Origin of the sequence: Nocardia sp. alder85J (assembly GCF_020176955.2) — a bacterium.
Classification (GTDB): Bacteria; Actinomycetota; Actinomycetes; order Mycobacteriales; family Mycobacteriaceae; genus Nocardia.
Genome location: NZ_JAIUCZ020000015.1, coordinates 113,014 through 170,684, shown reverse-complemented (window position 1 = coordinate 170,684; position 57,671 = coordinate 113,014). Strand labels below are relative to the sequence as shown.

The window sequence follows — 57,671 nt, the reverse complement described above, 5'->3', positions numbered from 1 at the left end:
CAGCCGGTGGTGAGGTCGGGTGTGGGTGCGGTCACGTGTGCCAGGAGACGCCGGATTTCTCCGAGGGTGAGCGAGATGAGGCCGCTGCCAACGCTTTTGGGGAGATGGCGGCGGTGACGGCGAGGTAGGTGTGGGCGAGCATCGCGAGGGTGATGTGCCGGTACCAGGCGTCGTAGCGGCGGACCTGGTACTGGTCGAGGCCGACCTCGGTTTTCGCGGTCTGGAAGCAGTCCTCGACGGCCCATCCGGTGCCGGCGACCCGGATCAGCTCGGCGTCGCTGGTACCGGTGGGTGCGCAGCACATGTAGTAGGCGATCTCCAGCTCGCCTTTGCTGTTCGGGGTCAGAGCACGGCGGGCCAGCAGCCAGCGGCTCCAGCCCGGCGCCGTGGTCCACTCGTAGACCGGCAGCGACGCCACCGCCCAGTCGAACAGTCGCGGTCCTTTCGCCCCGGCACCGCAGGACAAGCGCTTCCACGCTTGCGGAGGTGCTTGCGCGACAAGGTGATCCGCACGGGTACTGCCCGCGGTGATCGGGATGGTCCGACTGCGCGGCACGGCCACCACATACCCGATACGGCGGCCTTCCAGCCACGTCCGGAACTTGTAGTCACCGCCATAGGCTTCGTCCGCGGTCACCCACCGCGCCGGGACCCCCGCATCCAGCGCCCGGGCCAGCATCTGCTTCGCCAGGGTTGCCTTGGTGGCGAACTCCACGTTATCGGGCACATTCGCCTCCGCGCAGCGCCGGCGGTCATCGGTCCAGGACTTCGGCAGATACAGCTCCCGATCGATCAACGTCCGGCCCTTCACACTCGCGTACGCGCAGAACACACCCAACTGACAATTCTCGATCCGGCCCGCCGTCCCGGAGTACTGCCGTTGCACCCCAGCAGATTTCACCCCCTTCTTCAGAAACCCGGTCTCGTCGACCACCAGCACACCATCCCGATCACCGAGGTGCTCGACAGCGTAGGCACGCACGTCGTCACGCACCCCGTCGACATCCCACGCCGCCTTGTTCAGCAACCGCTGCATCCCATCCGGCGTCACATCACCCGCCGCCTCAGCAAGCGTCCAGCCGTTCTTCCCCGCCAACGGCGCCAGTAACCCCCGCACATACGCCCGCGCCCGCAACCGCGGCTCCGCGCGATAGAAACGACCCGCCACCCGTGCAAACAGATCATCCAGCCCGGCCACCCACACAGCCAGATCCTCATCGAACGACACAACGAAAGAGCTTACCGCACAATATTACTAAGTGCGGCTGGAGTATTAATACTGCAACGCCACTCAGGTGAGTGGGTGGCCTCGTCGTTTGTAGTGCGATAAGCGGGCTTGGTGTTGTCGGCGTCGTCGCCAGCTCGACCAGGACCAGGTGTGGTCGGCGGGGTGGGTCCGGGTGAGTGTGAATGCCACCAGTAGCCGTCGGATCTCCGGTAGCGTGAGCGCGATCATGTCCGCACCGGCGGTATCGAGTCCCCTTTTGGGGCAAGGGCTTTCGATGCCGCGAGCCAGGCCAGGGCGAGCATGGACAAGGTGATGTGGGCGTACCAGGCCCGCCAGGAACGTACCTGGTAGTGGTCGAGCCCGGCCTCGTTCTTGGCCTGCTGGAAGCATTCCTCGATGTGCCAGCGTGTCCCGGCGGTCCAGGCCAGATCCACCAGCCGGGCGCGGGCGGGGCCGTAGCAGGCCCCGCCACCGCCCGGGCGGCCGACGCGACCGCCGCCGAACTCGCTGTCGCGGCCACCGACGACCCCGCGCACACCCCCTGCGGCCCACAGCCGTGGCTCACCGGTTTCGAACTGCCGAACCCGACGGCGGGCAAGGGAATCCCCTATCACCCGACAGCCGCCGGAATGTCGGCACTCGCCGACTCCGTCACGGTCGCCCTGTCCCGCTGATCGGCGGCCGTACCTGCGACCGGCACGGCCGGACTCGGCGACCGAAAGACAGGCTGAATCCGCCGAGGGACAAAACAAATGCGCCGCCGAGCGCGTCATCGAGCTGTATCACTGGCACGCCGAGGCATGGGCGGTTGATCGCGGCGATCACCTCATCGAACAGCGATGGCTCGGTCGATTCCGCGCACTGTTGCCGACGGAAGACGCCACGGTCCTCGACGTCGGTTGGGGGCCCGGAGTACCGATCGCCCGCTATCTGATCGAAAAAGGCCGCCGCATCACCGGACTGGAGCGCCACGACTGCGCGTTACGACCGGTGGTGGGGACAGCGCCATCGCCGAAGTGGCCCCGGGACAGGCCGGCGCGGTCGCCGTTCAGTGCACGCGACGACCACTGCGACGCTGGACCGGCAGCGCGTTCGAGCCTGCCGCCGGGACGGTCGTGGTCGAGGCGGCCGCATTCCAGGGCGATCCCGATGCTGTCACCGCGCCGGTGACCTTCGGAGCTGCCGACAGTTCGACGCCGCATCGTTGATCACGGCGGCGCTATCCGGCCGAGCGGGCCGCGTCCGGGACGGCCTGCTCGTCGATGAAGTGCTCGAGGCGTTGGGGTTCCATGCAGGCCAGGTGGGTGATCAGGCCGGCCGCGCCGCCGGTGACCGCATCCGGGCCTACCGGCGACGGGCCGACGGTGATCCCGCGGTGCTGTGCGGACAGCACGCGGGTGTCGAGTTCGGCCCGGATCGGTGGTTCGAGATGCTCGGCGAGCAGCGCATAGCTGCCCCCGAGGACCACCGAGGACACATCGACGATGTTGAGCAGCGACGACAAGCCGACTCCCAGCGCGGCGCCGGCGTCCGCGACGGCGCCGCGCGCGCGAGAGTCGCCGTGAGCCAGCGCTCGCACCAGCGAACCGACCGTTCGACGCCCGGCGGCGCCGAGGATGGTGTCGAGCCCGGCGTACTGTTCCAGGCATCCGCGACCGCCGCAGTTGCACGGGCGGCCGTCACGGTCGATGACGACGTGACCGAGCTCACCCGCGAAACCGGTTGCGCCACGGAACAATTCGCCGCGCAGGACCAGGCCGGAACCGACACCGACATCGCCGGACACATACGCGAAATCCGGGCCCGCCATCCGCTGTGGCCACAGGTGCGCGAACGCGGCCAGGTTCGCCTCGTTGTCCACCGCCACGTCGGTCACCCCGAGCAGGGCCGCCAGGTGATCGCCGGCGCGTTCGCCGGCGAGAGCGGGCACATTCGGGGCGCGCGTGATCGTCGCGTCGTGCACGATGCCCGGCACGGCGAGTCCGACGCCGAGCAGTCGAGCATCCACGGGCACCGTGGCCCGGACCAGGTCGGCGGTGGCGGCGACGATGTCGTCGGCACCGCGGCGGCGGTTGTCGGCCTGCACACGCTGATAGGCGTGTACCCGGCCGTCCAGTGACCGGACCGTCACAGCGAGGTGGGAGACGTTGATCTCCGCGCCGGCCGCTACCGGCGCGTCCGGATGGAAACGCAGCGGCCGCGAGGGCCGTCCCCGGCCCGCCACCTGTGCCTCGGTCTCGACGAGGATCCGTTGGTGCAGCAGAGGTTCGACCAGGCTGGACACCGTCGCCTTGGTCAACCCCGTCCGCTGCGCGAGGTCGGCGCGCGATCCGGGGGCGGCGATCAGGGACAGCAGCAGAGATTGCAGATTGGCCCGCCGCATCTGCTGCAGATGTACCGGTGCCGGTGAAGTCGTCATCGCGGCAGATACAGTAGCGCGGCGTCGGCGTACCGTTGCCGCACGGCCGGCATCGCCGGTCCCTCCGCCGACGGACCGGGGCGGGTGTGCGACGGCCATCGTGGCGGCGACTCGCCACCGGTCAGCGCCCAGGCGGCCTGCCGGGCCGCGCCGTCGGCGACATATTCCCCGGGTGCCGGAATTCGAACGGGGACTCCGAAGATGGTGGGCGCGATGGCGTGTACCGCCGGCATGGCGGCCGCGCCGCCGATCAGCTGTAACCCGGTGATCCGGACGCCGTGCCCGGCCAGTGCGTCCAGGCCCGCGGCCAGCCCGCACAGCATTCCTTCGACCGCGGCGCGGGCCATGTTCGCCGGGGTCGCATTGGTCAGCGTGAGCCCGTGCACGGCGCCGGTGGCGTCGGGCAGATTCGGTGTGCGCTCGCCCTCCAGGTACGGGACCACCACCACGCCTTCCGCACCGGACGGCGCCGACAGCGCCAGTTCGCTGAACCGGTCGAGGTCGACCCCGAGCATCCGGGCGGTCGCCGTCAGTACCCGGGCCGCGTTGAGCGTGCACGCCAACGGCAGGTATCCGCTGCGAGCGTCCCGCGAATCCGGCGACCACGCCGGACGGATCCACCGGCCGGCGGTCCGCGGTGGCGGCCACCACCCCGGAGGTGCCCAGGGACACCACGACGTCCGGGCCGGCGTCGAGACCGAGGTGAGCGGCGGCGTTGTCGCCGGCTCCGGCTGCCAGTCGCGGTCCGGACGGGGACGGCACCGATTCCGAGGGTCCCAGCACCCGTGGCAACAGCACGTCGGCGCGGCCGAAGGCGAGTTCGAGCAGATCGGTGCGGTATCGGCCGGAGCACGAGTCGAAATATCCGGTGCCGGACGCATCCGAACGATCGGTGGTCAGTTCGGCCGGGTCGCTACTGCCGCGCAGCCGCCAGGTGAGCCAGTCGTGCGGCAGGCAGACCGCCGCCGTGCGCGTGGCGTTGCCCGGCTCGTGCTCGGCCAGCCAGCGCAACTTCGAGATCGTGAACGATCCGACGGGGACCAGACCCAGCCGCTGTGCCCAGGTCTCGGCGCCGAGTTCGGCCACCAGGTCGGCCGCGGCCTTCGCGGAGCGAGTATCGTTCCACAACAGCGCATCTCGCACGACCTCGCCGGTGTCGTCGAGACACACCATGCCGTGTTGCTGCCCGGCCACGCTCACCGCGGCGATATCGTCCCATCCGCCGGCATCGGCCACCGCCCGCCGCAGCGCCTCCCACCACCGGCGCGGGTGGACCTCGGTGCCCGGCGGATGAGCGGCCCGCCCGGAGCGCACCAACTCTCCGGTCCGGAGGTCCCGGACGACCACCTTGCACGATTGGGTCGACGAATCGACCCCCATCACCGATGTCATGGCGTCAGCGGGCGCCGAGCAGATGCTCCAGCGCCAATTGATTGAGCCGTACGAAACCGTAGCCCCGCGTGGCGGCGGCGTCCGCGTCGAAGGTCGAATCGGTGAGGATGCCCTCGTACCCTTCGCCGGGATCCAGCGTCGGTGTCGACAGCGCGGGCACCCCGGCATCCGACAACACCTGCCGCACTTCGGGATCCGCGCGGAATGCGGCCGCTCGCCGCTTCAGCAGCAGATAGGTGCGCATATTCGCCGCCGCGGAGTCCCACACTCCGGTGATGTCCTCGGTGCGCGAGGGTTTGTAGTCGAAATGGCGGGGTCCCTCGTAGGCGGGCCCACCGCCGGGGCCGCCGTTCTCCAGCAGGTCCACCAGCGCGAACGCGTTCATCAGATCGCCGTGCCCGAACACCAGATCCTGATCGAATTTGATGCCGCGCTGCCCGTTCAGGTCGAGGTGGAACAGCTTGCCCTGCCACAAGGCCTGCGCGATGCCGTGCGCGTAGTTCAACCCCGCCATCTGCTCGTGTCCCACCTCCGGATTCACCCCCACCAGATCGGAATGTTCCAGTGTGGCGATGAACGCCAGCGCGTGCCCGACCGTCGGCAGCAGAATGTCACCGCGGGGCTCGTTGGGCTTCGGCTCGATCGCGAAGCGCAGCTCGTAGCCGCGGTCGATCACGAACTGCGTCAACAGATTCAGCGCCTCCTGGTACCGGTCGAGCGCGGCGCGGACATCCTTGGCGGTGTCGTACTCCGAGCCTTCCCGGCCGCCCCACAACACGTAGGTCCGGGCCCCCAACTCCGCCGCCAGTTCGACGTTGCGCAGCACCTTCCGCAGCGCGAACCGCCGCACCGAGCGATCGTTGCTGGTGAAACCGCCGTCCTTGAACACCGGATGGGTGAACAGGTTGGTCGTCACCATCGGCACCTCGAGCTCCGCCTCGGTCAACGCCTTCCGCAGCCGCTCGATGCGGCGACCACGTTCCGATTCCGGCGCGTCGAAGGGAAACACGTCGTCGTCGTGGAAGGTGATCCCGTACGCACCCAGCTCCGCGAGCCGGTGCACCGCCTCCACGACATCCAGCTCGGGCCGGGTCGGATCCCCGAACGGATCACGGGCCCGCCACCCGACCGTCCACAGCCCGAACGAGAACTTGTCCGCACGAGTAGGCATCACCATCACGACCCCAATTTGTTCAGTCATTGCACTAATTGAGCGTCACGCTACTCCGCGGACCCGGCCCCGAGCAATACCGTCCGGCCGCGGTCCATCGCCCGGTCCGGCATGCGCCGTTCCGGTTTCCGCGGCGGACGGCAGGGTATCGCCCGCATGTCCCGATCGGTAGGAGTTCTGATGTCCGGCAATGCTTCTCGCCCCACGCTCTTGCCGTCACAGGCCGGTGATCCGTCGATCTTCGATCGGTTCGCCACCTCCGTCGGTCACCGTGGACGCTGAACGCCATCGCCGACGGGCCGGCCGATCTGATGCGGGCCTCCGGCAGTGCCGACGATCCGCTGACCGACGATCGCCGTGACCTGTCGGCCGCGGTCGGGCTGGAGAATCACGAAAGCGCCGATTGACGCTGTCGGCGGGTTGCGTCTCGGCGGGTGACACCTCGTCTGGGTCCGTGGGGTTTACCGCCGATGCCGTTGGCGGTATTCCCCCGTCGACAGCGGATACCGAATGGAAGCCCGAGGTGACTCACCATGTCCGGTCATATCCTGCTCGATCCGGCCGCCGCCGTGGCGGAGATGGCCGCGCGATTCCGGGCGCTGCCCGGCGCGCCACTGGTGGGTCTGTCCGCTCACGACGGTGTCGTCGCCGATATCGTGGCCGCCAGCACACCCGCGGCCCGGCTGACCGAGCAGATCCAGTGGATGCACCCGCACTGTCCCGCTCGCGACGCCGCCATCGACGCGATGCCGGTGATGGTGACCGACCTCGACCACACCCGCTGCTGGCCGGACTGCCGCGATGAACTGACCGGCCGCGGTGTCGGCGCCTTGCACTGCCAGCCGCTGACCGACCCCGACGGGCACCTCGCCGGCGTCCTCACCGTCTACGGCCGTGACCGGAACACCTTCACCGCCGCTCTCGCCGCCGCGTTACGCGAGATCTACCCCCGGGCCGTGATCACCCTCACCACCCACCACCCGGCCGTCCGCACCACACCGGTCGCCGGGCACCACTGAACTCCGGGTGGATCAGGATTTCTTGGACCCCACCCCGGTGGGTTGCGGCCTTCGACCGCGGCGATGCCGCCGAACGTCGGCGGCTCGTGGGGCCGGCGAGCACCGGCATTCCGGCGGTGTCATGCTCACCCGTCAGTGGCGGATCGCCGAAATGAATTCCTGGGCTTTGGTTTTCGCGCCCAGAGCGATGAGGTGCCAGGCGTCGGGGTCGCCTTTGAGGACGGCTTCGGCGGTGGATTCGAGCTGGTCCCAGGTGGCGTGCGGCGGGATCGGGGGGACCTCGGGGTCGCAGTGCACGTCGAGCAGTATCGGCCCGTCGGCGGCGAAGGCGGTTGCCCAGGCGTCGGCGAGTTGGTCGGGATGGTCGACCGTGATCGCCGACAGGCCGAATACGCGGGCGGCGTCGGCGTAGGAGGTATCCGGAAGTGATTGCGAGTCTTCGAATTTCGGCGCGCCGCCCATCGCGCGCAGTTCCCAGGTGACCTGGTTGAGGTCATTGTTGTGGAAGACGCAGATCACCAGGCGCGGATCGCTCCAGCGGTCCCGGTAGCGGGCGATGGTCAGCAGTTCGGCCAGCCCGTTCATCTGCATGGCGCCGTCGCCGACGAGGGCGACCACGGGCCGGTTCGGGTGCGCGAACTTCGCGCCGATCGCGTACGGCACCGCCGGTCCCATGGTGGCCAGAGTGCCCGACAGGGAGCCGCGCATCCGGCCCCGGAACCGCAGGCAGCGGGCGTACCAGTTGGTGGACGACCCGGAATCCGCTGTGACGATGGCATTCTCGGGAACACAGCGCGACAGTTCCCACACCACCCGCATCGGGTTGACCGGCGCCGCATCCAGCATCGACTGCCGTTCGATCGTGTCCCACCAGCGGGTCACGTTCTTCTCGATCGTGGTGCGCCAGCCGCCGTCGGCTTTCGCTTCCAGGAGTGGGATCAGTTCGGTCAGTGTGGCTTTCGCGTCGCCGATCAGGGTGACCTCGGCCGGGTAGCGCATGCCGATCATGGTGCCGTCGAGGTCGATCTGCACGGCGCGGGCCTGATCGAGGTCGGGCAGGAACTGGGTGTAGGGGAAGCTGGAGCCGATCATCAGCAACGTGTCACAGTCGCGCATCATCTCGTAACTGGGCCGGGTACCCAGCAATCCGATCGAGCCCGTCACGAATGACAGGTCGTCGGCGAGGACGTCCTTGCCCAGCAGGGCTTTCGCGACCCCTGCGCCGGTGATGTCGGCGACCTCCACCACGAGATCGGCGGCGTCGCGGGCGCCTTGGCCGATCAGGATCGCCACTTTCGATCCGGCGTTGAGCACCGCGGCGGCGCGTTCGAGTTCGGCGGGCGCGGGGACGACGGTGGGGTGGGCGACCTGCGGCGGGCTCGACGGCACCTGCTTGAACGCGTGTTCCGGCGGCCGGTACGGCTCCTCCTGTAGATCCGACGGGATGATCAGCGCGGTCGGTGCGCGGCGGGTGCGGGCGATGCGGAACGCTCGGTCGAGGGCGTTGGGCAGCTGGCCGGCGACGTTGACCTCGACGAGATAGTCACTGGCCACGTCCTTGAACAGGGCTTGCAGGTCGACCTCCTGCTGGTAGCTGCCGCCCATCGCGCTGCGGGCGGTCTGGCCGACGATCGCGACCACCGGGACATGGTCGAGTTTCGCGTCGTACAGTCCGTTGAGCAGGTGGATCGCCCCCGGCCCGGACGTCGCGAGACAGACCCCGACCTCGCCACTGAACTTCGCGTATCCGGTGGCCTCGAACGCCGCCATCTCCTCGTGCCGGGCCTGCACGAACGCCGGCCCGTCGGTGGCGCGCCCGAACGCCGCGATCAGGCCGTTGATCCCGTCACCGGGATAGCCGAACACCTGCTGAACATTCCAGTCCCGCAAACGCTCCAGCACATAGTCACCGACCTGTTTCGTCATACCGTCTCCTGTCTGCGGCGTCACTCGTGTCGGCGGGCGGATACCCGGCGGCCACGGCCCGAATCAGGTCGTGCGCGCATCGCCACCGGGACCGGATCGAATCGAGCTCCAGGCGCTCACAGCAGACCCTCACGCTCGGCCACGGAGCGCCGCCCGTCTCCCGCGGGGGTGTGGACGTCGAGGAGGAAGTCGTCGTCGCGGAAGCGTGCCACCGCCGCCAGTCCCGGGTGCGTGGCGAGGAGGGCGTGCACCCGGTCGCCGGTCGACAGGTATTCGGGGACCTCGCGACGCCAGTGCACGCACACCAGGCTGCCGTCCGGGTCGAGGTGCGCGACGGCGGCGTCGAGAACCGCGCGCAGGCCGTCGTCGTCGAGGTAATAGCAGACCTCGCTGAGCACGATGAGGTCGAAATGGGTGGCGGGCCAGTCGTCTCCGAGCCCCCAGTGCCGCAATTCGACTGTGCCGCCGCCGGGTTGCCGCTGCCCGGTGAGCCGGTCGGCGGCGGTGCGCAGCGCGGTGCCGGCGATGTCGGTGGCGATGACGCGGTCACAGCGGGTCAGCAGTTCCCCGGTGAGTATGCCGATGCCGCAGCCGGGTTCGAACGCGCAGCGGTAGCGGCGGTGCGGCAGCGCGGCCAGGGTGAGTGCGCGTTTGCGTTCCTCGTACCAGCGGGTGGCGAATTTCCAGGGATCACTGTCGTGCGCGTAGAGGTCCCGGAAGTACTCGTCGGGCATGCGGGCGGGTGTCATCGGAAATAGATCTCGGTCGGGCCGGTGAACCGGCGCAGGATGTGGCCGGGCAGGATCGGCGCGTCGGCGGGGTCGGTGGACAGTGGCTCGGTCTGAGTGGGAAAGCAGTGCAGGGCACGGTGTTTCGCCGCGCGCGCGGTGGCGGTCAGGGACAGCGCGGCGGGGTCGGTGCGCCGCACTCGGGGGTGGTCCGGGTCGGCCCACTGCCACATCCACACCGGGTATTCCAGCAGCCGGGCGCCGATGCTCGCACAGGCGGCCGCCGCGGCCCGGCCGGCGGCCTCGTGGTCGGGGTGTCCGTCGTGCCGCCAGGGCGCGACGCAGCGCAGGCCGGGGGTCCGCTGCTCGCCGAGCAGGCCGCGCACGTCCGCGGTGAGCCGGTGCTCGAACTCGGCGAGCCGGCCGTCGGGCAGCCCGAGCCGCAGCGGCGCGGCGAGACCGAGTTCGGTGGCGGCCCGGCGTGATTCCGCGGCCCGCAGCCGGGCCAGCCGGGCCGGGTCGTGGGTGACGGATCCGGGGTGGGATGCCTCGCCGTCGGTGGCGACAACGATGGTGACCGTCATCGCGGCCGCGGCCGCGAGGGCGAGCAGGCCACCGGCGCCGAGTATCTCGTCGTCGGGGTGGGCCGCGACCACGATCAGCCGCCGCCAGTGCCGAATCGGTAACGGCGGGCAGCGCTCCCGCCACCCGGCCCATGTCGAGTCGGCCGGGCCGGTGGTGTGCACGTCGATCACAGGTCCGGCCACACGGGCTCCGTGGTGGCGAGGTCGCGGCCGAGGTCGGCCAGATCGGCCTCGGCATGACTCTGGCGGATGTAGACGGTCAGGTCGGCGACGCGCCGTGCGTGTGCCGCGTCCGTGCACAACGGGGTCGCGCCGAGCGCTCGCCCGACCCGGTCCAGGGTGGTCGTCACGGCCTGCTCGACCACGGCCCGCACGATGCGGGCCCGGACCCGGGCGGCCGCCGCATCCCCGGCCGGGTCGTCGTCGATCTCGACCGCGGCGCGCACCAACTCGTCCCGGGCGGACTGCAATGCCGCCGCGATCGCGCCGAGGTGGGCCAGCGCGTGCTCGTCGGCGCGGCCGGACGCCGCGTACGCGCGCAGGGGCCGGGCGACCGCGCAGGCACTGCCGTACCAGCACGCCGCGACACCGACGGCGCCGTGCCAGAAACCGGGCCGGGCGAGGTAGGCGCCCGGCGCACCGACGGGCTCCGCCGGCGCTGCGTCGAAATCGACGGCGCCGGAATCGGAGTCCCGCATCCCGACGGCGGGCCAGCTGTCCGGCACCGGGGTGGTCGCCGGCTGTGTCAGTGGTACCGCGAACAGTCGCCGATCCGTACCGGTCCGCGCGGTGACGAGGGCGTGAGTGCACAGGTGCGCACCCGAGCACCACGGTTTGCGGCCTTCGAGGACCCATCCCGGCGAGGTGGGACGGGCCCGCAGCACCGGTTCCGGTGGCTCGGCCGCCCACACTCCCCACAGCTGACCGGGAACCGGTGCGGGCCCGCCGAGTTCGTGCAGGATGGCGACCGCGTCGGTGTGCGCCTCGGCCAGCCGGCCCAGCACGGTGTCCTCCGCGCCGAACGCCGCCAGGGCCCGCAAACGCCGCCGGGTCTCCCCGCCACCGGGCAGCGGCAATTCCAGCCGTCCGGTCTGCGACAATTCCCGCAACCTACCGGGTACATCGACGGCGCCGTCACCCATTGCCGGTCTCCGAGCTCGGTTGCAGGCCGCGCAGATGCGCCGCGAAACCCTGTGGCGCGCGGCCGAATCGGCGTCCGGAGGTTACGGCCACCACATCCTCGGCCCACGCCACCGCCGCGCCGCCGACCCGGATGCGGTCCACCAGATCCACATCCTCCCCGGTGGCCAGATGCGCGAATCCGCCTGCCCGCCAGTAGAGGTCGGCCCGGAACCCGAGGCTCGCCCCGTGGATGTGACCGGTCGATCGCTGCGCACGGTAGCCGTCCTCGTAACGGTCACGGACCTCCGGACGGTGTTCGTCCCAGTCCGAGACCGTGACGGCACCGACGACCAGGCCCACTCCGGTTCGCGCATAACGCAATTGCCGCGTCAGCCAGGACCGATCGACCCGGGAATCGGCATCGGTGGTGGCGAACCAGGTCCGCGAGCCGCAACCGGTCCCAGCGGCGGCGAACCCGGCCGCGCGAGCGGCGCCGACATTGCGCGCGTCGATGTGGAGCACGTCCGCGCCGGTGGCGTCGGCGACCCGCGCCGACCGATCCGTGCAGGCGTCGAGGACCAGCTGGATCCGCACCGGCACCGTCACCTCCCCGGCACTGTCGCGTAGTGCGCTCAGGCACCCGGCCAGCAGCCGCTGCTCGTTGCGGACGGGCACCACGACCACGATCGAGGCGACCCGGACGCCGCCGTCGCTGTCCACTTCGGAGACGACCATGATCATCAGCTACCCGCGTTGAACCAGGTCAAACAGCCGCGCCACGCCGGGTGGCTGCCGAAACCCGGCCTCGGCGGCGTGCTCCCCGCAGCGGGGGTCAGCGCGGAGATCGCGCAATTGCGCGGGGTCCCCGCGCACGAGAAATGCGTCGGCCCGGCCGCGCATGCGGTCTTCGCCGACCCAGGACCCGCGCCGCGCCGGCCGCACCGCGATTCAGCCCGTCGAATGTGGCTATCCGCCGACCGCCGGGTGGGTTCAGAAAGCAGCCCACCCGGCCTGATCTCCGGGTCCGAGCTCAGGCGGGCGGGATGCGTTCGTGCACGGTGAGCAGGATATGGTCGAACGCGGATACCGCCGACGGCTGCGACGGCGGTATCCGGTCGAGCTCGGCGATCAGCTGGGCGGCGAGGTCGCGCAGTTTCGTGTTGGTCTCCTGCGATCGCCACACCAGCACCTTGAACGCCTGTTCCGCGTTGATGCGATACAGGTGCATCAACACGCCCTTGGCTTGTTCGATCACCGCGCGCGCCTCCACCATCGCCGGCATGCGAGCGGTGAGGGTGTCGCGTTCGGCGGTGGCGAGTTCGTCGGTGAGGTCGATATAGAAGCCGCTGGTGCCCACCGGGCGTCCGGTGTCGTCGAAAAGGCGGTCGGCGACCACCATCACGGTGTGCTCATCACCGCCGGCGTCGAGGAAGCGATGCCGGCTCGAGAACGGTTCACCCTGATCGATCGAGCGGGTGATCGCCTCGGCGACGTGATGACGGTCGTCGGGATGTTTGTGTGCCAGAAGCAGTTCGGTGGTGGGCTCGATCTCCCCGGGGGTGTAGCCGTGCATGCGGAACACCTCCGGCGACCACTCCCACTGCTGGCTGGTGAACCAGAACCGGAACCCGCCCACCGTGGGCCGTACCGCCGATACATGCACCCACTCGGGCACATAATCCAATTCGGGATCGAAAGAATCAGACACAGTCCCGGAGTATCCCGGACACCCCGCTCACTAACGAATCACCGGCGCAGGACGGGCCACGGTGACCCAGCGCCGCAGGGCCGGGGAAGCCGAAGTCCTTGCCCGGGATCGTTGTTTCCCGGCGGCACCGGCGGTCTCGGCCGACGAGAGCATGCCCGAGGCCGAGAAGCCGATGTCGTTCAGGCTGTTTCGAGCAGCGACTGATCGTCGGCGGCCCGGTCGCGCAAGGTGGTGAGGATGCGGGTCAGGTGGCGGGAGATCTGCATCTGCGAGACACCCAGGCGCGCAGCGATCCGGGCCTGGGATTCACCCCCGAAGTACCGCCAGGTCAAGATGTTCCGATCACGGTCGGACAACCCGGCCAGCAGCGGCCGGACCGTCATCGCGTCCTCGATCAGCGCGTAGCAGGGATCCACCGCCGCCAGCCGCCGCAGCGGGGACGGGACATGACCCTCGTCGTTGTCCGGGCTCGGGTCCAGGGTGTCGCTGTCGTAACCGTTGGACGCGATCATCACCTGGACGACCTCCTCGCGGTCCAGGCCAAGATGGTCGGCCAGCTCCGTCACCGCCGGCGTCCGCCCCAGCTGCTGCATCAGCACCGGGCCCGCCGCATGCAGGTGCACGCGGAGTTCCTTCAACCGGCGCGGCACCCGCACGGCCCAGGTCCGATCACGGAAATGCCGCCGCACCTCCCCCATGATCGTCGGCACCGCGAACGACACGAACGTCGCACCGTACGCCGGATCGAACCGCTTCACCGCCTCCAGCAATCCGCAGCGCGCCACCTGCAACAGATCGTCGTACTGTTCCCCGCGCCCGGAGTACTTGCGGGCGATGTGCTCGGCCAACGGCAGGCAGCAGACGACGATCTCCTCCCGCAACCGCACCCACCGCGGGTCCCCGGGATCCAGGGCCGCCAGTTCCGCCAGCCGTGGCTCGATCCCGTCGTAGGAATCACGGCCACGCCGGGACGCGTTCGCGGTAGTGATCGTCGGACTGTCGAGTGCACCGGTCATGGATGGAGCCTCCGAAACGGAGAGGGAAGGCGCACCATTGCACCCTGCGACGGGCACGCCGCCGATACCCGCGGATACCTTCATGATCAAGGTTCAAACATCGGCCGCCCGAAAACCGCACCCCCGAACGAGTTCCCAGCATCGCCTGCCCGAAGCCGGGAGCGGTCCCGCCCTGCCTGCCGGAGGTGCGGTGCGCGATACTGAGAACCGTCACCTTGCAGCTAGGAGTGTTTCGTGCGTGTTCTCGGTGAACCGATCGACATCCTGCTCGTGGAGGACGACGCCGGCGACGAACTCATGGTGCGCGAGGCCCTCGAGGAAAACGGGGTCGGCAACACCTTGTTCGTCGCCCGCGACGGGCAGGAGGCACTCGACTTCCTCTACCGCGACGGTGCGCACACCGACGCGCCGCGGCCCGGGTTGATCCTGCTCGATCTGAACCTGCCGAAATACGACGGACGCCAAGTCCTCGACCGGATCAAAACAGACCCGGCCCTGTCCTCGATCCCGGTGGTCGTGCTCACCACCTCGTCGTCGGAGGACGACATCCTCAGCAGCTACCGGCGTCACGCCAACGCGTACGTCACCAAACCCTCCGACCTGGTCAGCTACCTGTCCACCATCAAGCAGATCGACGACTTCTACGTCCAGCTCTCCCAGCCGGCCCGCTGAACGTGCCGGCCCTCCCGGGTCTCCACGCTCAGCGAGGGTGTCGGCCCGATGGCTCAGGCCCACTTTCGGTGGTAGCGAATCATGGTTCGCACCGAGACCCGGTCACCCTCATCGGCGGCGTCCTCCACCACCAACGGCAGCAAGCCCGAAAATAGCACGGCAGCAGGCACATTCACCTCGCGTACCGCAACACGGTGCCGTCAACCGGTGTGCGGCGGCGCTGGCCGGCTCGCTGTTGCGGTCTGTGCGGCGGTGAGCAGGCTCAGCGCGGCGGCGCGGGGTGCGGGGTCGGGGAGGGCGAGTGCCGCGGGTACACGGATGGGTGGGTCGGGCTCGACGAAGGCGACGGCGGCGAAGTCCTGCGTGACGAGGCCGGCGGGCAACAGGGTCCAGCACTGTGCGGAGGCAAGGGGTCCGGCGAGGAGGTCTTGGGCTCGGGTCAGCGTCGGCCCCACGCGGGGAGTGAACCCGGCGGCCCGGCAGGCGGCGGTGATCAGGTCGTGGATATCGGGGTTGTCCGCGTGGGCGGATCGGGCCAGTGGGAGTTCGGCGAGCGCGGCGAGGTTGCCGGCGGTGTGCGCGTATGCGGCGGGGACGGCCAGCAGTAGCGGCTCGTCCCAGAGGTGATGGACCCGCACGCCGGCGGTCGGCGATGGCGCTGCCACGAATGCCGCGTCGAGGTCGCCTGCGGCGAGGGCCGCGAGCTGACCGGTCGTGGAGGCCGAACTGGTCACCTGGAGGGTGACGCCGGGGTGGGCGTCCCGGACGGCGGCCAGCGCGGCTTCGATACGAGGGGTGAATACCAGGCTGCTGCCGATGCGCAGGAGACCGACGTTTCCGGCGGCGATGTCCACGGCCGCGGCGGCGGCACGGTCGATGCCGCGCAGCGCGTCCCGCGCGTGGACGAGGAAGGCCCGGCCGTCCGGGGTGAGCCGGGCCCGGCGGTGGGACCGGTCGAACAAGGTCAGTCCGAGTTCGCGTTCCAGCCGCGCGACCTGCTTGCTCACCGCGGGTTGCACGATGTGCAGGACCTCGGCGGCCCGGCCGAAGTGCTCGCACTCGGCGACGGTGACGAAATAGCGCAGCTGCCGAACCTCCACCGCCACTGCCCTTCTCACCTCGGCCGATTCCTTTCGGTGATTGTTCCACGGCCCGGTCGGTCGTTGATCGGCCCCGGCGAGACCGGCTGGAGTAGAGGACGTCATCAGTCGGCGTGGTGGCGGAACCGGTGAATATTTCGGAGAGGGAGGAACTCGTGGCCGCGGCGACAACGATCGTGAACGCGAAGGTATTCGACGGGACGGGGTCGCGGGACCTGACGTCGGTCCGGTTCACCGACGGGCTGATCACCGAGTGCTCGGCGGCCTCGGCCGCCAGGGCAGGAGACGAGGTGATCGACGCGCGTGGCGGGACCGTACTTCCCGGATTGATCGACGCGCACGTGCACCTCGTTCCCGGCGCGCCGGCGCAGTCGCTGATCTTCGGCGTCACCACCGTGCTGGACATGTTCAGCACTCCCGACCTGGTGGCCGGGGCCAGGGAGCAGGCTCGATCTCGTCCGGACGTGGCCGATGTGCGCTCCTCGGGTGTCGGCGCCACCGCGCCCGGCGGGCACCCGTCGATGATGTACGCGCCGTTCCCGACAGTGACCGACGCCGCTCAGGCCGATCGGTTCGTCGCGGACCGGATCGCGGCGGGCTCGGACTATCTGAAGATCGTCTCCGGCACCGGCGGCCTGTGGCCGTGGCTGGACTCCGAGACGATCGAGGCACTGGTCACCGCCGCGCACGACCGCGGCCTGGTCGTCGTCGCGCACGTGAGCTCGACGGCCGGCGTCGAGGAGGTCGTATCCGCCGGTGTCGACGTGGTGGCCCACGTCCCGGCGAGCACCGAACTGGACCAGGCCCTGGTCGAACGCATAGCCGAGGCCGGAATCGCGGTCGGCCCGACGCTGGTCACCATCGAGAACACCCTCGGTGCGGCGGGTGGCGCAGCAGTGGCCGGCGACCCACGGCTCGCCGAGATGCTCGGAGACGCTTCGACACGCCGGTTGACCTCGGGCGCTCCCGGGTGGCCCGGCCGGGAAATGCCGCCCTACTCGCGGGCCGAGGACAACGTGCGGCGTCTGGCCGATGCGGGGGTCACGCTGCTGGCGGGCACCGACGCCCCGAACCCGGGGACTGTGTTCGGAGCAAGCCTGCACCGGGAGCTGGAGCTGCTTGTCCGGTGCGGTATCAGCCCGGCCCGAGCCCTGGCCGCCGCCACCACCGAACCGGCACGAGTGTTCGGCCTGCCCGACCGCGGACATATCGCGGTCGGGCAGCGGGCGGACCTGGTCCTCGTGTCCGGTGACCCGTTGACCGACATCACCGAGACACGCGCGATCGAACGGATATGGCGCGCGGGCACAGCCTGTGACCGACGCGCCTTCGTCGCGAGTGCTGCCGAAGCCGAGCAACTCGACGCGTTCGACGCCCAGGTCGCCAACGCCGTGGCAACCCTGCGCGGACGCTACCTGGGCATCGACGGCAACTACGCCTTCAACCGGCCCGACCTCGGCGGAGCGCACGGGCCGTTGCGGGACCCCGACAGCGCCGACGAGTGAACTCCTGACCCGGCCAGCCGGAACGTCACCGCTCGCCGCTGTCGGCGCCCTACTTCGGTGCGTCGAAGCCACCGATCGCCTGCTCGACGAGTTCGGCCAGCCGCAGCGGGGTGCGGTCCTCGAACATCGGACCGATGAGCTGCACGCCCACCGGCAGCCCCTCGGGGGATCGGCCCGCAGGGATGGCGGTGGCGGGCAGCCCGGGCATGGTGGCCAGACCGGACCAGACGAGCTGATCCCCGAACGGGTGGGCGACGCCGTCGATGTCGATCCGCCGTTCCCCGCGGTCGGGGTTGTGGTCGTGGGGGAACGCGGGAATCGACGCGATCGGGCACACCACGACATCGAACTCGGCGAAGAGCTGGCGCCAGCCGTGCCGGTGACGCTCACGATGGTCGTTCGCCGCGATCCAGTCGCGGTGGCTGAACGCCGTGCCGCGTAGCCGTGCCGCATCGAGACTCCGGTCGCCTGCGGTCAATTCGGCGGCGCGCGTTCGCGCCTGCTCGTACAGGTCGGCGGGAAAGCGTGCGGCGAAGCCCGAAAACAGCAACTGCATGTAGAGCATCGCGGCTTCGGACACGTCGGGCAGCAGCGGACTGTGCTGTTCGATGCGGGCGCCGCCGTCGACCAGCGCATCGGTCACGCGGTTCATGCCCGCCCGCACGGCGGACCCGATCGGAACGAGCGGATGCTCGTCGAGGACCAGCACCCGGAAATCGCGCAGCCGCTCGTGGCGCGCGGGTGGCAGCGTCAACCCGTATGCCAGGCCGAGCGTCAGCGGATCAGGTCCGGCCATGACGTCGAGCAGCAGCGTGAGGTCGCGCGCGGTACGGGCCATCGGACCGACGACGGCGAGATCCAGTTCGGCAGGCAACGGCGGCGCGAACGGCGGGACCATCCCGCGGCCCGCCGCCAGCCCGGCGGTCGGTTTGTGCGCGTAGACACCACAGAAGTGCGCAGGAATCCGCAGTGAACCGGCGATGTCGGAGCCGATCGACAGCGCGCCGAATCCGGACGCCAGGGCCGCCGCCGATCCGCCCGAGGATCCGCCCGGGGTGCGACCGTGATCCCACGGGTTGTTGGTGGTGCCATAGATCTCGTTGAAGCTCTGCGCATCTTGCAGCATGTACGGCACATTGGTCTTGCCGAGCACCACCGCGCCGGAGTCCTTCAACCGCGACACCTGTAGGGCGTCCGCAGCGGCCACATGGTTCGCATACGCCGGCATGCCCCACGTCGTGGGCAGCCCGGCGACGTTGTAGGACTCCTTGACCGTCACCGGGATACCGAGCAGCGGCCGATCCTCGCCGCGGGCGCGCGCCTCGTCGGCACCGCGCGCGGCGGCCCGCGCACGGTCGAAGTCCGGTACGCAGATCGCGTTGATCACCGTGTCGTCCCGCTCGATGCGGGTGATCGCCTCCTCGGTCAGTTCCACCGAGGTCACCTCGCCGGCACGCAAGGCGTGGGTGAGCGTTTCGGCCGAACGAAAACTCCACTCCATGAATCCGACTCTAGCGGCCCGCCGAAGCCGCACGACCCCCGCGAGTTCACCGTATCCACGGGCCGACTCCGCTGGCGCAAACATGAAATGCCGCTCTACGCAACGGGATAGACCACCTGCCCCGCTGCGCGCCGGCGTGATCGAGGCCGATGTGCGGGCGGTGGGGCCATTTTCAGCCACTGTCCAGCAGCGCCGGGGCGGGTCACCTGCGGTTGCGCCGAGTTATGGGGCCGGGGGCTCCTCCGCGGAGCGTCGCGGCAACGGCCCGATTTCCGCTTCTCGTTCGCGGTCCGCGGCCTCCCGCAGCACACCGTAGCGGTCCAGGGCTTGCCGGTCACCGAGGTGTTCGGCGGCGGCGCATGCGGCGTCGAGGACTCCGTCCATCCAGAGCCGCGGGATTCCTTGCAGCTCGTGTTCGGCCACAGCGAGGAGTTGGCTCGCGGTGGTGGGGTGGGGGGCGATGGGGACGAGGAGGAAGCATTCCTTGACGAAATGCCGCCATTTGCCCTCTTCCATGCCGTGTTTTTTCGGGGACAGGACGCGGCGGATTTCCTGGACGGAGTGCCAGGCGCCGGGGAAATCGTCGGTTCGGCGCTGTAGTTGGGCGAGGGCGAACAGTTTGTGGATCTTCGCGCCCGGGAAGGGGTCGGGGATCGCGACGTTCTCCTGCTGGACTGCCACGGCTTCCGCCGGATAGCCGAGGTGATCGAGGTGGTACTGGAGGGTGTTCAGGGTGGAGTCGGTGCGGGGGCGGCCGGCTGCCCACTCGAGGATGAAATGGCGGGAGGCCTCGCGTTCGCCGAGGCGGGCGGCGTGGTTGGCCCAGACGTCGAGCGCCTCGTCCGCGGGGTCGGCGGGGAATCGTGTGCGTTGTTCGGTCAGCCACTCCTCGACGGCGGCGTCGGTGTGGCGAGTTGCGGTGATGTCGTGCAGGATTCGGTCCCGGTCGGGGTGGGAGCCGGCGCGGACCTCCTCGGTGGCCGTGGCGATGCCGGCGGTGAGGAGATGGTAGAGGTGGTAACCCAGTGCGGTGTCGAAGCTGATGTTCTTGGCGTCCCAGTGCAGCCACAGGTCTTCGGCCTGGCGGTGCTCGGCGAGGAGGAATCCCGCCAGGGTCAGGTCGGGGGCCATGCCCATGCGGACCGCCTCGCGGTAGTACGTCGTCTGCTGCGTCAGGAGAAAACGCAGCAGTGGGAGGTCCTGCGGGCGGCGGTCGTATTGGAGGGCCCACAGGACGGCGAAGCGGGCGGCCCGGTGCCGGTCGGTCATCCGGTCCCCGGCGCCGTGTTCAGCGTGGAAGGCGAGGTCCTTCCACGTTTCCGGGTCTTGTCGGGCTCGGTCCAGGGCGATTCGGGGTGCTCGTAGTATTCGGTCCTGTTCGGTGGCGGTGTTCATCGTCTCCCCTTCGGTTGTCTGTGGTGATTCTCGGCTTGTCGTGTGCCGAGCGACAGGGTGGACGATTCTCCCCGGCCCGCTCCGGCGGCAGCCTCGTGCTCGGGACTGCCGCGGACCGGGTCGGCGCTGAGCGTCTTCGAGGATCTCCGCGAAGGCGATCAGCACGCCGCCGGTGGCGTGCTCGCGGGTGGCGGCGACCAACGGGCCCGCTTCCGCGGCGGCGGCACTGGCTGCCGCGTAGTCGGTGAAGTGGAGGTCCAGGAGGCGGGGGCCGGGCTGCCGAAGGTCACGGTTCATCGTCCGCCGCAGCGCTTTTCGATCGGTTTCGCCGGTACCGGCAGTCTGCACATCGTCGAGACCGGTGCGGTCGAGCTCCGGGTCGACGGTGGCGCTCGCGTCGAGCGGGTGGGGCGCGGTGATGTCGTGCTCGTTCCGCGCGGGGATCTGCATCATCTCTGCGACATCGGTGCATGTGCTCCCGAGGTACGTTGGCTCTGTGGCACTTTCGCGATCGGCACGGGCCTGCTGCGCGACACCTCACGTGACGCGCTCGCCGACAGCGGGCGCATCCCGCCCATATACGCCACTTCGACACACCGATGTATTCGCTTGGCACGCATCACAATCATTACTCTCGATCGGCCGTAATCTTCCGCACAACCCGAATCGGGCTGCGCGACGGAATAGTTCGCCGGGCATACTTCGTGGCGAGTTCGTCGAGACGAGGATGGTTTGTGAGATCACTGCTGGCAGTTGTTGTCATGGTGTCAACAGGTTGTTTGTTGTTGGGTGGGCAGCCCGCGCTGGCGGACGAAGGTCCGCCGGGCGCGCCACCGGCGCCGGTGAATCCCGGTCCTTCCCCATTACAGTCGTGGATCGACAACACGATCCCCGCGCCGCCGATTACGCCGTCGCAATCCACCGGCGACGACCGGTCCGCATTGTGGCATGCGGTGCTGCCCTCGTCGTCGGGTGATCCGATGTTCGACGCCTGGCCCGGCAATCTCGCCGATCTCGCACCCGGTGACCTCATCGACTCGCGTGATGTGACAGCGGGAGTGTCGACGCTCATGACGACGCCGATCCGGCAGGCGCTGCTACTGAAATTCCGGTCGACCTCGGCCGCGGGCGCACCCTCCTTCGGCACCGCCACCCTGATCGTCCCGGCGGCCGCGTGGACCGGGCCCGGGAGCCGTCCGGTGCAGGTCAACACACTGCCGATCAACGCGCTCGGCGTGAAATGCACCCCGGGCTACGCGATGTCACGCGGCCGGCCGGACTCCGAGGTCAACACGTTCCTGCCGACCATCTGGACCGCGCTCGACCAGGGATTCGCGGTGCTGCTGCCCGATCACGAGGGCCCGCGGATGTCCTATGCCGAACCCAAGGTCGCCGGGCATGTCGTGCTGGATTCGATTCGGGCCGTACGGTCGACGCTGCCGGACGAGTTCCACGACAGCCGTTATGCGACCGCCGGATATTCCGGTGGCGCCATTGCGGCCTACGCGGCGGCGATGATGGTGAACGAATACGCGCCGGAATTGTCCGGGGCATTGGTGGGTACGGCCGCGGGCGGACTGGTCACCGATTACAGCACGGTGGCCCATCGGCTCAACGGCAATATCGCCTCCGGAATTCTGCTGGCGGTCACGCTGGCCATGGCGCGTGAACATCCGGACATCCTCGACTACATGAACCATTTCGCGCAATGGCTGGCCACCTCACCGCTGAAGGATATCTGCGGCGAGGCGGACGGACCGCTCGGCGCGGTCGGAATTCCGGTCGAGGTCGCGGCGGATATCGACCACACCCTCGACAGCGGAATCGCAGACGAGATCTACCGGCAGACCGAACTGACCGACCAGACCTCGGCCGACCCCCTGTTCATCTACCACGGCGCGCACGACATCTGGATCCCCTACGAATCCGCCCAGCAGATGTTCCGCCAGCAATGCGAGCGCGGCGTCCCCGCGATCTTCCGCACCGACCCCGGCGAGCACATCATCGCGATGCTGACCGGATTCACCGAGGCCACCGACTGGCTCGGCCGCCGGTTGCGCGGCGAACCCGCGCCGGACGAATGCCCCACCCCGCACTGACGGATCTAAGCGAGCCGCAGGATCGGCGGTGCTCCGGGGTCGAGCAGGGTGGCGGCGGGGTCGTCGGCGTAGAACAGTTCCAGGTCTCGGCCCCAGAGCAGGCCGGTGCCGTGGCCGACGCTCCAGTCCAGCACGGTCCAGCAATGGTGCTGCTGCCAGTCGTCGTCCGGTGCGGTGTCCGGTCGCGGGAGCAGGGCGGCCAGTTCGCGGGTCTCGGTGGCGGTGAGCCAGCCGCACAGGCCTTCCCCGAATCCGCCGCCGCCGTGGACCCAGTAGCCCGAGGTGGTGTCCAGGCGTACCAGCAGATCCCGGAGGCGGGACGGGCCCGGGGCGTCGCGGTCCGGGACCCGGTCGCCGAACACCCGCCAGGGCGAGCCGCCGGCGAGGCCGAGGTAGCCCCAGGCCAGGACGGTTTCCCGGAGGATCGCCCATTCCACCAGTTCGACCAGTTCCCAGTAGCCCCAGCCCGGTTCGCGTCGTGATGCGCCCGGTGGGCACACGAGGCCGTTCGCGACCCAGAAGTCGCGGCCCAGTGCGCAGGTGGTGAACGCGTCGTCGACGTGGGACAGCACCGATGCCAGGCCCTCGAATCGGCAGGGCGCCTCGGGGAAGAACGGTTCGCCGGTGGGATCGGGCTCCGGGAATCCTTCCAGGCCGCGACCCTGGGACCAGAGGCGTTCGAGCGTCGCGGTGATCATCGGATGGTGTTCGCCGGTGCGGAACGCGGGCACGACCACCTCACGGAATCGCTGCTCGTCGAAGGCGCAGACGCCGCCCCAGACACCCATGGCCACTCCCCCACTGCCGGGCCGGTCCGGATTCTGTGACCGGACGTGCAGGATTCATGGTGGCCTTCGGATGGCGGCTCCTCAACCGAAATACGGTGCGGCCAGGTCAGGTCAGGTCGGCCACGGCGGCTTCGACGGACTCGCCGTCGATGGTCAGGCCGGTGGTGCAGCCCGCGCGCCGCGCCACTTCCGCGATCTCCTTCAGGTACGGCAGGATGGGGGCGATCGCGTCGGCGGTCTCGTCCGAGGGGACGTCGATCTCCAGGGTGATGCGGGTCATCGGTTCTCCTGCTTCCCAATTCGCGCGATCGGCGTGGTTGCGGCCGGATCGTCTCGGTTGCTGTGACGCCGTGGTGGGGATCGGCGGCGGTGAGCCGCCCGACCGAGCGTAGTGGGTCGCCGCCCTGCCCGGCCAGGATCGGCCGATGCCACGGCGGTCGGAGGTGTCTCAGCCGTGCAGCCGCTGCCGGATCCGGTAGTCCAGTGCGGCGCTCGCCTCGCGCAGTGCCGTGAGGAACGGGTGGCGGGCGTCGACGCGGTCGGGGTGGTAGCCGACGTGGGTGGGCCGTACGGCGGCCGGATCGTCGATGCGGACCACCGACACCGTGTCCGGCAGTGCGGGCACCACCAGCCCGGGTACCACGGTGATGCCGAGACCCGCTGCCACCAGGCCCAGTTTGGTGATCCAGTCGCGGGCCACGTGCGCGACGTGCGGCTGCCAGGCGGCGCCGGCCCACGCGCCGAGCAGGGTGGTGTGCTGGTCCGCACTGCCGGTGATCCACCGTTCGTCGCGCAGCCGGTCGATCGGCACGCTGAGCCGACCGGCCAGCGGGTGCGCGGTGGCGGTCGCGATGTAGAGCGAATCCTCCAGCAACCGAACGACTTCCAGGCCGGCCGGAAGGTCGGAGGCACCGGAGAGCACCGCCAGATCCAGTCGCCGCCGGCCGAGTTCGCTCGACAGTGCCGGTGTGAGTCCTTCGCGCAGGCGCACCTCCAGCTCCGGATGCCGCTGTGCCACCGTGGCTGTCGCCTGCGGCACCAGCACCGCGTTGGCGGTCGAGAACGCGCCGACGCGCAGCCGTCCGGATCGCCGGGAGTGCAGGTCCTGCAAGGCATCCCGGGCTCGGTCCAGTTCGGCGAGCACGGCATCGGCGTGCCGCAGCACGATGCGGCCCGCCTCCGTCGGCTCCACGCCACGGGCCTGCCGTTCGAACAGGGGGCGGCCCGCGGCCTGTTCCATCAGCGCGACCTGGCGCGACACCGCGGACTGGGTGTAGCCCAGCCGCTGCGCCGCCTGCGAGAACGACCCCGACCGCGCCGCCTCCCGCAGCACCCGCAGACCGGTCACCGTGAACTCACCCATGCCTGAATGTGATACCAGGGATGCAAGAGTCTCGCTGGTCGCATCACTGCACCGGTCGTAACGTCGGTCTCGTGAACACAAGGGAGAACAAGGAATTCATCGAGGAGATCTTCCGGCGACTGGCCGCCGGCGACACCCGCGCGCTGTCCGAGGCGATGGCCGACGACTGCCGGTGGGTGTTCCCGGGCCACTGGTCGTGGGCGGGCAGCCGGGAGCCGAAGTCGGAGGTGCTGAACGGGCTGCTGCGCCCGCTGATGGCACAGTTCGACGGAAACTACCGCAGCGAAGCGGACCTCGTGCTCGCCGACGGTGATCGCGTGGTGGTCCAGGCCCGCGGCCACGCCATCACCACGCGCGGGGACCGCTACGACCAGACGTACTGCTATGTGTTCCGGATCAGCGCCGGGCGCATCGCCGAGGTCGTGGAGCATTGCGACACAGCGCTGGTCGAGCGGGTACTCCAGCCGATTCCCCCGGTCCGGCGCGACGCCGGCTGACGCCGCTGCCACCTCGTGACGCCCCGGCGGCACGAAAGCCACCGTCGGGCAACATCCCGGCTCGTGGTGCGGCACTGTGCCTTCCGGAGTCATTCCCGCGCCGACGTGGACGTGACCTCTGCCACGCGACGACCCCGCGGAGTTCGACGACCGGCAGGTGGAAGACGGTGGCGCCCTCCGGAATCGGCCGCCGGTGTCCTGCCGATCCTGAAACCGCGGCCGGGAACGGATATCGTTCATTGCAACTCTCCAGTACCGATTGCCGATCGGAACCGTCGTCATCCCTGCTCGGACACGATAGGTCCGGACCAGAGTAGGACGCGAGGATGCACCAGGTTTCGGGGCCGGCCGGGCCGAGGGACGGCGACGGTCCCGATCCACGCCGCGTGGCCGACCTCACGAGTCTGGTCCGGGAACTGGATGTCCTGCGGGTGCGGGCGGCCCACGGCACCGGCAGGATTCGGGTGAGCGTGGACGATCTGCGCCGCAAACTGCCCGATATTCCGCGCTCGACCCTGGCGAGTTATCTGAGCGGCAAACACTTTCCGTCCGCCGACGTGCTGGACCGGATCGTCATCGCGCTCGGCGCGACCGCCGATCAGCAACGCGCCTGGAGCGAGGCGTGGTTCACGGCCTCGGAGCACCGGGCGACGCATCGGTGGGCGGTGCGCAATACGGTCTTCCCCGCGACGCCGCGCGAACTGCCCGCCGGCATCGACGATTTCACCGGCCGGACGCAGCAGTTGCGCGCGCTGAGCGCACTGCTGGACACGGCCGCGCCGGTGGTGGCGATCGTGGGCGCGGCGGGCGCCGGAAAAACCGCGCTGGCGGTGCACTTCGCGCGCTCGGTCACCGATCGGTTCCCCGACGGCCAGTTGTACATCGATCTCCAGGGCTACGACCCGAAGGATCGGATAGCGCCGGCCGACGCGCTCGCCACGTTGCTGCGAAGTCTCGGTGTGCATCCCGACGAGATCCCGCCCGGCGAGGCCGAGCGCTCGGCCCGCTTCCGCACCGTCATGGCCGATCGGCGCCTGCTGGTGCTGCTGGACAACGCGCGCTCGACCGAGGACGTCCGGCTGTTGCTGCCCGGGGCCGACTCCTGCCTGGTGCTGGTCACCAGCCGGGAGTCGTTGCCCGGCTTGGTGTCCCGGCACGGCGCGAAGCGGATCGAGCTCGAGGCGATGCCCGCCGCGGATGCCCTGGCGCTGCTGCGCGCCCTCGTCGGCGCCCGGGTCGACACCGAACCCGATGCCGCCGCCGAGCTGATCGAGCGGTGCGCCCGGTTGCCGCTGACCCTGCGCATCCTGGCAGAGCGGATCGCGAGCGAGCCGTCGGCCGGCCTGGCCGCGGTGGCGGCCGAATTCGAGCGGGGCAATCCACTGGATCACCTGGACGGCGGCGAGGATCCGAGAACCGATGTGCGGTCGGTCTTCTCGTGGTCGCTCGGTCACCTCGACGCCGACCCCGCGCGGGTGTTCCGGCTGCTGGGTTGCTGGCCGGGGCACGATTTCGATCCGTATATCGTGGCGGCACTGGCCGATACGGATCTGCCCCGCGCTCGCCGGGCGGTCGTGGCTCTGTCCCGGGCGCATCTGGTGCAGCGGCGCGGCGACGGTGAACGGTCCGGAATGCACGACCTGTTGCGCCGGTACGCGGCCGAACAGTCCGAGTGGATTCCGGAGGCCGACCGGCAGGCCTCGCTGGGCCGCCTGCTCGACTACTTCCGCTACGCGGTGTCCGCCGCGGCCGACGCGGCCCACGCCGACGAGCAGGACTTCCGCCCGCCGGCGACTCCGGTCGGCACGCCGACACCCGATTTCCACGATGCCGAATTCGCGGCCGCCTGGCTGTCGGCCGCGCGCGACGGCATCGTGCGCCTCGCCGTCCACGCCGTCCGCAACGGGCACCACGGCTATGCGATCGACTATGTGCAGTCGTTGAACCGCCACCTCTACAACGGCGCCTTCCACACCGAGTCGCTGAGCATTCTCGGCCCGGCGGTGGAGGCGGCGCGGCGGCGCGAGGATGCGCGCGGCGAGACCTACGCGCTGAACATGATGGCGACGATCCACATCAGGACAGGCAACTACGCGCTGGCCCGGGAGCACGCCGAGGCGGCGCTGACCGCCTGCCGCCGGGCACAGCAGCGGCTGTCCGAGACCGGCCCCGGCCTCGCGGAATCGCAGCTGTTCCAGGGCGCCGGGACCGAGCGGGCCGCGGTCAGCCGGGAGATCGGCTTCCGGTTCGGCGCCGCCGTGGCCCTGAACAATCTGGGCATCGTCGACACCCGGCTGGGCCGCTACCCGGAGGCCGCCGGCGCACTGTCCGAGGCACTGGAGTTGTTGCGCGACATCGGGTTCCGCATGCTCGAGGCATCGGCGTCGGCCGCCCTCGGCGACGTCCGGCTGCGACAGGGCCGGTACGAGCAGGCCGCGGAGCACTGCCGGCGAGCGCTGACCCTGGCCCGCGACTCGGGCCATCGGGCGATCGAGGGCGCCGCCCTGACCCGTCTCGGTGAGATCCGCACCGGCCAGGCCCGGTACCCGGAGGCCGCGAGCCACCACCGGGCGGCCGGTGCGCTCGCGCAGCAGACCGGAGATGCGGGCCTGGACGCCGAGGCGGCCGACGGACTCGGCGAAACACTGTATGCCATGGGTGAATTCGCCAAGGCGCTGAACTGCCACACCGACGCGTTGATCATCGCGCGGACCATCGGGCACCGGCACGAGCGGGCACGAGCGCTGCGCGGCGCGGCGCGGGCGGCGCAGGCACTGGGCCGGCGCGAGGAGGCGCACCGGTACTCGGAACAGGCCCTCGCCCTCTATCTCGAACTCGGCGTGCCGGAGGCCGACGAGATCCGCGATCGGCTCGAGGCCGGTCTCTGAGGCGGTGATCGACGCGGGCGGCATCACCATCCCGGAGGCGGACCGCCCACGCCGCGCCGCCGGTGGACCGCACCCGCTCGGACCTGCCAGCGCGCCAGTTCGCCACGGCTGTACCGGGTTTCGGCATCGTCGTCACCGCGCAACCGGGTCCAGTCCGCGACCAGTGTGACCAGATCCGTCACCGCCGTGGCGACATCACCGGCCCGCCCGCGGCAGACGGCCAGATTGTGCCGGGCATAGAGGGTGTCGGGGTGGTCGGGGCCTTGGATACGGGTCCGGTCCGCGACCAGTGCGGCGAATGTCGCGACGGCACCGGCGGTGTCGCCCGCCATCACCCGCCAGCGCGCGGATTCGTGCCGGCTGTCCAGCGTGTCGGGATGATCCGGGCCCAGGATGCGCGCCCGGTCGTCGACGAGCGCGGCGAAGGCCGTGCGGGCCGCGTCGACATCACCGGTCTCACCGAGGCATTTGGCCAGCAGATGCCGGGCCCGCAGGGTGCGCGGATGGTCCGGGCCGAACACCCGGACCTGATCCGGAATCAGTTCGGCCAGCGCCACTGCGGCGCCGGCCATGTCCCCGGCCTGCAACCGCCACAGGATCGGGGTCTCCCGCGCGAGCAGGGTCTCGGGGTGGTCCGGGCCCCGCGACCGGATCGTGTCGGCCAGCCGTGCGGCCAGGTCCAACCGGCGCGCGGCCTCGGGTTCACCGGCCGCGGCGCGGGCCCGCAGTTCCGTCAGCGGATCCTCGCCCAGCAGCTGTGCGAGTTCACCCGCCGGGGCCGAATGCCGCACCGCGACCGCCCCTTCCGACTCCTCGAGCTCCGCGCGCAGCGCCGGCAACCGGGCCAGGATGTGGTGCGCCTGGGCCAGGATCCGGGACAGCGAATCGTGGCGAATGTCCGCGCCGGCAATGAATTCCACCAGATCCGTGCAATACGCGCGGATGTCGTCGAGACGCCGCGCGAGGGATGCCGCCGGATCCCAGAAGGCATCGTTGACCTCGTAGACGCCGGGGCCCAGGTTGAGGAGGTCGCCGGGATCGCCGTCGAGGGCGCGCAGATGGGCGGGCAGATCGGCGCGGCAGGCCGGCGGCCGGTGGTCCCAATCCGGCGCCGCCAGCCCGCGCAGCGCCAGTTCCCGGTCGACGGCGTCGCGCACCGCGCGCACGGCCGCCCGGAAGGTGGCCAGGTCGGCGCGGATGTCGTCGGGGTCGGCGAGTTCCGTGCCGGGCGCGATCGCGATCGCGATCCTGGGGGTGGTCAGCGTGCGGCCCGCATCGTAGGCGACGTCGATCTCGAGCAGGTAGGCGAGGGTGACGCGGGCGTGTTCCTCGGCGGCGACGAGGCGGATCGGCAGCCGGCCGGCCGCGCCGGGGGCGACGACCTCGGCCAGCGTCACACTGCGCCGGGCACCGGCGGCGCAGGCGGTGACCGGGAGGCCGACATCGTATTCCCGCCCGGCCCGCAGGTGGCGCTCGATCAGCCATTCCTCGTAGGGCAGGAAGCCGACCATGCGCGCGGGGGCGACCTCCGCGGCCCGATGCACCCGCACGGTGGCGCGGTGCAGCAGCACCGATCTGCTTCCGGTGTTGTGGAATTCGAGATCCAGCACGGCGCTGGCACCGTCTCGCGCGTCGGTCTCGGAGAATCCGCCGACCGCGCGCAGCTCGAGCACGGAGGCGTCGACGGCACTGTGACCGACCGCCGCGATCGGCGGCACCGACTCGAACACGTCCTTCGCTCCCGTATGCCGCGCACCGTCGTCCGGTGCGCGCCCTGCCTGAGCGATGAACTCTACGCCGCCTGCCCGGCTCGCCGCTTCCCAGCGGGGAAACCCGGAAGTATCCGGCGCACAACCGCCCTCGGCGCAACGACGACACCGATCAGGGTACCGGCGCGGGCTGTTCGGTCACCTCGATCGGGGCGCGGGCGCGAGTACCGAAGCGGCGCATCAGCGGAGCGTCGAGCCAGTGGTAGATCATCGCGGCGGCGGCGACCGACAGCACCAGGCACAGTGCCGCGCAACCGAGCCAGCCCAGCGGGCCGAAGGTGTGGCGGTAGATCAGGAATCGGGTCACCAGCACCATCACCGGGAACTCGATGAGGTAGAAGGCGTAGGAGATGTTGCCGAGCCACACCATGGGCCGGGCGGCGTTGAGCCCCGAAACACCGTGCAGGTCACGGTTGGCCAGGGTCGCGATCACCGCGGCCATCGGCGCCAGCAGCAACACCGACATCTTGTAGTTCACCGGCACCACCCAGGTACCCAGATAGGCGATGGCCAGGACCGTCAGCGGCGGACCGAGTCGCGTTGTGCGCCAGCGGCCTTCGAGCACCATCCGGGCGGCCAGCACGCCGAGGTAGAACTCGGGCAGCCGGCTCGGCGGGAAGTTGTAGCTGAGCCAGTACGACATCGGCACCGGGATGTCCGGCTGCGCGAACCACAAGGGGTCGGCGTGCAATTCGAATTTCGGCGAGACGGCGCCGGGCCGCAGCCGCGGCGCGAACGCGTTGCCGATGCCCTTGGGCCCGTCCACGAACAGGTAGTAGGCGGTGTGCAGGGCCGCGATCAGCAGCAGCAGGATCACCGCGGCCTGCCACAGGCGGCGGGCCGGGATCCGCCGCACCAGCGGCAGCAGCAGCGGAAAGCTCAGGTAGAAAAGCATTTCCGAGCACAGCGACCAGGCCGGCACATTGAGCCCGCCCACGGTCGTCCACTTCGGCACCCAGGTATGTACCAGGAGCAGGTTCGGCGCCCACACCACCAGCCGGTGCAGCGGCACGCCCGCGGCGAGGACGAAGACGACGGCCGCGACCAGATGTGTCGGATAGATCTTCAGGATCCGCCGCCCGTAGTATCGCGGCACCGAACTGCCGGGGCGGAACGACCAGTAGATGATGAATCCCGACAGCACGAAGAAGAACGTCACCCCGAGCGCGCCCAGCTGCATCGGCAGGAAATCCTGGTGTATCCGCCGGAAGAGTTCGGATTTCTGGAAGGGATAGGTCGGCAGGAACACCAGTGCGTGCAGCACGAACACGGCGAACGCCGCCCACCAGCGCGCCCCGGTCAGCGAGGGCAGCGCCGGGCGGGTGAGGACGGGGTCGCCGAGCACACCGGCGGGCGCGGTTGTCGCGGTCACGAAAATGCCTCGCGGAGGGTGGTCAGTAGCCGGCCCGCGGCACGAATCCCTCGTCCGGGAGGGTGGGCGGCGCACTCGGGGTGGTGGTCGTGGTCGGCGCGGCCGTGGTGGTCGGGTCGGCCGAGACGCGCGGGGTGCTCTGCCCCGCCACGAACCCGGCGATGATCACGGCGAGTCCGGCCAGCGTGACGGCGGCGGCCCGGACGGATACGGTGCGCGGAATTCTCATGATGTCCTGCCAATCGTTCGTTGACGTGCGGTATAACCGTGAATTCAGGGCCGGGGAGCGTGGTCGTCGAGCCAACGATCGAGCGCGGCCGCCACCGCCGCGTCCCCCCGGACCGTCGGATGCAGTGTCAGCCCGAGCCATTCACCGCGCGGATCCAGGAATCCGTTGATCCACGGATCGGCCGAGCACGCATCGTGCCCGGCGGTGACGGCCCGGGTGTCGAAGAAATCGATACCCAGGAGTTCGGCGGCATCCCGTTGCGCGATATCCAGCCGGTCCAGGTACGAGGTGATTCCCGCCGCCTGCGGTTGTGTCACCCGGGCACCGAGCACATCGACGCAGACGGCTTCGCTGCCGGGGGCGTGTATTTCCGGATAACCGACGAGCACGATGCGGGCGCCCGGCGCGTAATACCGGACGTAGTCGATGATGACGCGCAGGCGATCGGCGTAATCCGCGCCGGTGACCGCCGCCGGATCGGCGGCCGGATCCGCACCGGCCCCGGGGCCGCAACCGGCCAGGCCCAGCATGCATTCCGGCAGCGAATCGAGGGTGCCCCGGTGGGCGCCCCACGTGTCGTTCAGGCCGAGCTGGATGGCGACCAGGCGGGTACCCGGCCCGAAGGCGCCCGACGCGGCGGCGGCCTTGGTCTCGTAGAGCGCCGTCCGCGTCGGTGGGGTGTTCAGCGAGGCGCCCAGGCAGGACACATCGGTGACGCCGCCCTGCTCCGGGCCGATCCGATGTTCCAGTTGAGTGGGCCAGGAGGTGGGCGAATGCGGACACGATTGCGCGGTCGCCAGATACGGTGTGAGACCGAGTCCGACATAGGTGCCGTTGGCGGTGTAGGAATCCCCCATCACCACGACCTCCGCACCGGATGCCGGTGGCGTGGGGGGCGGCTCGGCGCCGGCGCCGGCGAATCCGGTCAGCGCTACGGCGATGGTCGAGGCCACGACAGTCAGCGCGGCACGCGGAAAACCGACCTGCAAGTCACAAACCTTTCGGTGATCGGATCCATCGAAGGACAATGCTCCGGCAGTCGGTATCCGCCTCGATCGTCGGCGGCAGCGAAATCGGTTCGGGCCGTGACTCGTCCGCGTATCGCTGCACCCGTTGCAATTGCAACAGGCAGTCGGTGACAGCGGTGACGAATTCCGCGGCCCAGGGCGCGCCCCCTGATGATCGATGCTGCGACATCAACGGTCCTCCCTTGTGCCTACGGGTTTTGCAGTACTGCGGGCTGCGCCGTCCGTATGGGAGGTATTACAGACAAGATCGCCGGGCGTCGCGGCCGATCCTGGACAGGACTGGACAGAGCTGAACAGCGGATCCGGCGGCCGGGAGTGCGGGCGTGACCGTGCGGGGCGTCGAAGTAGTCGATCGCCGGCGTCGCATTCGCCCCCTCGTTGTGCCGCGGCGGGCAGCATCGATCACGCGGCGCGTAAACATGTTCCGGCATTTTCCGCTCGGATAGCGTCCCCGGCAGCGGCGCTCGATGTGGTGGCGGCGATGCGGTGAGGAGCGACAGGCGCGGGCGGTCGTGGATGCGGCGATCGAGGCGGGCATCACGTTCTTCGACACGGCCGATGTGTACGGACCGAGGTTCAGCGAGGAACTGCTCGGCCGCGCGATCGCCGGGCGGCGCGACGAACTGGCAGGGCGAGTTCGTGCGGGAGAATGCCGGTGCGGCCGGGGTGCGACTCAGCGGCGAACAGGCGGCCCGGCTGGAGACGCCGGATGGCCGGGGAACGCTCGATCCGGCCGGAGCACCTGGGCACCGCTCACCGCGGCTTCCCGCTGAGCGCGGTGGACGCCGGGGCGGCTCCGGCGTCCAGCCGATGCTAGATGTCCAGTTCCTGTTCGATGCCCTTGAGGCGGTGGCGGGCCAGGGCGAGGTTCGCGCGGTCGCGGTGCAGGGCGAGGTAGAGGAACAGGCCCTTGGATTTGGGGCCGGACATCGGGCGGATGAGGTGGTATTGGCCGGACAGGGTGATGAGAATGTCCTCGATGTCCTCGTCGATACCGAGTTGGTCGATGGTGCGCAATTTGGCCCGGACCACCTCGGTGTTACCGGCGGCGGCGATCTGTAGGTCCAGGGTCTTGGAATTTCCGAGCATGCCGAGGGCCATACCACTGGAATAATCGACGACGGCGGCGCCGATGGCGCCCTCGATCGACATCATGTCCTTCAGCGCGACATCTACACTGTTCATTTTTCGGTGCCTTTCGAAAGGTGTTGCGACAGGCTACCGGCTATTCGCTCGGCGCCTGGAGTATCGCGAGTATGCGCTTCGCGGCCGCGGTCAACCGGCCCAGATTCACCGAGCGGTCACTGCCCACGACGAGCATCAACGCGCTGCTGATCGGGAAGATACCGACACATCCACGATCCGCTTCGAAGTAGGTCGATTGCAGGCGTCCGTGGGCCGACAGCGCGGCGAAATGATCGCCGATTCCCATGGCCGCCGCGGCCAGGGCCGAACCGCGCAGCGCCACCTGGTCCTCCGGCGTCTCCGACGCCGTGGCGCTGGCCACGACCAGTCCGTCGCGGCTGGCGACGAAGGCGTACGCGGCGTCATCGATCGTGGCGCAGGCGTCGGTGAGCAGTCCGGCGACCTTGCCGGGCTCACCGAGCGCCAATTCCAGTCGGCGCGTCACACGCGGACCGACTGTTCGATCCGGCGCAGCAGATGCCGCGCCATGGCCAGATTCGCCCGGTCCCGATCGAGCACGAGATACAGGAACAGGGTGTTCGGATCGCCCCCCAGGACACTGCTGCGGCCGCCGTCGTCCAACGGCATGATGATGTGATACTGCGAGCCGAGCGTGACGAGAATATCTTCTATCGCATCGTTCAACTGGAGTGTCTCGATCGCATCGATCTTCGCGCGGACGACCTGTGTGAGCACAGCCCCGGCGACTTCCATGTCGATCAGTGAATTCCCGCCCTGTTTACCGAGAATCATTCCACTGCTGTAATCGACGAGAGCGATACCGACGGCTCCGTCCATCGACATTCCGTCGCGTAAAGCGTCGTCTAGATTCATACGTACTCCGAATATTTCATGGTGGCCGAACTATGCGGCGGCAATCCTGAATCGGACCATACCACCGCGTCGGTATAGGGACAACTTCATTGCAACACCGTGGCACACCGCCGGCCGTGGACCCCCCGGAGTGCGATCGCAATATTGAATTTTCATTGTCGAGTTCGGCATCCGGCGTATCGAACGTGCCGTCCGGCGACGGATCCGCTCGGCTCAGCGGTCGATTCGATCCAGGCGTTGCCAGGTGGGGCCGGTGGCGGCGGCGACGTTCGGGTCGTAGGACGGATCCTCGGAGAGGATGTACTCCCCCTGGCCGTCGCTCCAGACGCCCTGGTAGCCGTAGGGCAGTTCGACCGGAATCGGCTGGGACGGATCGTCGTAACGGGACAGGCCCATCGTCGCCAGGTACTGGTTGTCGTAGATCTGGTCGTAGGTCTCGTTGCGCTGTTCCCAGCCGCCCATGACGATGTTGTCCATCGCGTTCGACATGTCCTGGCCCATGTGCACCAGCTGCTCACCCATCGCCACCTGCGCCCGGTGCGCGGATTGCTGTGCGGCGAACCAGGTTTGCTGCTGCTGGAGCGCGTTGTTCGAGATCTGCTGGAACAGTTGCTCGATCGCCCGGACCCAGCCGGGCTCGACCCGGAACGTGCGCCGCACGGTGTCCAGGTACTCCGCGTGCTCGTCCCAGCGATCGATCGGGGCGCCGACGGTGAGGGCGGGGAAGGTGAACCAGTAGCGGACCTGCTGGATGCCCCACAGCGTGGGCATCGGGGTGGGGTCCGCGACCCGCGACACCATCGACACGATCTCGCGAAATGCGCGGCCGCGCATGGTGTATTCGACGGTCGCGCGAATACTGTCGTCGCCGGGCTGCACGCGGCGCAGCAACTGCGTGGGCCACGGTGGGGACGGCTCGTGTTCCACCTGCACCACGCGCAACTCGCCGATGCCCGGACGCAGGGCCGGGAACATCATGGTGAGCAGCATGTCCGCGGCGGGGCGGGGGCGCAGGACGGGTGCGCCGTACTCCATCGACCCCTCGGGCAGGCGGCCGCCGTCGACCCAGCTGAAGGCCGCGTTCGGCAGCAGGGCCAGCCAGGCGCCGTCGGGTGATTGCGCCTCGGCCATCGGGGTCACCGGATTGAGCAGCGACTGCTGGTTCCACCGCATCCCCGACCGGGCCTGCCAGCCCCGGGGGACGAGAAATGTGAATGCCACGCGCTGCGTCGCCGGATCGTGACAGCGATGAGCGCTGAGGCGGATCATCGTCCCATTGTATTGCCACGGCCACCGTCGGCCGTGCTTCTCACCGAATACCTTGGGCGAGCGGCACTTCGGCGCTCACCATCGGCGAGTCGGTGACCTCAGAGGCAAATGCTGACGCTGACCGGCGGAACCGGAATGTTGAGGCACACCGATGCCGAACCGTCGACGGGGGTGGCGGACTTTTCCGGTGTGGCCGCGGCCGAAGCGGACGGGGCGGCGAGCAGACCCAGGGAGAGTGCGATCGCACCGGCGGCGGAGACTTGTGCAACTCTGGCAAACATCGTGGCAATTCCTCGGCTGAAGCGATTTGTCAACGGGTGAGCCGAGTTTCGACTCGGCTCACATCATGCAGCCGATACCCGGCACAGGCAAGCCCGGAACGCCTTCGACGACCCGAATCAGCAGGTTGGCCGACCGAAATTCGAAGTGGCCGAAATGCGCCACAATCAATTCCTCGCAAACACCTACATGGCTTTCCACGTGGCATTGGACGAGTCGCCCACACAGATCATTTTCTGGCCTTGCGGGCCGGTTGCCATGTCGGAATTCGGCCCCGGGCACGGGTCGCCGGGCTGAACGATGCGGCCACTGCGGGTGCCCCCGGTGTCGCGCCAGCGGTGCCCGTTGTCCAGGAACGGTTCGCAGGCCATGCCGTTGCCGTACCGGTCGAGACCGGTGCTGTCCGCGGTGGCGTCGCAGTCGTCGCCGGCGGCGGGAACGGCGGCCGACGGCGCCGCGGGCACGAGGCACAGCGCGGCCGCGACCACTGCCGGGAGGATCAGCGCGCGCGGTCCGGCCATGTCGACCTCCGTTCACCGAATTGTGATCAGGCGAGTCCGAATTCCGCCAATGTATCGCTGGACAGTCCGCCCCGGCCCGCACGAGTGCGCGATCGTCATCGTGCCGCGCCCGGACCGTGCTTCGAATCCGGGTGATCGCAACCGGGGGCGGGCCGCAGGCGCCGGGCTAGCGTCGGAGGATGGGATCCGGGACGCGGCGGCCGCTGAAAATCGTTACGGGAGTGAGCGGGTCACCGAAGATCTACGCGGCGGCGATCGATCCGGAGCGGTCCACCCTGGCGGATGCCCTGGAGATCGCGAAACTGGCGGAGCAGCATCGGTTCGACGCGTTGTTCGCCGCGGATCTGCTCAGCTTCGGGGCGCAGGGGGCGATCGGCGCGCAGGAACCGCTGATCTTCCTGGCCGCGCTCAGCTCGGTGACCAGCCGCGTGGGCCTGATCGCCACCGTGACCACCACGTTCCACCACCCGTACAACCTGGCGCGGTTGTTCGGCACGCTCGACCATGTCAGCAACGGCCGGGCCGCCTGGAACGCGGTCACCTCGTCGCTCGGCGAGGAGAACTACGGCGCCGGTGAGCTGCCCAGCCCTGAGGAGCGCTATGCCCGCGCGGGCGAGGTGCTCGACGTGACCAACGCGCTGTTCGACAGCTGGCGGCCGGGCGCGCTGACCCCGGACGGCCGCGGCGGCGCGACGCTCGACCCGGCGCTGGTGCGGCGAATCGACCATGCCGGGCCGTATTTCACGGTGCAGGGTCCGCTCAACATCCCGGCGCTGCCGCAGCGGCGGCCCGTCCAGTTCCAGGCCGGGCAGTCCGAGGGCGGCATCGAGCTGGGCGCGCGGTACGCCGAGGTGGTGTTCACCTCGCTGTCGACGCTCGAGGATGCGGTGACCTACGCCAAGCGGATTCGGGCTCGGGCCGCCGAACTCGGTCGCGCGGACGGACTTCCACTGATCTTCAGCTCGTTGCACGCCACCTACGGCTCCTCGGTGGCCGAGGTGCGCCGGCTCGTGCGCGAGCGTGCGGAGGCCACCGATTTCGCGGCCGGCCGGAAGGCGCTGGCGGACATGCTCGGTGGCGGGATCGACCTCTCCGAACGGCCGCTGGACCGGCCGCTGCCGGAAGAACTGCTGCCCGACGTGCGGTCGGTGAACCGCCGCCGGGGCCGGGTGGAGATCTTCAGCCGACTCGCGCGCTCGGGAAAGACACTGCGGGAGTTGATCATCGCGGCCAAGGACACCGGGCACTGGGCCGCGGTCGGCACCCCGGAACAGCTCGCCGACGCGATCGAGGAGCGATACACGGCCGGGGTCCTCGACCTCATCGGGCTCAGCGGCCTCGACGATCCGCGCACCCGTGACTTCCTGGTGGCCGGTCTGCTGCCCGAACTGCGCCGCCGCGGCATCCTCGGCCCCGATCGCGACGCCGCCACCTTCCGCGAGAGGCTGGAACTACCGCCGCTGCCCCCGATCGGCCGGTGATCGGGCCACGACCGGATAGCTGCCCGGCTACCTTTGCGTGACATCCGGACCAGCGAGTGTTGCCCGCTGCTCGCCGGTGGGATGCTGGAGGTGTAGCTCGTCGTCCGCATGATCGGCCATCGGCACAGGGTGGAGGCGAACATGAAGGTCGTAGTCATGGGCGGTACCGGCCGGATCGGCTCGCAGGTGGTGCGGAAGCTGTCCGCGGCCGGGCACGAGGCTCTCCCCGCGTCGCCGTCCATCGGCGTCGATCTGCTCACCGGGCAGGGTCTGGACGAGGTGGTGGAGGGCGCCGACGTCGTGGTGAACGTCGCGAACTCGCCGACCTTCGACGAGGCGTCACCGGATTTCTTCCGCACCAGCACCGACAACCTGCTGGCGGCCGGCGCGCGGGCCGGGGTGGGGCATCAGGTCGTGCTGTCCATCGTGGGCGTGGACCGGGTGCCGCAGCTGGCCTACTACCGGGGTAAGACCTTGCAGGAGAATCTGGTCCGCGAGGGGCCCACACCGTACTCGATCGTGCGCGCCACCCAGTTCTTCGAATTCATGGACTCGGTCATGTCCTGGAATGCCGACGACGAGACCGTCCATCTGCCCGCGACCCCGTTGCAGCCGATGGCCGGCGCGGATGTCGTGGACGCGGTGGTCGGGGTCGCCACCGGCGCTCCGCTGCAAGGGATCCGCAATGTCGCCGGGCCGGACATCTTCCCGCTCGACGAGATCGGCCGGATCACCCTGGAGGCACACCACGACAATCGCACCGTCGTCACCGACGAGACGGCGGGAATGTTCGCCGCGGTCCACGGCGACGAACTCGTCGCCGGGCCGGATGCGCGACTCGCGCCCACCCACTACCGCGACTGGGTCCGCGAGAATCGTTGAAACCGAAGGGAGGTGCCCGCCGGCCACACAGCCGGCGGGCACCTCCCGATGGTGTGCCGAGAGCAGGGTCAGAGCTCCATGAGATCCGCCATCAGGCTGGTCAACTCGTTCTTGTAGGTCGACACGATGCCGACCAGCGAGTCCGACTGCGACTCCTGCGTCTTGATGATGGTTTCCAGAACCGTCACCTTCCGTTGCAGTTTCGCGATGATCCGCGCCTGGTCGCTGATCGTCGTCGCCTGCTCGCGCAGGAGTGCCGCACTGTCGTCGGCGGCCACCGGGGTGTTCGCCTCCGCCAGCACGACCGAGCCCGAATAGGCCACCAGATCACCGGATCCGGCCGCGACCACATCCGGCTCGGCCGCTTCGGCCTCGGCCGATTCGGCCGCGCTGTCCACGATCGTCACCAGCGCAACCGGTTCCGCGGCCTCGTCGACCACGAGGATCTCCTCGGCCACCGGCTCCGGCTCGGCCTCGCCCGCCGCACTCTCGACGGCCGCCGACTCGACGACACTGGCGAACGGGACGACCGGCGTGGCGTGATCCGTCGCCGCCTCGGCGACGATCGCCTCCGCGGCCTCCACCACGGTCTCGGCCGGATCGTCGGCGACGGGCGCCTCCTCCGCGGCGGACACCTCGAGATAGGCGACAACCGCCTGCGCGAGTTCGTCACCCGCGGCGGTCACCTCGGTCTCGGCCACCACCGGCTCCGAAACCTCGGCGCTGTCGGCGATCTCCTCGGCAACGGCTTCCTCGGCTACGGCGACCTCGACCTCAGCCTCGGCAACCGCTTCCACAGCCTCGACGACCGCTTCCGCAGCCTCGGCAACCGCTTCCTCCGCCTCGGCGACCTCGACTTCAGCCACGGCGACCGCTTCTTCGGCCTCGGCGACCTCAGCCACAGCCACGGCGAGCGCTTCCTCGGCTACGGCGGCATCACCCTCACCCTCGGCAACCGTCGTCTCTGCCACGGCGACCGCTTCCTCCGCCTCGGCAACCTCAGCCTCAGCGACGGCGAGCGCTTCTACGGCCTCGGCAACCTCGACCTCGGCCACGGCAACCTCAATTACGGCCTCAGCAACCGCTTCTTCGGCCTCGGCAACCGCTTCGTCGGCCTCGGCGACTTCTGCCTCAGCCTCGGCAACCGCTTCTTCGGCCTCAGCCTCGGCAACCGCCTCCTCGGCCACGGCGACCTCGGCCTCGGCCACGACAAGTTCGGCCTCGGCCACGGCAGCCTCGGCAAGTTCGGCCTCGGCAACCGCCTCGAACTCGGCAATCTCTTCGGCAGCCTCGGCTTCGGCGACAACCTCTTCCGCGGACTCCGCGTCGGCCTCGACCGAATCGCTCTCCGCCGCAGCCGGTTCGTCGGCGACCGACTCCTCGGAAATCAGCTCCTCATCCACCGCAGCGGAAGGCTCGTCCACCGCAACCGAATCAGCTTCGGTGACAGCAACCTCGGCGAGCTCGACACCCTCGGCAGACGCCGCGTCCTCGGCAACCTCCGCCTCGAGCTCGGCCACTGCCTCCTCGGCTTCGGCCGCCCCGGTCTCGGCGACGACCTCTTCCACCGACTCCGCCTCGGCCGAATCGCCTTCGGCCACAGCCTGCTCCTCGGCGACCAGCTCGGCGGCGAGCTCCCCATCCACCTCAGCGGACGAATCATCTGCCACGATCGAATCGGCCTCGGCGAGTTCCGCACTCTCCACGGACGCAGCGTCGTCGGCAACCTCGGCCGCTGCGACAACCGCCTCCACCGACTCGGCCTCAGCCTCAGCCGAATCACCCTCGGCGGCCAGTTCCTCGGCAACCGCCTCGTCAGCTTCAGCGTCGGCAGTCTCGGTCTCGGCGACAACCTCCTCCACCGACTCGACCTCGGCCGAATCAGTGTCGGCCACAGCTTCTTCGGTGACCTGATCTGCGTCGGCGGCAACCGGCGCCTCCTCCTCCGCAACCGCATCGAGCTCGGTTGCGGCGGCCTCGGCCGGCTCCTCACCGTCGGCAACCTCGGCTGCGACCGCCGCGGACTCGGCGGAATCGCTGTCCACCTCGGCCACCGGCTCCGAGGCGGCCGTCTCCTCGGCAACCTCCGGCTCGGCAGCTGACTCGGCAGCCTCGTCGGTAACCTCGGCCTCGGACTCCGCGACCTCGTCGGCGGAGGTTTCGGCGGCAACCGCCTCAGCGGCCGAGATCGGCTCGGTGAGTTCGGCCTCCGTGACCACCGGCTCCTCGGCGACGGCCTGGTCGTCCGCCGCCTCGGAGGTGGCGTTGTCCGCAGCTTCCACCGGCTCCTCGGCGGAGGCTTCCCCGGCAACCGCCGACTCGTCCGCCGGACCTGCTTCGGGCTCCGAAACGATCTCCGTGGCAGTGGCTTCCACGGCTTCCGGCTCCTCGACATCGGCGGTCGCCTCGGCGACCTCCGACTCCGCCGGAGCAGCTGCCTCGACCCCAGCTACTTCGGGCTCGGCGACCACGGGGTCGCCGTCTGCCGCGACGGCATCCGCCTCGGCCGACGCCTCGTCGGCGACCGGCTCCGCGAACGCGCTCACGTCGATGTCGGCGTCCGCGACCGGCTCGGCATCGCCCTCATCAGCCGAATCGATCTCCAGCACCACATCTTCGATGGCGGCGTCGTCCTCCGACACCGCGCCCTCGGCCTCGTCGGCACCCGCTCCGACCAGCGCTTCCGCTTCCGCGGCGGTGGCGGATTCGGCTGCCTCGTCCGCGCTTTCCGCCGAATCAGCTTGCGGCACTTCGCTTTCGATCGTAGACTCGGCGTCGAAAGCTGCTGTTTCCAGATCCACCGGGTCCTCGTCCGTCTCCGTCTCGGCGGCAGTTGCTTCGGCGGTCGGCTGCTCGGCGGCCTCGTCCTCGGTCGTCGCGTTCTCGTCCGCGGCGATCAGCTCATCCTCGGCAACCGAGGATGCCGTTGCCTCGGCTGCCACATTCACAATGTCCTCCTCGTGTTCGGCGACGGCCTCGTCCGCGGCCACCGCACTCTCCGTATCTCCGTCCGATGACGGCTCGCCCTCGATCGACACCGCCTCGCCCACGCCCACGGGCGCGTCGGCCTCGGCGGCGGTGTCCGTCTCCTGCTCAGCTATCGGCTCCGCGAGCGCGGTAGCTGTCGTCGTCTCCTCGGCGGCGGTCGCGTCGTCGGTGATCGTCGCCCGGTCGCTGGGAGTTGTCATATTCGCCTGGCCTTTCGAAAAGCTGGGATCCATCCCCGGCTCGACACCCGGGGGACTACACTTTCGCACGTTATCGGGGTCATCGCCGCCCGAATCATGCGGTGCTGGTGTGTAATTCGGTGAAGGCCCGTGGACATCGACCGCGGGCCCCTCGCCCTGTTCACCGTCTGCCGGTTCGCCCTGATCGGCCGCCTCCGTTCGCGGCCCTCCGCGCAGGCGCTGCGCGGCCCATCCCGTGAGACCCCTCAACCCGAACCGACCGCCGAGTCTGCGCCTTCCCGACGAAAAATTTACTGCCACACCACATCCCAACGTCTCCAACCAGCCCGAACGTCGGTACTGTAGCGGTCCCGGACGAAGTCGGCGCGCCGAACCGCGAACCCTTCAGGCAGCCGTGACCAGGTCGAGATGCGGCGCGGCGCGGCGCCCGCCGGACCCGGCGCCGGACAGGTTCCGTACCGACCGGGCGGGCCACCCCCCGGCGGGCGGGCCGGGATCGCACCGGATGCCGTAATGCGTTGCTGCCGTGCTCAATTCGACCACCACGTGAGGTCCGAGACTACCGCGACAGAGATATCCGGAAGTTTGCCGGATCACAGAATAGCGGCGAACGATTCCCTCCCGAACGACCGTATCGCCGCCCTCGGCGAGCCTCCCTTTCGCCATCGGCTCGGGCGCGCCGCACAGCGCTCATTCACCCACCGCGAGAGCGCGTTCCGGACGGAAGCGAACGGCCGCCGACCCACTTCCGCGCCGAGCCGGCATCACATCGCCGGCCGGTATCGCACGGCCACCGGTCCCGCCGGGCGCGCAGCCCCGGCGGCCCGATCCGGATAATCCGCGGAGAACAACAGGACCTTCTCGCGCAACGCGTATTTCGGCGCCCGGACAATCCAGCGACCGAGTGGTGAACTCGACGAGCGCCCCCGGGTCGGATCCGGCGACGGCATCAGACCGTGACCGCCCGCAGATACCGGTGTCCCCATTCCTCGAAACCGGTGAGCGGGATTCCCAGCGCCCTGGCGTATTCCGGGCGGGCCGGTTGGCCCGCGACATTGATCCATTCATGGTTGGCGCCCATGGCCGGCATACCGGCGGCAAGCGCCTGCTGCTCGGTCATTTCCGGCGCGGACAGCGGAGTGCCCAGAACGCGGGAGAGGATTTCGGCGATCTGCGTCATCGACAGATATTCACTCGCCAGTTCCAATTCCACCCGATCGAACCGTTCCGGTGCGGCCACCGCCGCCGCGGCCGCCGCTCCGATGTCGTCGACCGCGACCAGGGCCAGCCGGGTCGCCGGCGCGATGATGCTCACCAGTCCACCCTCGATGCCGCGCGGGAACAGGAACGCCATCGACGGCAGGAAGTTCTCCATGAAGAAGCCCGGCTTCAGCAGCGTCCAGTGCGGGAAGCCGGCGGTGCGGACCCGATCCTGGATCGCCGTCTTGGCGCCGAGCGTGGGCTCCATCGCAGCCCACCGCCCCTCGGCCCAGCCGGGCACCTCGGCCTGCCGCCCCGCACCGGTGACGGAGGTGTGCACGAACTGCGGCACCCCGGCCGCGCGCGCACTCTCGATCAGGTTGATCCCCTGGGTGACCTCCCCGTCGAAGTCGAAACCCGTTGCGGTGAAAGCGGGCATCTGCACCGAGAACACCGCGCGGGCGCCCGTGGCGGCCCGGATCACCGAATGGCGATCCAGCAGATCACCGGTCACCAGTTCGGCGCCGAGCGCCGCGACGGACCGGGCGCGGGCACTGCCCGGATCGCGGACCAGGGCGCGGACGGGCACCCCCGCGGCGAGCAGGGCGCGCGCGGTGGCTCCCCCTTGCCGGCCGGTGGCGCCGGTGACCAGGACGGGTGCGGACATTGTGGACATGGACGGTCCTCCTCGGAATCCCGAACGCTAAGTGGCGGGGCCCGCCACTTAGTCAGCGCTACGATATGGCGGACCCCGCCACTTGGCAACCATGGAGGTGACGTGATGCCCGAGGGGCAGCGCGCGGACGCGCGCCGCAACTACGCGCGGATCCTCGCCGTGGCCGAAGCGGAGGTCGCCGCCCACGGCCCCGATGCCTCGCTGGAACAGATCGCGCGCCGCACCGGGGTCGGCTCGGCCACCGTGCGCCGGCACTTCCCCACTCGCCAGGCACTGTTGGAAGCGGTGTCGCACAAGCGAATCGACGATCTGCGGATTCGCGCGCAGCAGCTCACCGATACCACCGACAGCCGGAAAGCGTTGCTGGACTGGCTCAGTGAGGTCGTCACCTACTGCGTGTCGGCCCGAGGGCTGGCGGTAGCGCTGGCCTACGACACCGCCGGGGTCGACCCGACCCACGACAACGCTTGTGCGGCAACGCTGGAACTGGCGGGCGCCCCGCTGCTGGATCACGCCGTACGCGACGGCGCGGTGCCGCCGGGCGTGACCGTCGCCGATCTGATCACGCTCGCCGTCGGCATGGCGCTGGCCACCGAACACCGCGCGGACCCGGTGGCCGCGGCGCAGCGGCTGCTCCGGCTGACGGTGGCGGGGCTGAGCCCGCAGGACCGGGCCCGCCGGGCCGATCGGCCGGGAATGCGCGCGACGGACACCGCCCCGGGCTAGAGCGCTATTCTCTCCGGTGAGAAATGCCGTTTCACAGCGCGGAGGACAGCATGACCGAAGTTTCCGAGACCCGCATCGAAGCGTCGCGAGAGATCGCCGCGCCACCGGAGAAGGTGTTCGAGGTGCTGTGCGACCCGCGCGGGCACGTCACGATCGACAGCTCCGGCATGTTGCAGTCCGCCGACGGCGAGCCGGCGGAGAAGGCCGGCGACACCTTCGTCGTGCACATGGACCGGGAGTCGCTCGGTGACATGCCGCTCGGCAAGTACGACGTCACCGTCACCATCACCGAATTCGACCGGGACACCCACATCGAATGGACGGTCGGCGCGCAGACCATCCAGCTCGACCACCGCTACGGCTACCGGCTCACCCCTTCGGCCACCGGCACGCTGGTGACCTCGTACTGCGACTGGAGCCGCACCCCGGAGAAGTATCTCAGCGCGCTCACCTTCCCGGTGGTCCCCCAGTTCGCGCTGCGCGCGACACTCGGAATCCTCGCCCGTACCGTGGAGTGAGGTTTCGTTCCCGGACTCCGCGGCGACGCCGTCGTACCCTGTGTTGCCGAGCATCAGCTCGTCGATCGGACACGGGTTGCGAGAGCGAGGATTCGCGTGGACTGGGAAGCGTGGCAGCGCAGTTGGGATCGCCAGCAGGAGCTGTACATGCCCGACCGCGAAGAGCGGTTCCGGGTGATGCTGGAGGTCGTCGAGGCGGCAGCCGGTAAGGCGCCACGGGTGCTGGATCTGGCCTGCGGGACCGGCAGCATCAGTCGCCGGCTGTTCGCCCGGCTGCCACAGGCGCGGTCGGTGGCGGTGGATATGGATCCCACCCTGCTGGCGATCGCGAAGGGATCGTTCGACGGCGACTCCCGAATCGACTTCGTGAGCGCCGACCTCACCGCGGCCGGATGGGCGCGGCAGCTGCCGCCCGAACCCTTCGACGCGGTGCTGACCGCGACCGCCACCCACTGGATGCAACCGGCCGCGCTGGCCGGACTGTATGCCGAACTGCTGCGGCTGGTCCGGCCGGGCGGGGTGGTCGTCAACGCCGATCACATGCCCGATCCCGGCGCCCCCCGGCTCACCCGGCTCGACGAGATCATCCAGACCGATCATCAGCAACGCGCCCGCGCCACCGGCGCCCGGGACTGGGAACAGTGGTGGGCCGAGATCGGCGCCGAACCCGGCCTCGCGGCCGAATCCGCCGCCAGCCGTGCGATTTTCGATCAGCACGTGAAAGGCGTCGAGCAGACGGTGGATTGGCACCTCGACCGCTTGCGCGAGGCCGGATTCGCCGAGGCCGCAGTGGCGTGGCGGTCCATCACCGACGCGATGGTCGTCGCCGTCCGGTAGCTCCGCACCCGGACCGGATCGATCCCGGGCCGTCGCCGATCGGCGACGGCCCGCGCGGTCAGCGGGCGTACCGGATGAGCTGAGCCGCGCGCACCTCGGGAGTCTGGCCCTGCACCAGCAGGAACAGGGCCGAGCGCGCGTACAGCTGCGCGGTGTCGCCGGTGGCCAGGCCGCGGCCGGCGCGGGCGACGAGCAGCCCGCGGGTGAGGACGGCCAGGGCATCGTTCGCGGCGACCCGGGCGGCCAGGCGGTCGTCGAGCCGGTAGGGGCCGCCACCGTGCGCACGGGCCTCGTCGGACAGGTCGTAGGCCGTGGCCCGGATCTCCGCCACTCGTGGCCGCCAGACCTCCGCAATCCGTTGCGCGAGAGGCTGTTCCGTCTCCTCCAGTTCACGCAGCACCGTCTCGGCCAGGCCGAAGTGCTGTGCCCGCGCGTCGCTGGCGTTGCCCTGATCGAGGAACCGTGTCCGCTCCAGGCTCTCGGTGGCCAGCACGTCCTCGCCGGGGACGAAGACACCGTCGAGCCGGACTCGTGCGGTCCGGCTGCCCGCGACCGCACCGAGTTCGAGCGGGCCCGCACTGACCAGATGATCGCTGACCGGCACCAGCGCGGTGACGACGGTCTCGCCGGCCGGTTCCACCGCCGCGACGGTCAGCGCCGAATTGAGGCCCCACCCGCTGACCCACGACACCGTGCCGTCGAATATCCAGCCGCCGGCCGACTTTCGCGCCGCCACGTAGCGATCCGGGAACCGCCGGACGTCGCTGACGCCGGCGCCCAGCAGCAGTTCGCCGCGCAGAACCCGCTGTGCCAGTGGGGAAAGCGGGGTGCCCGCGGCGCGGGCGGCCAGGATCCGTTCGGACAGGGAGGCATGCTGCGCCCATACCAGCCAGGTGTTGAAGCAGGCCCCCGCGATGAGCTCGTGTACCCGCCGGTCCGCGTTGCGATCCAGTTCCGCGCCACCGAATTCCCGGCTCGACGTGTGGTTGAGCAGTCCGAGCGCCGCGAGTGCGGCGATGCCCTCGCGGGTGACACCGTCACGGTCGATCGCCGGCGCCGCGGGCCGCAGCACCGTCTCCGTGTATTCCCGCACCTTCGCGACGAACGGTTGATCGGCCGCGGCGGCCACCGCCGCGGCCGCACCTTCGGTCGTCTTCGCCACTGTCATGACAGCCCTTCCGCCGCACACCGGGAGCGCCGGCGCCGGACGGGCCACCGGTCTCCATGAGCTGAATTATCGGCCCGCGCCATCGCCGCACCCCGGCCGGGGTGGTCCGAGCGGACCGATGCGGTGCACCCGACGTGCACGGATCCGGTGCTGTTCCAATAAATTCCGCCGGATTCGAGGATCGCCGGAACCACCCCTCGTATCCGGATCCACACATTTCACTACGAGATTCCGGCGCCGGTCGTCAAGTATTGCTTCACAATTCGCGATGCGAAAAATACCGGATTCGCTCAGGGTGAGTTTTTTCGTAGGGCGGATACTCCGGCGGGGCTTACCTTTTCAGTCGAATCAATTCCTCGGGAGTGGCCGCACGGGCGAGAACCGGCGGCCGCTTCCGGCATGGAGAGGAAAGACCGTGAGTGGCAGACAAGGCGCCGGAGGCTGCGGGCATGAGCATTTCGGTTAGCAAACGTTCCATCAGGAGAATTTCCGTCCTGACCGCGCTACTGGTGGTGGTGCCCGCACTGCTGACAGGTTGCGGACTCGGGAAGAACAACGGCGTGGTGCTCTTCCGCTTCGCCAACTCCCCCACCGCACTGTCCCTGGTCCGCATGGCCGACGAATTGGGTTACTGGAACCATTCCGGGGTGCGTCCGCAATATGTCGGACCGGCCACGGCCGTACCCGCGCCGCAGCTGCTCGACGAGGGCAAGATCGATATCGCCACCGGCATGTTCAACGGCGATATCGACGGCAAGACCAAGAAGTTCAAATTCACCGCCATCGCGTCGAGCATGCTCGATCTGCCGGACGAGCCGCACATGGCCTACTTCACCAAGGCCGGCTCCGCGATCACCAAGACGAATCTGAAGGCGCTCGAGGGCAGGACGATCGGCGTCTCCGGCTTCAACAGCTGCGTCGACCTGGTGATCAAGCAGTACCTGAAGAAGAACGGCGTGGACCTCACCAAGGTCAAATTCCTCCAGCTCAAGGAGGAACTGATGCCGGCCGCGCTCGAGCGGGGCCAGATCGACCTCGGCGTCTTCCATCCGCCGCTGGTCGGCGTGCTGCTCAGCAAGCCGGACAAGTTCACCGAGGCGGTCACCTCCTACGAGGACTGGGGCCCGCTGGGCGGCCAGGCGCCCTACGTCGCGAGCAACGCGTGGCTCCAGAAGAATCCGGCCGCGGCACGGGCCTTCGTCGGCGTGATCGCGAAGACGGCCAACTGGGCCAACGCGCATCCCAAGGAGTCCGCGATCATCGCGGGCAAGACGACGGGCTATCCGGTGAACCAGACCACCAACTGGCACTACGCGCCGAACGCCCTGCTGGACAAGGCGAGTCTGCAACTGTGGTGGGATCTCACCACCGACGTGGGCAAACCGCTGCCGGGCTCGGACCAGCTGCGGCCGGAGGACATCGCGACCAACGCCTTCAATCCGTACGCGAAATCCGCGGATCTGCTGGACAGCCAGGAGCAGAACAGCCAGGTGCTGCCCGGCGAGCAGAACGGCGGGATCTTCAAGACGAATCTGGTGGATATCGCGGAGGCCGAGAAATGAGCGCGCCGGCCGAATGGAAAATCGAGGCGAAACAGGTCGCCAAACTCTATCCGAAGTCCGGCCGGCGGTCCGCCGGTGAGGCGACCGCCGTCCTGGACGGGTTCGACCTCCGGATCCGCAGCGGCGAATTCGTCTCGCTGCTCGGGCCCAGCGGCTGCGGGAAGTCGACCTTCCTCAACATTCTCGCGGGCCTGGATTCCTACAACGGCGGGGCCGTCTCCGTCGACGGCACCCGGGTGGTGGGCATCAACAAGAACGTCGGGGTGGTCTTCCAGGGATACGCGCTGTTCCCCTGGCTGACGGCGCAGAAGAATGTCGAGGTCGGCCTGCGGGTGCGCGGCGTCGGCAAGGCGGAGCGCCGGGAGCGGGCCGCGCAGGTCCTGCGGTCGGTCGGCCTGGCCGCCGCCGCGGATCGGCTGCCGCACCAGCTCTCCGGCGGTATGCGCCAGCGCGTGGCGATCGCGCGCGTGCTGGCCTACGAACCCGAGGTCCTGGTTTTCGACGAGCCGTTCGCGGCCCTCGACGCGCAGACCCGGGAATTCCTGCAAGGCGAATTGCTGCGCATCTGGGAATCGGGCGCCACCAAGAAGACGATCCTGTTCGTCACCCACTCGATCGACGAGGCGATCTTCCTCTCCGATCGGATCGCGGTGATGACCCGGGCCCCCGGCCGGGTGAAAGCCCTGATCGATGTCGAACTGCCGCGTCCGCGCGGTGACTCGGCCCGCAGTTCGGAAGATTTCGTGCACATCCGGCAGCGGGTTGCCCGAGTCCTGGAGGAGGAGGTGCACATTGGCAACGACGATCACTGAGCCGGTACGCGCGGCGGAACCGCGGCCCGAGGACGAGCGGATCACGCCGCCCAAGGTCCCGAATCCGTGGCTGGCGAAATTCGACAGATATCTCTACGGGCTCATCGGATTCGCCGTATTCCTGGTGCTCTGGTGGTGGGTGGTCGACAGCGGCTATGTCAGCGACATGTATCTGTCGACGCCACAGGACACCTTCCGCGCATTCATCGACGGGCTCGACGACGGCACTCTGCGATCGCAATTGTGGCCCAGCGCGCAGCGCGCGCTGATCGGCTTCGCGATCGCGCTGGTGGCCGGCATCACGGTGGGCATCCTGGTGGGATCGTTCCAGATATTCCAGAAGCTCGCCGAACCGGTGCTGCTGTTCTTCCGGAATCTGTCACTGCTGGCGCTGCTCCCGGTGTTCGTGTTGTTCTTCGGCATCGGTGAGGAGTCGAAGGTCGCGATCGTGGTGTGGGCCTGCTTCTGGCCGATCCTGCTCAATACCGTCGGCGCGGTCAGCGGAGTCGAGCGATTGCTGCTGAACGCGGCCCGCACCCTCGGCGCCGGGCGGCTGTACATCTTCGGCCGGGTGATCCTGCCCGCCGCGATTCCGGCGATCTTCCCCGGTATCCGGCTGGCCGCGGCGAATGCGTTCACCGCCCTGGTGGCGGCGGAGCTGGTCGGTGGTTCCGCGGGTATCGGCATCTACATCAACACCGCCGCGCTCCGCTACCAGACGCCGCAGATGTACGCGGGAATCGTCGCCCTGGGCCTGATCGGCATCCTGGTCAACGGGGTGCTGACGGTGGCCGAACGGCGACTGACCGCCTGGCAGCGCGGATTGACGAGCAGGTGAGGTGGCGGCTCGCCGCAGCCGCCGTGGCGATACTCCTCGCCACGGCCGGCTGCGGGTCGGACACGAAAGTGGTTCAGGACACGGCCGTGCCGAACGCGGGCGGGGGCGCGCTCGTGGTCTACGTGGACGCCGGTGACGATCGGACCATCCTGGAGTACGCGGTCCAGCATCTGCTGCCGGCCACGGTGCAGGTCCGGTTGGTCACGGCCGGCGCGGACAGCAATGCGAAACTCGCCGCCGGACAGGGCGATCTCGCCTACTTCCAGCACATTCCGGCGTTCGAGGCCGACCGGCAGCAGCACTCCTACAACGATCTGAGCATCGTCTCGAAGGTGAATGCCGTTCCTTACGGGCTCTATTCGTCGAAATGGCGGGACCTGAAGGACAACTCCAGCTGGGTCCACGTGGGGCTGGTGCAGGACCAGATCAGCGGCACCGGCCTGCCGCACGGTTCCCAGGTGGTGCTTCCGGCGACGCCGACCGGTTTCGCGCGGGGGCTCTATCTCTTGCAGAGCGCGGGTGTGGTGCGGCTGGATCGTCCGTTCGGCGGCACCACCGCCGGAGATCTGACCATCGGCCAGGGCAACGTGCTGGACTCGGCACGGCACCTGTCGCTGCTGGCCCTGAATCTCGACCAGGATCTGCGATCCATCTACGACAGCTACGACGCGGTGGTGCTCAGCCCGGAGCAGGCGGCGTCGATCGGCCTGCAACCGGCGAAGGACGCGCTCGCCCTCGAACCGGGGCCCGCGAACCCGTACGCGCACGTCCTGGTCGCACCGGCGCGGCTGGCCGGGGATGCGCGGGTGCTGGAGCTCACCCACGCGCTGGAGAGCCCGCAGTTGGCGCAGTTCGTGCGGACGACCTTCCACGGCGCCGACATCCCGGTCACCGCGGCCGACGCCAAATGACACCGGGTGCGAGACCCACGACCTGCGGAACAGGATGAACGAGAACAGCATTCACGAGCGGCGGCGGCCGTCCGCCACTGCGGCCCGTGCCCGCCCGCCCGTCGCGGGAGCGGCGCCGATCCGGCGGCGTGGTCGTGCCGGCCGTCCGTAGGTGGCGCTGGTGCCTGGTCGTCCTGCTCGCCGTGGCGGGTCCGGTATGGGCGGCCGGTGTCGCTTCGGCGCACGCGGTGCTGGTGTCGACCACACCGGACAACGGGACCCACGTGGACCGGCCGCCGAGCCGGTTGCAGTTGCAGCTCGCCGAACCGGTCACGCTGGTCCCCGGTTCGGCGCAGCTGATCGACAGCGGCGGAACACGATTCGAGCTCACGGCGGCCGCGCTCGACGACGGGCGGCGGCGGGTGGTGCTGACCCCAGCCCGGACACTGCCGGACGGGGCCTACCTGGCCACCGCCCGAGTGGTGTCGGCCGACACCCATGTGGTGTCGCTGTCGCTCCAGTTCACCGTGGGCGCCACCACCGCGCCGGGACGGTTCGCCACCACGGCCACGCCGGGAACCGAACGCTACCTGGACTATCCGAGCAAGGGGCTCACCTATCTCGGGCTGCTGCTGTCGGCGGGCCTGTGGGCGGCGGCGCGCTGGGCGTGGCCCGCGGCCGCGCGCACCGCGCGGTTCCGGACGGTGCACCGCATCGGATCCGGGGTGTTCCTGCTCGGATTCGCCTGTCGTTTCCTGGTTCTCGTGACTCAGCAGTCCGGACCGGCGGGGCTGTCGGCCGCGAGCGCGCGGACGGTGCTCGGCGCCCCGCACGGTATCGCGCTCGCGGTCGCGGTGGTCGTGGCGATCGTGGCCCCGGCGGTACCCGCACGGTACGGCCGGGCAGTGGCGGCAATCGCTGCGGCGCAGGCGATCACCGCGATCCTCGCGGTGACCCTGGACGGCCACGGCGGCTCGTTCCGGGGCGGGCCGTGGACCTTCACCGGCACGCTGCTGCACGTGTACGGCGTCACGGTCTGGCTCGGTGGCGTGGCGGTGATCGCGCTCGTGCCGCGCGGGGCGCCGCACCTGCGGCGCTGGCACGCGGTCGCCGTGGGGCACGTCGCCGCGGCGGTGACCGGCGGGGTGACGCTCGCGGTGGTGCAGGTGCGGCCACCGGCCGCGCTGGTGCACACGACCTACGGGCTGGTCCTCGTCGCCAAGGCCCTGCTCGCCGTGGCCGTCGCCGGGTTCGGCTACCTGAGTTATCGCTGGTTCCGCCGTATTTCACCGAGGGAGGGGCGACCGTGGACCCTGCTCCCGGAGGCCGGGCTCGCCGTGCTGGCGCTGGCCCTGACCTCGGTGCTGACCACGCTGGCGCCGGCGAAGGACGTCTACACCACCGATATCGCCACCGCGCTGGATTTCGGTCCCGCGCAACGCCTGCACATCGGCATCGACTCGATCCGGCACGGTCCGCAACAGCTCACCCTCACCTACGTTCCCGCGAGCACGGTTGCGGCACGGCCGGATTCCGCGACGGTGAGTGTGGACCTGTCGTCGGTGTCGGCGAATGTCGCGCGACTTCCGGTGGCGCTGACCCCGCCGGTGCCACGCGACGGCGCGCTGGTGTGGCGCAGCGACCGGCTGATCGTCCCGGCGGCCGGGCAGTGGCGGGTCACCGTCCGGTTCGACGACGGGCAGGGGCCGAGGCTGGCCTCGTTCTTCTACAAGGTGTTGTGAGCCGGGGAACGGTTTACGCGGACCGGGAACCACCCGGTGACCGGTATCTCGAACGAAATGGATTGTGCTGTGGTGCAAGAGAATACAGCTGTCGACGAATACGCCGCCCGGGTGCTGCGGCACTTCGGCCCCGACCCGGCGAACTGGGTCCGGCCGGGCGCGACGGATCACGACGTCGTGGTGGTGGGTGCGGGCCAGGCCGGGCTCGGCATCGGATTCGCGTTGCGACGCGCGGGCATCGGCCGGGTGGCCGTCGTCGACGCCGCGCCGCCGGGCCGCACCGGAGCGTGGACCACGATCGCGCGGATGACCGAGCTGCGGACCCCGAAGAACTGGCCCGAGCCCGAATTCGGTTTCCCCGAACTGGGATTCCAGGCGTGGTACGAGGCGGTCCACGGCGAGCGGGCCTACGCCGACCTGCCGCGCGTCCCGCGCCTGGAGTGGGCCGCCTATCTGGAATGGATCCAACGCCACCTCCGGGTGCCGGTCCGGCACCACACGCGCCTGACCGACATCACCCCGGCCAGCGGCCGCCTGGACCTGACCTTCACCGTCACGCGCCCGGACGGCGCCGAGTCCACGGTCCGGGAGTCCACCCGGAAACTGGTGCTGGCCAACGGCGTCGAAGGCACCGGCGGCCCGAACCTGCCGGCCGAACTCGACGGCCTGCCCCCGGCGCTGCTCGCGCACACCGGCCGGCCCCTCGACTACGCCGCGCTGTCCGGCCGGACGGTCGCCGTGATCGGCGCCGCCGCTTCGGCTTTCGACGCGGCCGCCGCGGCGCTGGAGGCCGGTGCGGCGGCGGTCCACCTGTTCGCCCGGCGGTACGACCTGATCGTGCAGGGGCCCGGCGGCTTCGGCGGCCCCGGCATCGGCGCTCGGAACAACTACCACCGCCGCGGCGACGCCGCCCGCTGGCGGCAGAAGGTGCTCGCCGCCCGCGCCGGTCGCAGCGTCCCGCTGCACTCGGTCACCCGGGCCACCGCCTTCGACGGCTTCCACATCCACCTCAACGCGCCCCTGCGGACGGCGCGAGCCGAGGACGGCCGCGTGGTGCTCGAGGCGGCCGACGGCACGCACGTGGTCGATTTCGTCATCGCCGGAACCGGATACCAGTACGACCCGCGCACCCGCGCCGAACTGCGCTCGATCGCGGACGATATCGCGCTGTGGGCCGACCGGTTCCGGCCCGACGGCGATCTCACCGACGCCGCCCTGGCCCGAACCCCGTACCTCGGCAACGGCTTCCAGCTCCTGGAGAAACATCCGGGGCAGGCGCCGTGGGTCGGCCGGATCCACGTGTTCTCCGCGGCGGCGCATCTCAGCTTCGGCTACCCGATCGGCGACGCCCAGAGCCTCGCCCACGCCATTCCCCGCCTGACCGACGCGGTGGGCCGTGATCTCTATTTCGAGGACCAGGACACCCCCGCGGCCGCCACCTCGCCATCACACGAATCCCCGTCGCTGCGAGCACATTACGCCCACGCGATCTGGTCACCCGCGCGGCCGCAACCGGCCCGGTGACCGGCGGTTCAGCGCGCGGCCGCTGGTCGGGAGACGCTGCCGAAACGCTCGTGGTCGGCGAGTATCTCGCCGACCCGGGCCTCGGCCGCCGCCTGGCCGGCGGGATCGTCGCCGGCCAGGCTCAGCAGCGCCTTCCACAGGGCCCAGCCGCGGGCCCGTGCCCAGGTCGCGTCGTCGGCGCCGACGGTGCGACGGAAGGCTTCCCGGCCGGGACCGGACAGCATCGTCCAGGCCAGGGTGAGGTCGCAGGCCGGGTCGCCGATGCCGCAGAGGCCGAAATCGATGACCGCCGTGAGCTTTCCGCCGTCGACCAGCAGGTTGTCCGCGGCCAGGTCGCCATGGAACCACACCGGGGTGCCCGGCCGGGCGGCGGCGGCCAGGGCCCGCTCCCAGACGACGGTGGCGGCGGCGGTGTCGATCCGGTCGCCGAGCCGGTCCAGGTGCCGCCGGGTCTGCTGGTCGTAGCGGACCGGGGACGCGCCGCGATGGAAGCTGTGATCACCGGCCGCCGGAGCGCCCGCGGTATCGCAGCCCTGGAGCGCGCGCAGGAATTCCGCCACCGCGGCCGCGAATTCGACCGGGTCGTCGATGGTGGCCCGGTCGGCGGTCTCACCGGGCAGCCACTTGCGCACCGACCAGGGGTACGGGTAGCCGAAGCCGGGCTTCCCGACCGCCAGCACGGTGGGGATCGCCACCGGCAACGCGGGTGCCAGCCACGGTAACCACCGGTTCTCCTTGCGCACGGCCGGAGCGTATTCGGCGGCGCTCGGCAGCCGCACGGCCATGTCGTCGCCGAGCCGGAAGGTGCGATTGTCCCAGCCGTCGCGTTCCACCGGAGTGACCGGCAGCCGGCCCCAGTGCGGGAACTGCACCGCGACAAGGCGTTCGACCAGCTCCACGCGGATCCCGTCACCTCGAGTCATCGGATCACCCTGCCTCTCGTCGTTCCATCGTCATCTCCGGGCATCCGACAACGGTACGGTTCGGTCCGCGTCACCGCGATTCGCGACGGTGATTAACGGTTTGCTGCCCCGTCACCGATATGTGGGGCAGCGGTCACCGAGATCGCTTGCCGGAGCCGATCTCCGGAGACCGACGATTCCGAGATGAGGACGACATGTCGATGTTTCGCGCAACCCAGTACCTGATCGCCGCCGCGGCGATCACCCTGTCGGCCCTGGTCGCCGGTCCTGCCCTGGCCGACACCGGATCCCACGAAGTGGTGTACGAGATCTGGGCGGAATCGGCCGCCCAGGCGACGACGATCAACTACTACGAGGACGGCAACAAGCCGGAATCCCCCGCCAACGTACCGCTGCCGTGGAAGGTCACGGTGCACAATTCGGCCAGCGACCCGATCTACGCTCTCTCCGCGGAGAACTCCGATCTGGGCGCACTGTCCTGCCGCATCACCATCGACGGTGTCGTGCGCGACGAACAGACCACCCGCGGTATGCATTCCTCCGTCGGCTGCACCGCCGCGAGCTGATCCCACCGGCCCTCGGGGACCTCTCGCCCCGGGGGCAGGCGCGCGCGGTCAGGACACCACACCGCCGCCGGTGCGCAGCTTCTCGGCGCACACCCGCGCCGCTTCCGGATCGGTGCCGGTTCGGCCGGTCCTTGCGCCGGCCCGGCAACGGCGATCGCCTGCACGGGTGACGCGGATCCGGACCGGGGAGCCTCAGCCGGGCAACTCGCTGCGCGCGGGCTCGGCGCCACCCAGCGACCACGCCGCGTGCAGCCGGGCGTAACGGCCGTCGCGGGCCAGCAGGTCCGAGTGGGCGCCGTCCTCGACCACCCGCCCATCGTGGAAGACCAGGATCCGGTCGGCGATCTCGGCGGTGTGCAGCCGGTGCGCGATGGTGACGGTGGTGCGGCCGGCGGTGATGCGCAGCAGGGCGCGTTGCAGCCGCACATCGGTGGCCGCGTCCACGCCGCTGGTCGCCTCGTCGAGGACGAGCAGGTCCGGATCGGTGAGGGCGGTGCGGGCCAGGGCCACCAGTTGCCGCTCCCCCGCCGACAGCGCCTCACCCCGCCGGCCCACCGGCGTGCGCAGCCCGGCGGGCAGGCCGTCGATCCACTCGGTGAGTTCCAGTCGTTCGAGGACCTCCCGCACCGCCCCGGGCGACGCGTCCGCGCGGCCCAGCGCGATGTTCTCCTCGATGCTGCGGTCGAACAGGAACGCGTCCTGCGGCACGATCGCCACCCGCCGGGCGAGCGCGTCGTCACCGAGTTCGGCGGTGCCGGCACCCCACACCGTGATCCGGCCCCGGTCCGGGATCAGTTGCCGGGTGATCAGTTTCGCGAAAGTGCTCTTACCGCAGCCGGTCTCACCGACGACGGCGACGTGCTGACCGGCCGGGATCCGCAGGTCGACCGGGCCGAGCACGGATCTGCCCGGCACATAGCCGAATTCGACCCCGGACAGCTCCACCGGAGCGGCGCCGGCGGCCAGGGTGACCTCCCCGATCGGGCGGCTGTGCTCCGGCAGGTCGAGAACCACTGCGACACGGCGTAATCCGGCCTCCGCGTTGCGGGCGTCGGCGAGGCTGGTGACGGCGAACTGCATCGGGCGGACGAAGAAGATGACCAGGAACAGGAAGGCGACGATGCCCCCGGCACTGGCGTGCAACCAGCCGATACCCGCCGCGGTCCCGGCGACCACCACCGCGGTGGTGATCAGGCCGCTGGCCACCTCGCCGATGGTCACGTTGAACCCGACCGCCCACAGGGTGCGGCGCTGCGCGGCCAGCACCGCCTCGATGCGATCGCCGGTCTGCGCACGCATGCGCTCCTCGATGCCGTATCCGCGGACGGTGTCGATTCCGGTGAGCAGTTCCAGCAGGCTCGTGTACAACTCGCCGTTGCGGCGGCGGGTGATGTCGTAGCGGCCCGCCACCACCCGCTGCAACCGGCGCCCGGCGATCGGGACGCCGACGCCGACGATCAGCACCAGCACCGCCAGCGGCGGCGAGTAGACCGTCATGACGATCAGCGCCAGCGCCATCTGGCAGATGTTC

The 57,671-nt window shown here is 69.8% G+C and carries 51 protein-coding genes and 2 pseudogenes (1 of these 53 running past the window's edge); 20 read left to right on the top strand and 33 right to left on the bottom strand.

Annotation, left to right across the window (positions count from 1 at the left end; all coding sequences use genetic code 11):
- Window positions 1-31: 31 nt before the first annotated feature.
- From LBW94_RS40295 to xylA, 6 genes and pseudogenes are all read right to left on the bottom strand, one after another.
- Window positions 32-1,210, bottom strand: a complete 1,179-nt coding sequence (locus tag LBW94_RS40295) for an IS701 family transposase (protein ID WP_225060723.1) — start codon at window positions 1,208-1,210, stop codon at window positions 32-34.
- Window positions 1,211-1,452: 242 nt separating this feature from the next.
- A pseudogene (locus LBW94_RS40290) lies at window positions 1,453-1,689 on the bottom strand (IS701 family transposase); the annotation flags it as partial.
- Window positions 1,690-1,879: 190 nt separating this feature from the next.
- Window positions 1,880-2,200 (bottom strand): hypothetical protein, encoded by a 321-nt coding sequence (locus LBW94_RS40285; protein WP_225060645.1) that lies wholly within the window; start codon window positions 2,198-2,200, stop codon window positions 1,880-1,882.
- A 247-nt stretch (window positions 2,201-2,447) separates the two neighbouring features.
- Complete coding sequence (locus LBW94_RS40280; protein WP_225060646.1) at window positions 2,448-3,647, bottom strand: ROK family protein; 1,200 nt, start codon at window positions 3,645-3,647, stop codon at window positions 2,448-2,450.
- A pseudogene (xylB, locus tag LBW94_RS40275) lies at window positions 3,644-5,039 on the bottom strand (xylulokinase). Before xylB ends, LBW94_RS40280 begins: the two are co-directional and overlap by 4 nt.
- A 4-nt stretch (window positions 5,040-5,043) precedes the next feature.
- Entirely contained in the window at window positions 5,044-6,240 is a 1,197-nt protein-coding gene (gene xylA, locus LBW94_RS40270) for a xylose isomerase (protein WP_225060647.1), read from the bottom strand.
- 503 nt (window positions 6,241-6,743) lie between these two features.
- Between xylA and LBW94_RS40265 the strand changes: the two genes are divergently transcribed.
- Window positions 6,744-7,229 carry a GAF domain-containing protein gene (locus LBW94_RS40265; protein WP_225060648.1) on the top strand — a complete coding sequence of 162 codons (486 nt, stop codon included), beginning with the start codon at window positions 6,744-6,746 and terminating at the stop codon, window positions 7,227-7,229.
- 132 nt (window positions 7,230-7,361) lie between these two features.
- Here LBW94_RS40265 and LBW94_RS40260 read toward each other — a convergent pair whose 3' ends face one another.
- From LBW94_RS40260 to LBW94_RS40225, 7 genes are all read right to left on the bottom strand, one after another.
- Window positions 7,362-9,155, bottom strand: coding sequence for a thiamine pyrophosphate-requiring protein (locus LBW94_RS40260; RefSeq protein WP_225060649.1), 1,794 nt, complete (start codon window positions 9,153-9,155; stop codon window positions 7,362-7,364).
- Between the two features lie 116 nt (window positions 9,156-9,271).
- A complete protein-coding gene (locus LBW94_RS40255) occupies window positions 9,272-9,889 on the bottom strand; it encodes a class I SAM-dependent DNA methyltransferase (protein WP_266273286.1) in 618 nt (205 codons plus the stop codon).
- 11 nt (window positions 9,890-9,900) lie between these two features.
- On the bottom strand, window positions 9,901-10,650 hold the full coding sequence (locus LBW94_RS40250) for a PIG-L deacetylase family protein (RefSeq protein ID WP_225060651.1): 750 nt from the start codon (window positions 10,648-10,650) through the stop codon (window positions 9,901-9,903).
- The gene (locus LBW94_RS40245; protein WP_225060652.1) at window positions 10,635-11,609 is read right to left on the bottom strand and encodes an acyl-CoA dehydrogenase family protein; all 975 of its coding nucleotides are present in this window, start codon (window positions 11,607-11,609) and stop codon (window positions 10,635-10,637) included. The genes LBW94_RS40250 and LBW94_RS40245 overlap by 16 nt, the downstream gene beginning before the upstream one ends.
- Window positions 11,602-12,324: a glycosyltransferase gene (locus LBW94_RS40240; protein ID WP_225060653.1), complete on the bottom strand. Its 723-nt coding sequence runs from the start codon at window positions 12,322-12,324 to the stop codon at window positions 11,602-11,604. The genes LBW94_RS40245 and LBW94_RS40240 overlap by 8 nt, the downstream gene beginning before the upstream one ends.
- A 295-nt stretch (window positions 12,325-12,619) precedes the next feature.
- Complete coding sequence (locus LBW94_RS40230; protein ID WP_225060654.1) at window positions 12,620-13,297, bottom strand: PAS and ANTAR domain-containing protein; 678 nt, start codon at window positions 13,295-13,297, stop codon at window positions 12,620-12,622.
- Window positions 13,298-13,476: 179 nt separating this feature from the next.
- Window positions 13,477-14,313: a SigB/SigF/SigG family RNA polymerase sigma factor gene (locus LBW94_RS40225; protein ID WP_225060655.1), complete on the bottom strand. Its 837-nt coding sequence runs from the start codon at window positions 14,311-14,313 to the stop codon at window positions 13,477-13,479.
- Window positions 14,314-14,547: 234 nt separating this feature from the next.
- On the opposite strand from LBW94_RS40225, the gene LBW94_RS40220 reads away from it, so the two are divergent.
- The gene (locus LBW94_RS40220) at window positions 14,548-14,985 is read left to right on the top strand and encodes a response regulator (RefSeq protein ID WP_225060656.1); all 438 of its coding nucleotides are present in this window, start codon (window positions 14,548-14,550) and stop codon (window positions 14,983-14,985) included.
- Window positions 14,986-15,185: 200 nt separating this feature from the next.
- Here LBW94_RS40220 and LBW94_RS40215 read toward each other — a convergent pair whose 3' ends face one another.
- Window positions 15,186-16,103, bottom strand: a complete 918-nt coding sequence (locus LBW94_RS40215; RefSeq protein WP_225060657.1) for a LysR family transcriptional regulator — start codon at window positions 16,101-16,103, stop codon at window positions 15,186-15,188.
- 137 nt (window positions 16,104-16,240) lie between these two features.
- Here LBW94_RS40215 and LBW94_RS40210 point away from each other — a divergent pair, with 137 nt between their 5' ends.
- Window positions 16,241-17,590 (top strand): amidohydrolase family protein, encoded by a 1,350-nt coding sequence (locus LBW94_RS40210; protein ID WP_225060658.1) that lies wholly within the window; start codon window positions 16,241-16,243, stop codon window positions 17,588-17,590.
- A gap of 49 nt (window positions 17,591-17,639) precedes the next feature.
- Here the strand turns inward: LBW94_RS40210 and LBW94_RS40205 are convergent, their stop codons facing one another.
- Window positions 17,640-19,091, bottom strand: a complete 1,452-nt coding sequence (locus tag LBW94_RS40205) for an amidase (protein ID WP_225060659.1) — start codon at window positions 19,089-19,091, stop codon at window positions 17,640-17,642.
- A 222-nt stretch (window positions 19,092-19,313) separates the two neighbouring features.
- On the bottom strand, window positions 19,314-20,939 hold the full coding sequence (locus LBW94_RS40200; protein ID WP_266273282.1) for a hypothetical protein: 1,626 nt from the start codon (window positions 20,937-20,939) through the stop codon (window positions 19,314-19,316).
- On the opposite strand from LBW94_RS40200, the gene LBW94_RS44650 reads away from it, so the two are divergent.
- Window positions 20,829-21,134 (top strand): hypothetical protein, encoded by a 306-nt coding sequence (locus tag LBW94_RS44650; protein WP_416277054.1) that lies wholly within the window; start codon window positions 20,829-20,831, stop codon window positions 21,132-21,134. The genes LBW94_RS40200 and LBW94_RS44650 overlap by 111 nt on opposite strands.
- A gap of 305 nt (window positions 21,135-21,439) precedes the next feature.
- The gene (locus tag LBW94_RS40195; RefSeq protein ID WP_225060662.1) at window positions 21,440-22,585 is read left to right on the top strand and encodes a lipase family protein; all 1,146 of its coding nucleotides are present in this window, start codon (window positions 21,440-21,442) and stop codon (window positions 22,583-22,585) included.
- 5 nt (window positions 22,586-22,590) lie between these two features.
- Here LBW94_RS40195 and LBW94_RS40190 read toward each other — a convergent pair whose 3' ends face one another.
- The 3 genes from LBW94_RS40190 to LBW94_RS40180 all read right to left on the bottom strand — a co-directional run bounded on the left by LBW94_RS40190 (window position 22,591) and on the right by LBW94_RS40180 (window position 24,736).
- The gene (locus LBW94_RS40190; protein WP_225060663.1) at window positions 22,591-23,373 is read right to left on the bottom strand and encodes a hypothetical protein; all 783 of its coding nucleotides are present in this window, start codon (window positions 23,371-23,373) and stop codon (window positions 22,591-22,593) included.
- Window positions 23,374-23,479: 106 nt separating this feature from the next.
- Complete coding sequence (locus tag LBW94_RS40185; protein ID WP_225060664.1) at window positions 23,480-23,653, bottom strand: hypothetical protein; 174 nt, start codon at window positions 23,651-23,653, stop codon at window positions 23,480-23,482.
- Between the two features lie 168 nt (window positions 23,654-23,821).
- Window positions 23,822-24,736 carry a LysR family transcriptional regulator gene (locus tag LBW94_RS40180; protein ID WP_225060665.1) on the bottom strand — a complete coding sequence of 305 codons (915 nt, stop codon included), beginning with the start codon at window positions 24,734-24,736 and terminating at the stop codon, window positions 23,822-23,824.
- 71 nt (window positions 24,737-24,807) lie between these two features.
- Here LBW94_RS40180 and LBW94_RS40175 point away from each other — a divergent pair, with 71 nt between their 5' ends.
- Window positions 24,808-25,233 (top strand): nuclear transport factor 2 family protein, encoded by a 426-nt coding sequence (locus LBW94_RS40175; RefSeq protein WP_225060666.1) that lies wholly within the window; start codon window positions 24,808-24,810, stop codon window positions 25,231-25,233.
- Between the two features lie 386 nt (window positions 25,234-25,619).
- The gene (locus tag LBW94_RS40170; protein ID WP_225060667.1) at window positions 25,620-28,121 is read left to right on the top strand and encodes an ATP-binding protein; all 2,502 of its coding nucleotides are present in this window, start codon (window positions 25,620-25,622) and stop codon (window positions 28,119-28,121) included.
- 23 nt (window positions 28,122-28,144) lie between these two features.
- Here the strand turns inward: LBW94_RS40170 and LBW94_RS40165 are convergent, their stop codons facing one another.
- The 4 genes from LBW94_RS40165 to LBW94_RS40150 form a co-directional block, all read right to left on the bottom strand.
- Window positions 28,145-29,851, bottom strand: coding sequence for a tetratricopeptide repeat protein (locus LBW94_RS40165; protein WP_225060668.1), 1,707 nt, complete (start codon window positions 29,849-29,851; stop codon window positions 28,145-28,147).
- A 151-nt stretch (window positions 29,852-30,002) separates the two neighbouring features.
- Entirely contained in the window at window positions 30,003-31,262 is a 1,260-nt protein-coding gene (locus LBW94_RS40160; RefSeq protein WP_225060669.1) for an acyltransferase family protein, read from the bottom strand.
- 22 nt (window positions 31,263-31,284) lie between these two features.
- Complete coding sequence (locus tag LBW94_RS40155) at window positions 31,285-31,491, bottom strand: hypothetical protein (RefSeq protein WP_225060670.1); 207 nt, start codon at window positions 31,489-31,491, stop codon at window positions 31,285-31,287.
- A 44-nt stretch (window positions 31,492-31,535) separates the two neighbouring features.
- The gene (locus LBW94_RS40150; RefSeq protein ID WP_225060671.1) at window positions 31,536-32,480 is read right to left on the bottom strand and encodes an SGNH/GDSL hydrolase family protein; all 945 of its coding nucleotides are present in this window, start codon (window positions 32,478-32,480) and stop codon (window positions 31,536-31,538) included.
- A 506-nt stretch (window positions 32,481-32,986) separates the two neighbouring features.
- On the opposite strand from LBW94_RS40150, the gene LBW94_RS44645 reads away from it, so the two are divergent.
- Window positions 32,987-33,292 carry an aldo/keto reductase gene (locus LBW94_RS44645; protein ID WP_416277049.1) on the top strand — a complete coding sequence of 102 codons (306 nt, stop codon included), beginning with the start codon at window positions 32,987-32,989 and terminating at the stop codon, window positions 33,290-33,292.
- A gap of 40 nt (window positions 33,293-33,332) precedes the next feature.
- On the opposite strand, the gene LBW94_RS40140 is transcribed toward LBW94_RS44645, so the two are convergent.
- The 5 genes from LBW94_RS40140 to LBW94_RS40120 all read right to left on the bottom strand — a co-directional run bounded on the left by LBW94_RS40140 (window position 33,333) and on the right by LBW94_RS40120 (window position 36,607).
- Complete coding sequence (locus tag LBW94_RS40140; protein ID WP_225060672.1) at window positions 33,333-33,704, bottom strand: hypothetical protein; 372 nt, start codon at window positions 33,702-33,704, stop codon at window positions 33,333-33,335.
- Between the two features lie 40 nt (window positions 33,705-33,744).
- Complete coding sequence (locus LBW94_RS40135) at window positions 33,745-34,149, bottom strand: roadblock/LC7 domain-containing protein (protein ID WP_225060673.1); 405 nt, start codon at window positions 34,147-34,149, stop codon at window positions 33,745-33,747.
- On the bottom strand, window positions 34,146-34,502 hold the full coding sequence (locus LBW94_RS40130) for a hypothetical protein (RefSeq protein WP_225060674.1): 357 nt from the start codon (window positions 34,500-34,502) through the stop codon (window positions 34,146-34,148). Before LBW94_RS40130 ends, LBW94_RS40135 begins: the two co-directional genes overlap by 4 nt.
- Window positions 34,503-34,751: 249 nt before the next feature.
- Window positions 34,752-35,807 carry a hypothetical protein gene (locus tag LBW94_RS40125; RefSeq protein WP_225060675.1) on the bottom strand — a complete coding sequence of 352 codons (1,056 nt, stop codon included), beginning with the start codon at window positions 35,805-35,807 and terminating at the stop codon, window positions 34,752-34,754.
- Window positions 35,808-36,271: 464 nt separating this feature from the next.
- Window positions 36,272-36,607: a hypothetical protein gene (locus tag LBW94_RS40120; RefSeq protein WP_225060676.1), complete on the bottom strand. Its 336-nt coding sequence runs from the start codon at window positions 36,605-36,607 to the stop codon at window positions 36,272-36,274.
- A 179-nt stretch (window positions 36,608-36,786) separates the two neighbouring features.
- On the opposite strand from LBW94_RS40120, the gene LBW94_RS40115 reads away from it, so the two are divergent.
- Complete coding sequence (locus LBW94_RS40115; RefSeq protein ID WP_225060677.1) at window positions 36,787-38,088, top strand: NtaA/DmoA family FMN-dependent monooxygenase; 1,302 nt, start codon at window positions 36,787-36,789, stop codon at window positions 38,086-38,088.
- 141 nt (window positions 38,089-38,229) lie between these two features.
- Entirely contained in the window at window positions 38,230-38,970 is a 741-nt protein-coding gene (locus LBW94_RS40110; RefSeq protein WP_225060678.1) for an SDR family oxidoreductase, read from the top strand.
- A 68-nt stretch (window positions 38,971-39,038) separates the two neighbouring features.
- Here the strand turns inward: LBW94_RS40110 and LBW94_RS40105 are convergent, their stop codons facing one another.
- Entirely contained in the window at window positions 39,039-42,158 is a 3,120-nt protein-coding gene (locus LBW94_RS40105) for a hypothetical protein (RefSeq protein ID WP_225060679.1), read from the bottom strand.
- Between the two features lie 949 nt (window positions 42,159-43,107).
- Complete coding sequence (locus LBW94_RS40100; RefSeq protein WP_225060680.1) at window positions 43,108-44,034, bottom strand: NmrA family NAD(P)-binding protein; 927 nt, start codon at window positions 44,032-44,034, stop codon at window positions 43,108-43,110.
- 105 nt (window positions 44,035-44,139) lie between these two features.
- Between LBW94_RS40100 and LBW94_RS40095 the strand changes: the two genes are divergently transcribed.
- The 3 genes from LBW94_RS40095 to LBW94_RS40085 all read left to right on the top strand — a co-directional run bounded on the left by LBW94_RS40095 (window position 44,140) and on the right by LBW94_RS40085 (window position 46,115).
- The gene (locus LBW94_RS40095; RefSeq protein ID WP_225060681.1) at window positions 44,140-44,760 is read left to right on the top strand and encodes a TetR/AcrR family transcriptional regulator; all 621 of its coding nucleotides are present in this window, start codon (window positions 44,140-44,142) and stop codon (window positions 44,758-44,760) included.
- Between the two features lie 50 nt (window positions 44,761-44,810).
- Window positions 44,811-45,278: an SRPBCC family protein gene (locus LBW94_RS40090; RefSeq protein WP_225060682.1), complete on the top strand. Its 468-nt coding sequence runs from the start codon at window positions 44,811-44,813 to the stop codon at window positions 45,276-45,278.
- 96 nt (window positions 45,279-45,374) lie between these two features.
- Complete coding sequence (locus LBW94_RS40085; protein WP_225060683.1) at window positions 45,375-46,115, top strand: class I SAM-dependent methyltransferase; 741 nt, start codon at window positions 45,375-45,377, stop codon at window positions 46,113-46,115.
- Window positions 46,116-46,173: 58 nt separating this feature from the next.
- On the opposite strand, the gene LBW94_RS40080 is transcribed toward LBW94_RS40085, so the two are convergent.
- Window positions 46,174-47,283, bottom strand: a complete 1,110-nt coding sequence (locus LBW94_RS40080) for an acyl-CoA dehydrogenase family protein (protein WP_225060684.1) — start codon at window positions 47,281-47,283, stop codon at window positions 46,174-46,176.
- Between the two features lie 449 nt (window positions 47,284-47,732).
- Between LBW94_RS40080 and LBW94_RS40075 the strand changes: the two genes are divergently transcribed.
- From LBW94_RS40075 to LBW94_RS40050, 6 genes are all read left to right on the top strand, one after another.
- Window positions 47,733-48,845, top strand: coding sequence for an ABC transporter substrate-binding protein (locus tag LBW94_RS40075; protein WP_225060685.1), 1,113 nt, complete (start codon window positions 47,733-47,735; stop codon window positions 48,843-48,845).
- Entirely contained in the window at window positions 48,842-49,657 is an 816-nt protein-coding gene (locus tag LBW94_RS40070; protein WP_225060686.1) for an ABC transporter ATP-binding protein, read from the top strand. Before LBW94_RS40075 ends, LBW94_RS40070 begins: the two co-directional genes overlap by 4 nt.
- The gene (locus tag LBW94_RS40065) at window positions 49,638-50,495 is read left to right on the top strand and encodes an ABC transporter permease (RefSeq protein WP_225060687.1); all 858 of its coding nucleotides are present in this window, start codon (window positions 49,638-49,640) and stop codon (window positions 50,493-50,495) included. The genes LBW94_RS40070 and LBW94_RS40065 overlap by 20 nt, the downstream gene beginning before the upstream one ends.
- Window positions 50,496-50,581: 86 nt before the next feature.
- Window positions 50,582-51,406 (top strand): MetQ/NlpA family ABC transporter substrate-binding protein, encoded by an 825-nt coding sequence (locus LBW94_RS40060; RefSeq protein WP_225060688.1) that lies wholly within the window; start codon window positions 50,582-50,584, stop codon window positions 51,404-51,406.
- Window positions 51,407-51,492: 86 nt separating this feature from the next.
- Window positions 51,493-53,127 carry a copper resistance protein CopC gene (locus LBW94_RS40055; protein WP_225060689.1) on the top strand — a complete coding sequence of 545 codons (1,635 nt, stop codon included), beginning with the start codon at window positions 51,493-51,495 and terminating at the stop codon, window positions 53,125-53,127.
- Between the two features lie 72 nt (window positions 53,128-53,199).
- Complete coding sequence (locus LBW94_RS40050; protein WP_225060690.1) at window positions 53,200-54,651, top strand: NAD(P)-binding domain-containing protein; 1,452 nt, start codon at window positions 53,200-53,202, stop codon at window positions 54,649-54,651.
- An 8-nt stretch (window positions 54,652-54,659) separates the two neighbouring features.
- On the opposite strand, the gene LBW94_RS40045 is transcribed toward LBW94_RS40050, so the two are convergent.
- Complete coding sequence (locus tag LBW94_RS40045; protein WP_225060691.1) at window positions 54,660-55,574, bottom strand: aminoglycoside phosphotransferase family protein; 915 nt, start codon at window positions 55,572-55,574, stop codon at window positions 54,660-54,662.
- A gap of 194 nt (window positions 55,575-55,768) precedes the next feature.
- Between LBW94_RS40045 and LBW94_RS40040 the strand changes: the two genes are divergently transcribed.
- Window positions 55,769-56,140, top strand: a complete 372-nt coding sequence (locus tag LBW94_RS40040; RefSeq protein WP_225060692.1) for an MmpS family transport accessory protein — start codon at window positions 55,769-55,771, stop codon at window positions 56,138-56,140.
- Window positions 56,141-56,332: 192 nt separating this feature from the next.
- Here the strand turns inward: LBW94_RS40040 and LBW94_RS40035 are convergent, their stop codons facing one another.
- A protein-coding gene (locus LBW94_RS40035; protein ID WP_225060693.1) for an ABC transporter ATP-binding protein crosses the window boundary here: on the bottom strand, window positions 56,333-57,671 show its 3' portion. The gene runs 461 nt beyond the window's last position; the window shows 1,339 of its 1,800 coding nt (coding positions 462-1,800); its start codon lies off the right edge, out of view — the gene reads right to left on this strand; it ends in the stop codon at window positions 56,333-56,335.

Bases quoted from the DNA above. Each gene is read 5' to 3' on its own strand.
- LBW94_RS40280 (WP_225060646.1), bottom strand. From the start codon at position 3,647: ATGACGACTTCACCGGCACCGGTACATCTGCAGCAGATGCGGCGGGCC.
- xylA (WP_225060647.1), bottom strand. From the start codon at position 6,240: ATGACTGAACAAATTGGGGTCGTGATGGTGATGCCTACTCGTGCGGAC.
- LBW94_RS40265 (WP_225060648.1), top strand. From the start codon at position 6,744: ATGTCCGGTCATATCCTGCTCGATCCGGCCGCCGCCGTGGCGGAGATG.
- LBW94_RS40260 (WP_225060649.1), bottom strand. From the start codon at position 9,155: ATGACGAAACAGGTCGGTGACTATGTGCTGGAGCGTTTGCGGGACTGG.
- LBW94_RS40255 (WP_266273286.1), bottom strand. From the start codon at position 9,889: ATGCCCGACGAGTACTTCCGGGACCTCTACGCGCACGACAGTGATCCC.
- LBW94_RS40245 (WP_225060652.1), bottom strand. From the start codon at position 11,609: ATGGGTGACGGCGCCGTCGATGTACCCGGTAGGTTGCGGGAATTGTCG.
- LBW94_RS40240 (WP_225060653.1), bottom strand. From the start codon at position 12,324: ATGGTCGTCTCCGAAGTGGACAGCGACGGCGGCGTCCGGGTCGCCTCG.
- LBW94_RS40225 (WP_225060655.1), bottom strand. From the start codon at position 14,313: ATGACCGGTGCACTCGACAGTCCGACGATCACTACCGCGAACGCGTCC.
- LBW94_RS40205 (WP_225060659.1), bottom strand. From the start codon at position 19,091: ATGGAGTGGAGTTTTCGTTCGGCCGAAACGCTCACCCACGCCTTGCGT.
- LBW94_RS40200 (WP_266273282.1), bottom strand. From the start codon at position 20,939: ATGATGCAGATCCCCGCGCGGAACGAGCACGACATCACCGCGCCCCAC.
- LBW94_RS40190 (WP_225060663.1), bottom strand. From the start codon at position 23,373: ATGGGTGTCTGGGGCGGCGTCTGCGCCTTCGACGAGCAGCGATTCCGT.
- LBW94_RS40185 (WP_225060664.1), bottom strand. From the start codon at position 23,653: ATGACCCGCATCACCCTGGAGATCGACGTCCCCTCGGACGAGACCGCC.
- LBW94_RS40180 (WP_225060665.1), bottom strand. From the start codon at position 24,736: ATGGGTGAGTTCACGGTGACCGGTCTGCGGGTGCTGCGGGAGGCGGCG.
- LBW94_RS40155 (WP_225060670.1), bottom strand. From the start codon at position 31,491: ATGAGAATTCCGCGCACCGTATCCGTCCGGGCCGCCGCCGTCACGCTG.
- LBW94_RS44645 (WP_416277049.1), top strand. From the start codon at position 32,987: ATGTGGTGGCGGCGATGCGGTGAGGAGCGACAGGCGCGGGCGGTCGTG.
- LBW94_RS40140 (WP_225060672.1), bottom strand. From the start codon at position 33,704: ATGAACAGTGTAGATGTCGCGCTGAAGGACATGATGTCGATCGAGGGC.
- LBW94_RS40130 (WP_225060674.1), bottom strand. From the start codon at position 34,502: ATGGACGGAGCCGTCGGTATCGCTCTCGTCGATTACAGCAGTGGAATG.
- LBW94_RS40125 (WP_225060675.1), bottom strand. From the start codon at position 35,807: ATGATCCGCCTCAGCGCTCATCGCTGTCACGATCCGGCGACGCAGCGC.
- LBW94_RS40120 (WP_225060676.1), bottom strand. From the start codon at position 36,607: ATGGCCGGACCGCGCGCGCTGATCCTCCCGGCAGTGGTCGCGGCCGCG.
- LBW94_RS40115 (WP_225060677.1), top strand. From the start codon at position 36,787: ATGGGATCCGGGACGCGGCGGCCGCTGAAAATCGTTACGGGAGTGAGC.
- LBW94_RS40110 (WP_225060678.1), top strand. From the start codon at position 38,230: ATGAAGGTCGTAGTCATGGGCGGTACCGGCCGGATCGGCTCGCAGGTG.
- LBW94_RS40105 (WP_225060679.1), bottom strand. From the start codon at position 42,158: ATGACAACTCCCAGCGACCGGGCGACGATCACCGACGACGCGACCGCC.
- LBW94_RS40100 (WP_225060680.1), bottom strand. From the start codon at position 44,034: ATGTCCACAATGTCCGCACCCGTCCTGGTCACCGGCGCCACCGGCCGG.
- LBW94_RS40095 (WP_225060681.1), top strand. From the start codon at position 44,140: ATGCCCGAGGGGCAGCGCGCGGACGCGCGCCGCAACTACGCGCGGATC.
- LBW94_RS40090 (WP_225060682.1), top strand. From the start codon at position 44,811: ATGACCGAAGTTTCCGAGACCCGCATCGAAGCGTCGCGAGAGATCGCC.
- LBW94_RS40080 (WP_225060684.1), bottom strand. From the start codon at position 47,283: ATGACAGTGGCGAAGACGACCGAAGGTGCGGCCGCGGCGGTGGCCGCC.
- LBW94_RS40075 (WP_225060685.1), top strand. From the start codon at position 47,733: ATGAGCATTTCGGTTAGCAAACGTTCCATCAGGAGAATTTCCGTCCTG.
- LBW94_RS40070 (WP_225060686.1), top strand. From the start codon at position 48,842: ATGAGCGCGCCGGCCGAATGGAAAATCGAGGCGAAACAGGTCGCCAAA.
- LBW94_RS40045 (WP_225060691.1), bottom strand. From the start codon at position 55,574: ATGACTCGAGGTGACGGGATCCGCGTGGAGCTGGTCGAACGCCTTGTC.
- LBW94_RS40040 (WP_225060692.1), top strand. From the start codon at position 55,769: ATGTCGATGTTTCGCGCAACCCAGTACCTGATCGCCGCCGCGGCGATC.